The sequence below is a fragment of the Bifidobacterium sp. B4079 genome (assembly GCF_026537385.1).
GTDB lineage: Bacteria > Actinomycetota > Actinomycetes > Actinomycetales > Bifidobacteriaceae > Bombiscardovia > Bombiscardovia asteroides_I.
The window spans coordinates 346,029-403,699 of the sequence record NZ_JAFNMH010000001.1 but is presented as its reverse complement, the minus strand read 5'-3'; the positions used below and the strand labels follow the sequence as shown (position 1 = coordinate 403,699).

Sequence of the window (57,671 nt, the reverse complement as noted above, 5' to 3'; positions counted from 1 at the left end):
AAGGCGTCGAAATCTCCCTGTGGAACACCGGAAAGCTGGGCGGCCCGGGCAACCACATCGCGGACCCGTTCGCCCGCTCTCACCTGCAGGAAGCCTCCGGCCTTGCTTCGGTCGGTCAGAATGGCCACCACATCCGAGGCCTTCATTCGCAGACGCAGATCGAAGGTGCCCGGCAGGAGCCTGGATTCGGACTGGGTGCTGGTGATGGCGTGCAGGAAGGCGGCCGTGGACTTGACCACCCCGGCCTTGACCAGATTGGCACCCACCTGATCAGCCCCCTGGCCGCTCTCGACTGTGAACTCCAGGGGCTGTCCGCCAGGGCCTGGATAGTCGGGGGCTACCTCCTTGGTGGCTACGATCCGAGGGGCGCCATGGCGCAGCCCGCCCACCAGGATCACCACGCAGAAGGTGGCCAGCACAACAGCCAAGGCAATGAGGACGATCATGATCTGCTTGCGATGTTTGCGTCTTTCGCGCCGACGGCGCATTTCACGACGTGAACGAGGAGGACGCGGCGGCATAGCGGAAACCGGGGCCTGCCCGTCGGCAACCCATTGGACCTTGTCCTGGAAGAATTCCTGCATGTCGTCGGCCAATTAGCACTCCTTGTCGGCACGTTGGTCGTCCAGGGCCGACTGCAACAGCACAACAGCGGACTGCTGATCGACCACGGGACGATGTCTTCGCCCGTCCACGCGGGCATCATAAAGCTGACGGTGGGCGCTGACGGTCGTCAGTCGTTCGTCTCGCAATACTACACTGGGCAGCTGTCCAGGGGCAACGCCTGCGTATTGTGCAACCTCATGCAGGCGGCCGGTCAGGGCTCTCACCCAACGGGCCGCCTTTTTGGCGCTGCGACCAGCCTGGCCGCTCAGCAGCAGGGGGTGTCCGACTACGACCTTGGACACACATTTATCCATAATCAGGTCTTCCACCTGGTCCAAGGCCTGAAAATAGTCGCCCTGGACCTGGATGTTACCAGCGGGAAAGGCCAAGGACAACTCCGGGTCCGACAGGGCCAGACCCACCCTGGCTTCGCCAAGATCCACCCCCAGCCACACGCCTGTCTGTGATCCCACGGGAGAGCTCAGCCCTCTCGGACCTGATCGCTTAGGGCTTTCAAAGCCCGATCAATGGCTGAAGCATCCTGGCCGCCACCCTGGGCGAAGTCAGGCTTGCCACCACCGCCGCCTCCCAGGACCTTGGATGCCGTCCTGACCAGGTCGCCGGCCCTAAGACCACGGTCACGTGCAGCCTGATTGGTGGCTACAAAGATGACAGGCTTCTCATCCTCGCTGACACCGGCCAAAGCAACCACAACCGGGTATTCATCGCCCATGCGGGCCCGCAGGTCGGTTACCGTCTTGCGCAGGGCATCGACCGAGCCAAAATGCTCCATATTCCGAGAGGCGATCTTGACCTCGCCTGGGGCGTGCAGAGCATGGTTGGCCAGCTCTGGCACAGCCTGGGCCATCTGCTGCTCATAGGTTGCTGCCAGTCGGCGATCGGACTCCTTGAGCTTGGCCAGCAGGGCAGAGATCCTGGACTCAAGCTCGTCAGGGCGGGCGTTGAGCTTGTCTGAGAGCTGTGAGACCAGGGCGTGCTCACGGGCGTTGTACTCGTATGCCCCCTGACCCACTACGGCATCGACACGACGAACGCCGGTGCCCACCGAGGCCTCGGACATGATGGAGACCGCGCCGATCTTGCCCACGTGGTCCACATGGGTTCCCCCGCAGAGCTCACGACTCCAGCCGTCCTCGCCAATGGAGACCACACGGACCACGTCGCCATACTTCTCCCCGAACAGGTGCATGGCGCCCAGGGCGATGGCATCGTCGTACTTCATCTCCTGCGTGGTCACGGCCAGGTTGTCTCGCAGGCGGTCGTTGACGCGGGATTCCACTGCGTCCATGGCCTGGCGGCTGGGGGCCTGCGACCACTGGAAGTCGAAACGCAGCCTGTTGGGCGCATCCTCAGAACCGCGCTGCGTGGCCTGGGGACCCAGTTCCTCTCGCAAGGCCTTGTGGACCATGTGCGTTGCGGTGTGTGAGCGGGCGATGGCGCCACGGCGGTTCCGGTCGATGGTGGCCGTGACCTTGGCCTGCAGGGTCAGCGTCCCTTCGGTCAGCCGACAACGGTGGATGGTCAACCCCTTGATGGGCTTCTGCACGTCGTCCACTTCAAGGACGGCCCCATCGTCGGCCAGTATCTCACCCTGGTCGGCTAGCTGACCGCCGGCCTCGGCATAGAAGGGCGAGCGGTCCAGAATCACCTCAACCTGGGCAGGTGCCTTGACAGCCGGAACCGCTCCCTTACCCTCCTGGATGATGCCCAGGACGGTTGACCGGCTGGAAAAGTCAGTGTAGCCCAGGAAGACCTGAGGCTCGGCCAGACTCTTGCGCATATCGTCGTAGACGCTCAGGTCCACGTTGTGCCGCTTCTTCATAGCATCGGCGCGAGCCCTGGACTTCTGCTCGTTCATGAGCTTCCGGAACTCGTCCTGATCGACCTTGACTCCCTGTTCGGCAGCCATCTCCAGGGTCAGCTCGATGGGGAACCCATAAGTGTCGTGCAGAGTGAAGGCATCCTTGCCGGACACCTCAGGTTCGCCCTTCCCGCTTTTGGCCTTGTTGACGGCAGTATCCAGAAGGGTGGTTCCCTTGTCCAAGGTCCGGCGGAAGGACAGCTCCTCGCCATAGGCCGATTCGGACACATCAGAGAAGGTGTCGTTCAGCTCCGGATAGCTGGGGGCCATGGCCTCCTTGGAGACTGGGAAGAGCTGAGGCAGAACCTCCTGGTCCACGCCCAGCATCTTCATGGAGCGGATGGTCCGGCGCAGCAGACGACGCAGCACGTAGCCACGACCGACGTTGCTGGGGCGGACTCCGTCGCTCATGATCATCAGGGCCGAGCGGACGTGGTCGGCCACCACACGGAAGCGCACGTCATCCTGGGCGTCGTCGCCGTAGTGCCGACCAGACAGGCTCTCGGCCGCTTGGATGACAGGGTAGACCTCGTCGGTCTCATAGATGTTCTGCTTGCCCTGAAGCAGGTAGGCCAGACGCTCCAGTCCGGCACCGGTATCGATGTTCTTGTGCTCCAGCTCGCCCACGATGTGCAGGTCGGTCTTGGATCGGACATTGTCCACCTCGTAGTTTTCGAAGACCAGATCCCAGATCTCGATGTATCGGTTCTCGTCTGCCGAGGGGCCGCCCTCCTTGCCATAGGCAGGGCCGCGATCCACGTAGATCTCGGAGCACGGTCCGCCGGGGCCGGGGCCGCCGGTTGTCCAGAAGTTGTCCTCCATGCCCAGGATTTCCATGTGCTCTGGGTCGAAACCCTCGTTCTTCCACAGTGAACGAGCCTCGTCATCGTCGGTGTAGGTGGTGACCCAGATCGTTTCGGGGTCGAAGCCGTAGCCGCCCTGGTCCTGGGGCTTGGTCAGCAGATCCCAGGCATAGTGGATGGCCTCCTCCTTGAAGTAGTCACCGAAGGAAAAGTTGCCCAGCATCTGGAAGAAGGTGCCGTGACGGGTGGTCTTACCCACCTCATCAATGTCCAGGGTACGCACGCACTTCTGATTGCTGGCCATGCGGTTCTTGGGCGGGGTCTGCTCCCCCAGCAGGTAGGGAATGAAGGGAACCATGCCGGCGATGGTGAAGAGCGTGGTGGGATTGGGCGAAATCAAGGAGGCGGAGGGAACCACCAGATGATCCTTGCCCTGGAAATAATCGAGGAAACGCTTGGCGATTTCCGATGTGCGCATGCTGCTTCTGCTCCTTCAGACCCGGCAAACACCGAGGGGATTACGGGTTGTCTAAATGACTCGGTTGTACGGGGTGCGAACAGGTCGCCCTCACTCCGGACTCTTAGCTGAATATGGTGATTTTATACCGGCCAGGCGTGTCTGCCTTGGCCTGTCCGCCCCGGGCTCAGCCCTGGAAACGGTCCAGATAGCGGCGGTCCAGCTCGTCCTGCCGCTGGTGCATTGTCTGGGTGAACTGGCGCACCAGACCGGACAGGGTCCGTGAGGCTACCTGGTCCTGGTCCTCACCCAGCACGAATTCCCTCGCACGCTTCGGGGTATTGGCCCTCACATAGGCCTCTGCCTTGGTCACCAGGACCACGCCTGCCGTGACGCCCAGCCCCATCCAGAAGATCCGTTTGAACATCAGCGGGTCCCCCCCTCGTTCCCTTGACCGTCATTGGTCTTTTTTGCTGTGGAGGGATTGGATTCGGCGTTGCCGCGACCACCTGAAAGGAATGACGAGATCGTCTTGCGCAGGGCATAGAGGAAGGCTGCCACTTTGATGACCGGCTTGCCCAGCATTGATCCATACAGGTCGGTCAGGGCGCCGACGTTGCCTGCCGTGGTCGAGGCCGCTGCGGAGATGCGATTGACGTCGGTCAGGGTCTGGTTGAGCTGAGTGACCGTGCTGGCGGACTCGTCCAGGGTGGGCACCACATGGTCGCCCGCCTGCTTGATGGTCTGCGCCAACTGGTCGAAGAGCTTCCCTAGACGAATCAGGGGATAGATCAGAAACCCCGCCAGGATAGCGAAAGCAATGGCCGCTATCAGGCCGGCAATCTCTCCTACGCCCATCTGCTACCTCTCTTCCATTGGTACGATACTGGGGACAACGCTAGCACGCACCGTCTATCAGACTAGGCCACGACCGGCCGGTTGAAGCCGATTCAGCGGTTGAAGGACTGAACCTGCAGGGCGCGCTCAAAGGGGGCTTCCGTATCAAAGTCGAATATTGTGACGCTTCCGTTGCTCGGGCGGCAGCTGGTGTCGTAACGACCGCCGCCGAAGCGGTTGACCAGACTGAGCAGGGTGTTGCCGTGCGAGATCAGCAGAACGCGGTCGCCATCTTTCAGATGCGGATCGGCTGCAATCAAGGCGAATCCGCCGGCAATGCGCGTCCAGTACTCGCTGTCGGACTCCGCATCGCCAAAGGGGTCGGCCTCCTTGAGGAAGTCCCTGGTGGCGGCCAGACCGAACTGGTCCACAATCTGCTGGTAGGTTCCTGCTCCATGTGGCGCGCCTGCAGCCCACCAGGCCAAGGCCATGTCCTGCCCCTCGAAATAGCCATAGAACTGCTCGCGGAAGTGACTGTCGCTGACCGGCTCAGGCTTGTTCTCCGACTGGTTCTGGTCCAAGATTCTGCGGACTGTCTCCTGGGCGCGTGTAGTGTCCGAGCAGTAGGCGGCCGCAAAGCTCACTTTGCTCAATCTTTGGCCCGCACGATCAGCATCCTCGAGCCCCGATGAGGTCAAGGGCGAGTTGGACCAGCCCTGGAGACGGTTGTAACGGTTGAAATAAGTCTGTCCATGGCGGACAGCATACAGATGGAGCAACATGACCCCATTATCCCACGCGAATCCCAACAGGGGCGGCAGAACCTGACATGCAAAGAGCCCCGGACGAACCGGGGCCCCGAGATTTTTCGCGGTCAGCGAGCGTAGAACTCGACCACATACTGAATGTTGACCTGAACCGGGATCTCCTCCGGTTCAGGCTTGCGGACCAGGGTGGCCTTCAGGGAGGCCAGGTCCACGTCCAGGTAGCCGGGGACTGCAGGCAGCACGTCCCTATGGACGCCTTCTGCGGCGATCTGGAAGGGCACCATGGTCTGGCTCTTGGGCTTGACCTGAATGGTCTGACCGGGCTTGACCCTGTAGGAAGGACGGTCCACGATGTTGCCGTCGACCAGGATATGGCGGTGGACCACGTACTGACGAGCCTGGGCCGTGGTGCGTGCGATGCCGGCGCGCAGGACCAGGTTGTCCAGGCGGCACTCCAGCTCGCGAAGCATGGCTGCACCGGTCTGGCCGGACTCGTGGGTGCCCCGCTCGTAGGCGGCACGCAGCTGCTTCTCGGAGACGCCGTACTGGGCGCGCAGCCTCTGCTTCTCGCGCAGACGGACAGCGTAGTCGGACTCGGTGCGACGGCGGCTGCGGCCGTGTTCGCCTGGGCCATAGGGGCGCTTTTCGAACAGGCGCTGGGCCTTGGGGGTCAGGGCGATGCCCAGAGCGCGGGACAGGCGGACCTGGCGACGCGCACGCTGAATGTTAGTCATTGATGCAATCCTTACTTGCTTCTGTCGTTATCTGAACGAAGACGGCCGAAACCGTCGAGTCAGGCCTCTCCAATGCTTCACCGTGCCAAGCACGAACGACCTTGCGGCCGCCGACCCATTGATGGGCTGAGACTCCAGATAGATTTGCGCACAAATGCGCAAACCAAGTGTTCATTAAACCACATGTGCCCGACCTGGGGCAAAGAGTATGTTGTGATATATTCATACCAACGGTCGGTATGATATCGAGTCATGACAAGCAGACTCCCCCAACCAACCGACGATGACCTATCGTCATCGACCTGAAAGGAAGACGCCTATGGCCCGCAATGCTCACCCTGAACTGACGCAAGAGCGAATCATCAAAGCCGCTACCGAGCTCTTCACCCGCCAAGGCTACGACAAAACCAGCATGCAGGACATCATCAATGCAACAGGAGGCTTGAGCAAGGGAGCTGTTTACCATCACTACCAGTCCAAGGAAGACCTCTTCGACGCTGTGGCCAATAGATTGATGAACACTGTGAGCGAGACGACCAGCAAGGCCCATGCCCGGTCGAAGCAAGGCACGGCTTTGAAGCAGCTGCAGTCGCTCTTCTCTCCCGAGCGGGCGCGAAAGAGGCTGGAGGCCGCGGATCTGATGTTCCGCGAATTCAATCCAAAGGCCAATCCTAAGATGATCGGCATGGAATTCACCGCCTTGGTGGATGAGCGGGACGACTTTGTCGACCTGATCAAGCAGGGCAACCAGGACGGTTCAATGCATGTGGACCACGTCGAACAAACTGCAGAGATCTTCCGCCTGCTGGCTAATATGTGGCTCCTTCCCTTCTTTCGTAGGGGAACACAGGCGGAACTGCGCACCAGAGCCGCTTGCTTTTTCTCTATCCTGCAGGGCCTGGGCATCCCCCTGGAGGACCAAGGGTTCTCCGACCTGCTGGCCTCCTTCGGCACCGATGCCAAGGGGGGCGGCAAAGAAAAGACCGAAGGCGAGGGGAGCATATGAACCCGCTCGATCACAACCAAACCTCAGGCAAAGGGTTGCTGGCACCGTCGTTCGTTGCTCTTCTGACGACTGAGATTCTCTCCAATCTAGGGCAGACATGCTTGGTCTTCGCCCTTCCCCTTCATCTGCTCAACATCTCAGGATCGGCATCCCTCTATGGCATGGCATCCGCTCTGGCCGTCCTTCCATCCATATTCCTGACCCCCCTGGGCGGAGCTCTGGCTGACCGACTGCACAAGCAGTCCACCATGGCAGTGCTGGACATTCTGTCGGCATTGACCGGCTTCTTGTACATTCTGATCGGCCACAAAATCGACCCCGTTTTTTTGACCGTGGCCTGCATGATGCTGGTCAACGCCTATAGGGCCTGCTACAGCCCAACGGTGCAAGCAGCCCTTCACTGCCTGGTAGACAGAAAAGACCTGACCCGTGCATCAGCCCTGGTTTCCCAGGCGATCTCCCTCGTAGGAATGATCGGACCAGTGTTGGCCGGCATGGTCATGGGATTCTTTGGAATCATGCAAGCGGTCGGGATTGCCGCCTTGGTCTGTCTTATTTCTGCTGTCTGGATCAGGATCGCCGTCAGGATTCCCGAACCAGCACAGGGCTCCTCCCAAGGCCCAAGAGCACTGGTGAGCCATCTGGCCGCGGACACCAAAGCGGCTGCACAATTTCTGGTCAGGCATGGCAACCTCAAAGTGGTCATAGGACTCAGCCTGGCGGCCAACTTGATCTTTGCCTCCTACATCAACGTGGCCCTGCCCTATATGGTCACTCGCACGCTGGGCCTGAGCAATGCCATGCAGGGGCTGGCCGAAGGAATACTGGCCTGCGGAAGCCTGATTGGAGCCGTCTTGGTGTCCATCCGTCCAGCCTGGTTCAATCTGCAACGAATACCCATGCTGCTCTCGGCCAGCGCCCTGGTTCTCCTGCCCATTGCAGCAGGACTGCTTCTGCATTCGCCTGCTCATGTCCTCTTCGCACTGGTAACCGGATGCATAGCTCTGGCAGCGGGAATAGTGCAGACGGTCAGCATCACTTCCCTGTCCTATGAGCAGATTCATACCCCTGCAAGGCTGATAGGCAAGGTGATAGGGCTGACCAATAGTCTATGCATGTGTGCGATTCCGCTGGGACAAGCCGCCTTCGGCCCGCTGATCGACCACTGCCCCATGACCCTGATCATCGCTGGAGTGGTCATGGTGACACTGCTGACATGTCTGATCGCCAGGCTGGCCATGAAACCGGACGAATGACTGGCATGGCGTATGCCCTTTGAATGCCGCGCCAGCGCTTTTCGTCATTGACGGTCAAAGGACCATCGCTTAAAGGCTGACAGGTCTTACTTTGCTGAAGGCACTGTCTTGCAAATCTTCCGAGTGAAGGCCTTGCGGCGTCCAGGCGTATCAACCTTCGAGTCGATGCGGCCCAGAATGCTGGCCCCAGTAAATTTGATACCGCAGAATTTTAGGATGGAATACTTCCATCGGGTCACGGTGGAACCATGCATCTTGGAGACGAAGGCCGGCCCATGGCTGCTGCTGATGATTTGCGCCGTCTTGCCCTTGAGCAGTCCCTCCGATTTGAGACTGCTCCCATACCGGTAGGCAAATTGTGGCGTGAGTACCCTATCCAACCAGCCCTTGAGGATGGCTGGTTCACCTGCCCACCAAATGGGGAAGACAAAGACCAGATGATCGGCTCGGGCAACCATGCTTTGATAACGCTTAGGTGCTGATTCGTCCTCCATGTGCTTGGCATAGCCGTAACGAAGCACCGGGTCGAAGTCTTCTTGGCTGAGGTCGATCATCTCGACCGTGTGACCCTTACGCCGGGCAGTTAGTGCGTAAGCCTGGGCGTTGGCATGGCTAAAACTACCTTCATAGGGTGATCCTTGAATAACAAGTATGTTCATGTCATCTACTTCTTCAGTTGTACTGCATTTGGCTTTGGCGCTATCTAAAACTTCAGCTGGCTCTATTATTCAATAATAATTTTATATCCGGTAACTTACCGCGAGCAAAACCGTCGACAGATTGGACAGCGATGGGTCTGGCCTGAAGATTATATGAATGCAGGTAAGCTACCCGATCATACTAGGATCGGAGCCAGCAGGAGCGACCAGGGTGGCCCGGGTGCGTGTCAGGCGGGAGACCATGAGACCAACGCAGGAATAGGCCAGTGCGAACAAGGCAACCACAGTAAGCGGAAGACCCCAGGAGGCCAAATCTGCCGCACTTGTATCCACTATTGATTGGACAGCGGTGTTGTACCACCAGCCCGGAGTCAGTTTACCGATGGTCTGCATGACCGGAGGCAGGCTGCCGCCAGTACTTGACCCGGAGGTGAACATAACCACCAGGCCGAAGATGACGCCTACAGAGTTTATGAGCGAAGAGGAAGGATTGAACTGAGCAAGCATGAATCCGAAGGATGCCGCCGATACCGCGAATATCAGCATGGCGACAAAGCTCAGCAGCACCCTCCCCCAGCCCAGTGAAGCCAAGGACACCCCAGAAGCCGCCATACTGAAGGCAACGAGTGCCACATAGTAGGCCCAGGAGATGCCTGCCAGGATGAGGGCTGCCGTGAGCTCCTGTCCATTCAGACTGCTTGATCGCATTGGAGAGGCAAGCAGGCGCCGACGTCGGTCAGGCGAGCTGAACGCAGCGAAGAGCGTGGCGACGCTGACCGTCAGCGCTGTCATCAAGGGAAAGGCAGCCAGGCCAACTGTCGTAGCGAAGCCTTCCGACAGTGCTCTATTGTCGCCCTTTGGGCTGGCATGGATGCCCACATGTGGCTGGTTGTCGGCATAGTGGGCCACTGCATAGGCGGCAGCACCATTGAACACTGCCGACGAATGCAGCTCCATCGAGCCGTTTTGTCCTGGACCTGCAAGCACAGCAGAACGAAGAGCATCAAAATAGCTGTCCACCTGCAGTTGTGCCAGACTGCCGCGGCTGGAATTATAGGAGGCCGCCGTTTCAACTTTCGGGAAACTAAGCGTCTTACCGCCGCTGGGAGCTTGGGCAGCAGTGTCTTCAAGCGCCTCAAGGAAGCGTTGCCCATATCCGGCTGGGATGATAATGGTCAAATCGCTTTTACCGGATACATTTGCGTCCTGCAAAGCCTGTGGCCTATCTTCGACTGTCACCAGCTGGGCCGACTTGCCCAGATACTGCTCCAGACCCCGGCCCAGCTCGCAACCGACCTGGTCACCGCAATCCCTGTTGATGACGGCTACCTTCGCACGTGCGGGTTCGAAGCGCCCAACCGAGCTTGAGGCATTGGCACGCACCGCGGCCTGCATATTCGTGGAACCGATGACAATCATGACCAGGCTCATGCCCACCAGATACAGGAGGAGGTAGAACTTATGCGCCCAGATGACGCGCAGTGCTGTTTTACAAGTATTCATACCGTTGTTTCCTTAGGAGCAGACCACAGGCAGCCAGGAAGATGGCGGCCATAATGACCAGGATGCCGCAGGTGCGGGCGAAGGGTGCCAGGCTGTCGTAGTAGACGATGTCGTAGAAAAGGTTGGAGACCTGCTTGACGGGGTTGATCAGGTGCAGGACCGGAGCGCGTTCCTGTATGGCATTGTTGAGGTCCATAGCCAAGCTGCCATAGAGGCCGATAAAGGCACTCAGGGTGCAGTCGATGCCGACGACCAAACCAACCTTCGTTTCGATGGGGAGTTTGGGAATCGCACCCATCATAGAGCCGAAAGCGGTAGCCATAAAGGTGCCCACGGCGATGGCTATGAGTGCTATCGGGTCACGACCACCGATTTGCACGCCGCAGACTGTTCGGACGAAGATATAGGCGACTAGGAGGCTGACTGCGGAGAAGAGCCAGGAGGCCAGAAAGGCACCCGCTGCCTGCCGCCACTTGGGGCTGGGAGAACTGGCCCGTCGGGCTCCCAAGGCTGAAAGGTTGGGCTGAGTCCTGGCAATCATCTCAGCTGCGGTGCTGGCACCGATAAGACAGGCCATAGCGAGCACAGCGAAGAAGTAGGGCGCGGTCATCGAAGGGCGGATGTGCGTCAGGCGGATTTGCTTGGTGTAGGTCTGTCCGCCGGATCGCACCAGAATTTGAGTACCTGGTGAGGATTTGGTAGACCTTGCGGATTTTGCTTGGTTGAAGCTGCCCAGCGAAGCGGAGAGAATGGAGACCGCTATGCCTTCGGAAGCGGTTGAATCGGATTGGATGCTGGCTGCTTCACGGTCGCACAGGACCATGTTGACCAGACCGTCAGAGCCTGCGTACAGGTATCCGATGTCTTTCCGGCTATCCAGACGCGTGTCTGCTTCGGCCTTGGTAGCCACCGTCGTCGGGATAAGCAGCTGAGTGTCGTCGGACCCAGCCTTGGGTTTCTTCGATAGTGAGGAAACCAGCTCGTCAGCACCTGGGCTGGCTTTCCAGTTGCTGTCCGAGACTATGGCGAAATGCTGTGCCTCGGCAGTGTAGCCGTCTTGCAGGTTGCCTATGATGCCCAGCATCAGAGCGGCCAGAATGACCGGAAAGGCCAGGACCCAGAAAAGGGAGGAGGTGTTGCGTATCGAGGTCTTGATGTTGATCAGGAATGAGTTCCACATAGATATGTGCTCCTTACGGCAATTGAGCCTATGGACCGCGCTCAGTCACGCAGTTCCTTGCCGGTCAGCTCCAGGAAAACGTCGTTGAGGGATGGCGGACGGCTGGTCAGGTGGCCGTAGCTGGTCTGGGTGGATTCCAGGACCGTCAACACGTCCTGCAGGTTGTGCTCGCCCTGGCGGCAGCGGATGACCAGCTCCTTGCCGTCATAGTCGACAGATTGAGCCAGAGGCAGGGCGCGGATTTTGGCCAGTGTGGACTCCTGCAGGTCCAGAGTCTCGACGGTGACCTGCTCACCGGCCTGGACCATGCCCTTGAGTTCCTCAGCCGCGCCTAGGGCGATCTGACGGCCATGGTCCATAATCATGATCCGCGTACAGATCTGCTCCACCTCCTCCATGTAATGGCTGGTGTAAACCACGGTGGCCCCCTGGTCGTTCAGCCGTTCGATGCCCTCCAGGATGGCGTTTCGGCTCTGGGGATCAACGGCGACGGTGGGCTCATCGAAAAAGATGAGGTCGGGCTGGTGGGCGATGCCACAGGCGATGTTGAGCCTGCGCAGCAGGCCGCCCGACAGTTTGCCCGGGCGGAACTTGCGGAAATCGCCCAGCCCCACGAAGTCGATGGCCTGCTCGACCAGGTCCTTGCGGTCGGCCTTCTTGGGCACGTAGAGGGAGCAGAAATAGTCGATGTTCTCCTGAACGCTCAGTTCATTGAAGACGGCCACATTCTGTGGAACCACGCCGATATGACTTTTGAGATCGTAGGAGGTCGGGGTCATCTCCTGCCCGAATATGCGAACCGTTCCCGATTCAAAGCTGAGCAAGGCCAGGATGCAGTTGATGGCAGTTGACTTGCCTGAACCGTTAGGGCCGAGCAGTCCGAATACCTCGCCACGACCGACTTCCATGTCGAAGTGGTCCAAGGCCACCGTGTCACCGTAGCGCTTCACCAATGCGCTGACCTTCAAGGCCGGCTCTTGCTCATGTGAACTGTTCATGATTCCATCATCCCAGCTGCAGCTGGCCCAACACCGTGACAGTTGTCATCAAAATTGTAAATGCTCGAATCAGATTAATGACATCTGTCATGGGTGCTCCCGCCTGTGGATCGGCGCAGGAACGGGTAGTCCGCCAATTACTATTTAGGACAATAGAGCAACAGGGCGAGGAGACATTCATGGGCAGGATAGCTGGCTGGCTGGCCCTGGTTGGTCTGGGGGCCTTATGCGGATCATGGTATGGTTCAGGGGTTTCAGCAACCCTGATCGCTGGCCTCTTGGCCTCGGTAGCAGTAGGAGCCCTGTGTGAATGGACGTTGCCAGCGCCAGGTTCCATGTTGGGTGGTGCCCTGGTGTCGCTTTTGGCAACATTCATACCAGTCTGGCTTTTCTTTTTGCCAGCGCTGGCTTTCGAGGCGGGAGTTGGACTCGGAGCCATAGTCCCGACTGCCGGATCAGTCGGCATGAAAGACTCCCTGGCCAAGGACTCTAGGCTGCTCTTGGACTTGTTGCCGGCATTCTTCTGGCTGATACCTGCCATCACTGACCTCATACTGTTCAGAGGCTTCACCCAACGCTATGCGCTGCTGGCTTTGTTGACATCAGCACTGGCGCAAGGCGGCGGTCTGGCATGTGCGCGCTTGGCGGAGGCTAAGGAGCGTGTATGGCAGATTGAAGACACCGAGCGCTACCAGATTCGCCAACTGCGCGGCCGCATCAACGACCTGGACGAGGAGAGGGCCCAGGCGACCCGGATGGCACACTTATCCGAGCGGACCCGAATCGCCCGAGACATTCACGACAATGTGGGACACCAGCTCACCCGTGCCATCGTGCAGATCCAGGCTGGCCGCGTGGTGGCTCAAAGCAAGGGTGATCAGAGTGCCGAGCAGCTACTGGACAGTGTCGGCAAGACCTTGGACGAGGCCATGACCACAATTCGTCGTTCCGTGCATGACTTGGAGGATGAGGGCACTGACTTCGCATCCCAGATGCAGGAAGCCAGCTCCGAAGCTTCGACGGGGCAGCTGCAGGTCGATCTGAACAATGGCATTGAGGCAGCGCCTGCACCAGTGTGCCGTTGCTTGGCCACCATTGTTCGCGAGGCCCTTTCCAATACGGTCCGCCATTCTTCAGCCAAGTCAGCGCAGGTTATCCTGCGCGACCTCCCAGCCTTCTGGCAGATGGTGGTGCAGGACGACGGCGGGATTCAGCAATCGCAGCCTGACAGCTCGCACTTAAAGAAGCCAGAGCTCCATCGCGGCATGGGGCTGGCCGATATGGAGGCCAGGGCCAGGGCCTTGGGCGGCACGGCCAACAGCGGCCCCAACCAGCAAGGATGGAAGGTCTTCGTATCCTTGCCTAAGGAGCCTTGGTTCGACCACACCCCAGCCGAGCATGAAGAGGGTAGGAAGGTAATGGCATGAAAGTCGCTATCGCTGATGATGATCCGATCGTCTGCTCATCCCTGTCAACGATTTTGACGGCAACCGGTACTGCAGATGTGCTCTGGACTGCCGGTGACGGCCAGTCAGCCCTCGAGAGTTTTCAGGCAGCTGGAGGAAAGCCAGACGTTCTGTTGCTTGATGTGCAGATGCCTGGCATGGATGGTCTGGAGGCGGCGGAACGCATCATCGCCATGGATTCGGCTGCCCGTGTGCTCTTTCTAACCACCTTTGCAGACAAGGAATATATTTCACGCGCCCTGGCCTTGGGCGCCAAGGGGTATGTGATCAAGCAGGACGTGGCTTCAGTGGTGCCGGCTCTGCAAGCCGTCATGGCGGGACAGACGGTTCTTGGAGCTGAGGCCGTGGCTAATCTGTCACTAGGCAATAAGGACAAACAGTCGCAAAAGAATCCGGCTGAGCCTGTTCCCCGGCGCTTCCAAACACTGACCGACCGCGAACGCGAAATCGTCGCTCTGGTGGCCGGCGGCCTCGACAACCAAGCCATCGCCAGGCGGCTCTGCCTCAGCGAGGGCACTGTCCGCAATCACATCTCAGCCATCCTGGCCAAGACCAACCTGGCCAACCGCACCCAGTTAGCCGTGGAATGGCTGTCCTCGCAAGAGTCATAAGTGTATAGTTTCGGCGGTCTCGTCCCTGGACAGGCTCCGAGTCTCGATCGTTCAGAGTTTTTCTATCGGTGCCAAGCGCAGCATCAGCCTCTTGGTTCCCTCGGAACCGAAGTCCACGGTCAAGACCGAGTTGTGCCCCTTGTCCTGAATATCGACCACCTTGCCCAGGCCATACTGATCGTGGGCCACCCTGTCGCCCAAAGAGAAGTCCTGAATGGACAGGCCATTCGACTTGGGCTGGCCCGAGGCCCTGCCAGTGTGTGCGGATGACGATGAGCTTGCTGTGCTGTGCCTGGTCGTAACTCTTCCGCTTCTGGAAGAGGAGCTACGAGAGCCATATCCGGATGATCTGAACGACCGCTGCGAGGAGGTCCGCGAGCGCCCATGCACATTGTGGGAAGAGCCAAAACCGGAGCCGGAGCCGAACCCGCCGAATGAACGATGACCGAATGCACGGCTATCGCTTTCATCCTCGAAGCCGCCGAATTCGTCCTCGTCGTCACCAAGGTCCCAGCCTGCGCGCATCCGCTCATTGCCTGCCTGCCGACGCTTCCAGTCAATCAGCTCGTCAGGGATGTCGTCCAGGAACTGGCTGGGCAGCATCTCATTGACCTGCCCCCACTGTGAGCGGACGGCCGCCCGCGTCAGGTAAAGACGTCTCTTGGCACGGGTCACGCCCACATAGGCCAGCCGACGCTCTTCCTGCATCTCGTCGGCATCCTCGAGGCAACGGGAGTGAGGGAAGGTTCCCTGCTCCATGCCAGTCAGAAAGACCACCGGGTACTCCAGGCCCTTGGCCGTGTGCAGGGTCATCAGGGTCACTTTGCCTGAGTCGTCGCCCAAGCCTGGCAGCTGGTCTGAATCGGCCACCAGTGCCGTGGTCTCCAGGAAGCCCGCCAGCGTAGCGTCAGGAGTCTTCTGCTCGAACTCGGCAGCCACAGACTGCAGCTGGCCAAGGTTCTCCAGCCGAGAGGCATCCTGCGGGTCAACGGACTTGCGAAGCTCGTCCAACATGCCGGACTCCTCCAGGATCTTCTCAACAATCTGCGATGGCTTGGCATCGTGCTCAGAGGCAAAGTCGGTCAGGGAGCTGATCAGATCCCTGAAGGTCTTCATCCGCTTGACCATCAGCGTGGAAGCTCCGGGCACTTCCTCAATATGCTGCACCCCCTCCCAGAAGGAGACCTGATGCAGATCCGCATAGGAGGTCGCCGCCGCCTCGGCACGTGCGGCCAGGCCCCGCTTGGGCACGTTGAGTATCCGACGCATGTTCACGTCGTCCTGGGGATTGGCGATGGCGTGCAGGTAGGCCAGGGCGTCCTTGATCTCCTTGCGCTCGTAGAAGCGGGTCCCGCCCACCAATTGATAAGGCAGACCGGCGTTGATCAGCCCCTCCTCCAGAGCGCGGGACTGGGCGTTGGCCCGGTACATGATGGCCATGTCGGAGTAGGGAATGCCCTCCTCGCTGCGCAGTCTGGCGATCTCGGTGGCGATCCAGGCGGCCTCCTGCTGGGCGTTGTCGGCTGCGTAGCCCACGATGGGCTCCCCCTTGCCCAGGGCGGTCCAGAGCTTCTTGGGCTTGCGGCCTTCATTTTTGACAATGATGGCATTGGCTGCATCCAGAATGGTCTGGGTGGAACGGTAGTTCTGCTCCAGGAGGATGGTCCGGGCCCCAGGGAAGTCCTTCTCAAAGTCCCTGATGTTGCTGATATCGGCCCCTCGGAAGGCATAGATGGACTGATCCGAATCACCCACCACGGTGATCCAGGCCTGGTCCTGCTTGCCTGCATCGGCACCGGCAAGCTCGCGCATGAGCACATACTGGGCATGGTTGGTGTCCTGGTACTCGTCCACCAGCACGTAGCGGAAGCGATGGTGGTAATACTGGGCCACCATCGGGGATTGCTGGAGCAGCTGGACGGTGCGCACAATCAAATCGTCGAAATCGACGGCGTTGGCCTGAGCCAGCCGATGCTCGTACTCGGCGTAGATCACGGAGTAGAGCTCCTCCTCGTTGCCGAAGCGGGCGGTAATCTGCTGGCCGCGCTGCCCGGGCCGGTAGTCGGGGGCATACTCCTGCAGCTGCGTGCGCCAATCCTGCAGGTTGTTCTTGTAGTCGGATATGTGGCTCAAAATGTTTCTGGGCGTGTAACGCTTCAGATCGATGTTGAGGTCCTTGCCAATCAGTTTGATCAGGCGCTCGGAATCGGCCGTGTCGTAGATGGTGAAGCCCGATCGCAGACCGATCTCCTTGCCATCCCTCCTCAGAATGCGCACGCAGGCCGAGTGGAATGTGGACACCCACATGCGGTCGGCCACGGGTCCGATCAGTCGACGCAGACGCTCGCGCATCTCGGAAGCTGCCTTGTTGGTGAAGGTGATGGCCAAGATCTGGCTGGGCCAGGCGCCGAACTGGCTGAGAATCCAGGCGATCCTGCGGGTCAGCACTCGGGTCTTGCCAGAGCCTGCGCCTGCCCCGATCAGCAGGGCCGGCCCCTGGTATTGAACAGCCTCGGCCTGCTGATCGTTGAGCCCCTTGAGCAGCTCCTTGGCGCTGCGCTGGATCAAGTCCGGTTCCTCGTTCACAAGCCACCTCTTGCCATCTGGTCTCGGTCACCGTCACAGGCCGGATGGCGCACACCCGGCAACCAACTATTTCTACCACAAAGCGGTGTCATCGACCTCGGCTCAGGGGTCAGCCAGCAGATATAAAAATCCCGTCCGCTTTCGACGGGGAAAGCGAACGGGGGTAAATCGGGGAAGTCAGATGACCCAGTCAGTTGCGCATTTGGTCCTTGGCGTTGTTGGCGGCCTCAGTGGCGCCCTGCTCAGCCTTTGCCTTGCCCACCTTGACATCGGCCTTGGCCTGGTCCATCTTGTCCGAAGCGGCGTCCTTGGCATCGGATGCCTTGTCCTGGGCAGCGTCCTTGGCGTCGCCCATCTTGTCGGCAACGGCGTCCTTGGCATCGGATGCCTTGTCCATAACGGTGTCCTTTACATCGCCTGCGACGTCGGAAATCTTCTCGCCGGCAGACTTCATGGCATCCTTTGCATCATCCAGAATCCCCATATGGTCCTCCTTAGGTCCTTTAACGCATCGCGACGATGCGCGACCAATGCGGTCAATTTTCACTGTAACAGTCAGGACCTTGAATCCGCGGATTGACGGGCTGACACGCCAGGAAGACACTCCAATCCGCTGGAGGTGAAACCTGGCGGATCAGGGCGGCCTGACCACAGTCCCAGAACCGGGTTATCTTGGTGTCTATCCGCCGGGACCACAGGGGCCCCGCATTCATGACGACAAGGACGATGACATGCAGGAACTCGAGGAGCGAATCCGCCGCCAAGGCACGGTCAAGCCTGGCAATGTACTCAAGGTGGACGCCTTCCTCAACCATCAGTGCGACGTGCGGCTCTTTGACCACATGGGCGCTGAATGGGCCCGCCTATTCGCTGGTCACAGGATCGACAAGATTCTGACCATTGAGGCATCCGGCATCGGCATCGCCTGCCTGGCCGCCCGCCACTTCGGCGACGTGCCGGTGGTCTTCGCCAAGAAGACCCAGTCCATCAACCTTGACGGCGACCAGTACACGGCCCGCATCTACTCCTTCACCAAGCAGCGCGAGTACCCCGTCATTGTGGCCAAGCGCTTCCTTACGGAGGGCGAGCATGTGCTGATCCTTGATGACTTCCTGGCCAAGGGCAACGCCCTGCACGGTCTGATCGACATCTGCCATGATGCCAAGGTCGTCGTTGAAGGCATCGGCATCGCCGTGGAGAAAGGCTTCCAGGAGGGCGGCCGTACCCTGCGCAAAGAGGGCTACAACCTCAAGTCCCTGGCCATTGTGGAAAACATGGACCCGGACCAGGGCACCATCACCTTTGCGCACAATCCCGCCTGAGCAGGCCGGCGCCCGGTCCGGGTCGCGAAAACATAGCGTCAGTCCACCTGATGCTCGCTGGTGCCGCCCTCCAGAATGGTCTTGACGTCATTCAGGGAGATGTTGACCATGGCGTTCACGGCGGCATCGGTGTAGAAGCCGATGTGGGGTGAAACCTCCACATTAGGCATGGCCTTGAGGGTCTCCAAGGCCTGGTTGCCGACCCTGGCTCCACTCAGGTCCTTTTCGAAGATGCCAGCCTCCCCCTCGATGGTATCGATGGCTGCACCGGCGATGGACTTGGTCTGCAGGGCCTCAATCAGCGCCGGGGTGTCCACAATGGGGCCGCGGGCGGCGTTGACCAGGAAAGCCGAGGGCTTCATGGCATCCAGGGCCTGCGCGTTGATCAGATGGTGGGTGGTCTCGTCCAGCGGCGTATGGACGGTGACGATGTCGGCCCGCTTCAAAAGGGTGGGCAGATCCACATAATCAAGAGTGTCTGCCAGCTCTGGGCGGTGAACCGGGTCGTTGGCGATGACGGCGGAACCCAGGGCCCGGAAAATCCTGGCAACGGCCGATCCGATCTTGCCTGCTCCAATGATCCCCACGGTCAGGTTGTGGATCTCGTGGGCCTGAAGCCCAGCCCAAGTATAGTCGTCCTTGGCCTCGCGAGCGCTGGCCTCCCCCAAATGCCGGACCAGACGCATGACCTGGGCCAGGACCAGTTCGGAGACCGACCGGGGCGAGTAGGCAGGCACGTTGGTGACGACTAGTCCATTCTCCCGGGCGGCCTGCAGGTTGACGATGTCATAGCCCGTAATCCGCAGGGTCAGCTGCTTGATGCCATAGTCCTTGAGCCGCTGGTAGAGCTCGGGCTCGGGCAGGGCCGCGTGCTGCTGGATGACGATGCCGTCGTATCCCTTGATCATGTCCACGGTCTTCATCCCCAGATCGTGGTCGGTAGTATCCACCTGAATGTCATTGGCTTGCGCCCAGGCCCGAATGGCCTCCTGCTCGTCGGGGCGTACTGAATACATAAGAATGCTGGTCATTGTTCCTGTCCTTGGTAACTGCCTTCGTCGATTGTTGCTCGATGATGATTGTCGAATGAATCGCCAGAGGGATCAGCCGCGATTTTGGCGCATATAGTCGCCGATCCGCTCCACTGCGGTATGCAGGTCCTCCATGGAGGCCGCATAGGAGATGCGGACGTAGCCTTCCCCACCGGGCCCGAAGCTTGCTCCGGGGATTACCGCCACCTTGGCCTTTCGAGCCAGGTCGTAGACGAAGCTCCAGCTGTCGCGCATGCCCTCGGGCAGCTGGGCGAAGATGTAGAAGGCACCCTTGGGATCGATCACGCCCAGACCGACCTCGGGCAGGGCCTTGGCCAGATAGTCCCGCCGCTTGCGGTAGGCCTCGCGCATCGGATCCGTGTCATTCATGCCCTTAGTCAGAGCCTCCTGGGCGGCATACTGGGCGTTGGTGGTCACCGAAGTGATGGTGAACTCGTTGACCTTGCTGATTTGGTCAATGACGTCGGCTGGGCCAGCGGCGATGCCGACCCGCCATCCTGTCATGGCATGGGACTTGGAAACCCCGCCAAGCACGACCGTCTGCTCGGGCAGGATGGCGCCCATGGATACATGGGTGTCCTGGTAGGTCAGCTCGGCGTAGATCTCATCGCTGAGCACGAAGAAGCCGTGCTTGCGCGCCACCTGGGCCAGAGCCTCCAGATTTTCACGGGCATAGGTCACGCCGGTGGGGTTGGTCGGATAATTGAGCACCAGGGCCTTGACCGGACCATCGCTGTTTTCGACGGCGGCCTCCAGCTTGTCCGGCTTGAGAATGAAGCCGTCATCGGATGTGTCGACAAAGACGGTCTTGGCGCCGCTCAGCTGGGCGATGGGAATATAGAGAGGAAAGATGGGCGTGGGCAGAATGACCGTGTCGCCCGGGTTGATCATGGCGGTGAGGCCCGAGAAGATGCCCCCGGTGGCCCCGGCCGTGATCACTATCTGACTGTCAGGGTCGTAATCCAGCCCGTACTTGGCCTGGAGGTAGTCGGCTGCCGCCTTACGCAGACTGGGCATACCGCGACTCTCGGTGTAATGACTGTGGTTGTCTTGGATGGCCTGGATGCCCGCCTGCTTCACGTGCTCGGGGGTGAAGAAGTCAGGCTCACCCAGGGTCAGCTTCACAATGCCGTCTATTCCGGCGATCTCCTTGTTGAACTCGAGAATGTCGCTCGGCGCCAGAGCTTTGACCCTGGCATTCATATGCTCCGCCAATGTCATTGGCTTGTCCTTTCCCATGCGGTTACTACAACCATTGTCGCTGGTGCTGCCCTACCGACTATGCGGTGACGATGCACGGGAAATGCTGTCGACGACTGCAGGGCCGGTGGGTTCCGATCCGTGCAACCGTTCCTACAAGGCACGCGGCGTCACAGATCGAATCCGTGCCACCAATAGGTAAATCGTGTGCCCTGCATGCTGAAACCTCCTGCGGAATCTACAATCAGCATTACTGCTCAGTGTACAGCGAAGCTTAGGCAAGCTTATATACCCGACCATTATTTGACCAAGCGCTCGTGCGAGAGTGTGCAGCACAATTCCCCCGATTGCCCCGGCTCTCTCATTCCTCAAGCAGCCGCATGGCAGCCTGCGAATCCGTGATAAGCACGTTGGCATAACCGCCTTGAAGAGCCGCCCGCATGGACGCTATCTTGGAAGGCCCTCCCGCCACCAATATGGAGCAGGGCTTCTTGCGCAGCCGATGAAGTCGTATTCCCACCGTTCTTGCGTCAATATTGTCATCCGCAATGGAGCCATCGGCAGCTATGAATCGTGAAAGCACATCGCCGACGGCCTTATGCTGGAGCATGGTGATCTCTTTACGGGAAAGATACCCTAGCTTGAAGAGCATGGCATCGTCCCGAACGGTTCCGCAGGTGAACACGGCGATATCGGTCCGGTCCCCCTGACGAACGATCGCGTTTATGAAACGGTCCTTGAGTACAATGTCCCTAGTCAATGCATTGTCGAAGATGACCGGCAAGGGCAGCACTGTTGTTGTGGTGCCGAAGGCCATGCCGAATTTCAGAGCGATATCCGCGGCATAGTTGTTGAAATCGGATGCGGAGACGCTCCCCTTCAGCTGCACCACCGACACATCCTTGTGCTCATTCGGCCGCAGATGATCGGCTACGGCCTTGAGGGTCCTTCCCCAGCTGATGCCCAACCGGTCGTGGTCTCCGACAATCTCGGCCAAGTAATCTGCTGTAACCGCGCCCAGTTTATCCCTGATGACATCTTCATCACCGGTCGAGTCATATGTCAGCCTGACCTCGCGCAGTCCGAATGCCACTTTGAGTCTTCTGGCCAAGGATTCCAGATCAGTCTGCGGGTCCGCGATGAGCACGCGGACAAGCCCCTCCTGCCTAGCGAATGCCAGGAGACGCGAAACCGTAGGACGGGAAACATTCAGTCTGCGGGCGATGGCGCTCTGGCCTAAGCCCTCCTCGTAATACCAGTGGCAGACTGTGACAGCTTGATTTCTATGCTGTTCATCTTTGACCATAAAACCTTCTCCTCTCCTGCTCATGTGGAACCAAGATGCAAAAGAGCTTCACGGCTTGTCGGCAATTGAGCATTAATTTCTGAACATATGTTCATTTTAGCATTTCACTTCTGTTCATTCACTGTTACGGTTAGGCCAACAAGGAGGCAACAACATGCAGATCAATCGCCTCATCGATCACACCCTGCTCAAACCAGACGCAACGCTCGCGCAAATCGACCAGGTCATCGACGAAGCCCTGAACAACCATTTCTATTCAGTCATGGTCAATCCCCACTGGGTTTCCCACGTCCATGAAAGGGTAAGGGGGTCGGATGTCCTGACTGCCTGCGTCGTCGGCTTCCCCCTCGGCGCCAACACCACTGCTATCAAGGTCGCCGAAAGCCGGGAAGCCGTCGCAGATGGAGCCGATGAACTGGATATGGTGATCAACATCGGTGAAATGGCAGGCGGACGGGAAGACCTGGTTGCCAATGACATTCGTGCGGTTGTCGAGGCAGTCCATCAGGCAGGAAAGGTGATCAAGGTCATCATTGAGACTGCCCTGCTTAGCGATGAACAGATTGCTCGGGCCAGCATGCTGGTGGCTGATGCAGGCGCCGATTTCGTCAAAACATCCACCGGATTCGCCAGCCGTGGCGCCAGTGTGCACGACATAGAAGTCATCAAACAAGCAGTCAATGGAAGAATCCACATCAAGGCAGCCGGCGGCATCCACACTCGGCAAGAGGCTGAAGCCCTGATCGACGCAGGCGCTGAACGGCTGGGCACTAGCTCCAGCATGGCCATCATCGGCAAAGCCTGACTTCGGCATCCGGGGGCGCGCCCCCGGGCCGACTCTTATATTCTCGGTGAACGCAATGCGGCGTCCCCGAATGCAAACCCAAGGAGGGGTTCATGCAATCACCGACCTTTCATCTGTTCAAACTCCACGCGCAGGAATTGGATGACGGTTACCTGGACAGGACGCCTATGCTCCAGTACATCCTGCTCTCCTGCCTGTTCCCCCTTTGGGGTGCGGCCGCCAGTCTCAATGACATACTCATCACCCAGTTCAAAACCATTTTCACCCTTTCCAATGTCGCCAGCGCCTTTGTGCAGACGGCCTTCTATCTTGGCTACTTTCTGATAGCCATACCGGCTTCGTTCATCATCAAGAAGACCTCATACAAGGTCGCCATCATGATCGGCCTTTCGCTGTACACCATCGGATGCTCGATCTTCTTCCCCGCCTCGCGCATGGCCACCTATGGCTTCTTCCTGATCGCCCTGTTCGCCTTGGCCTGCGGATTGAGCTTCCTGGAGACCTCGGCCAACACCTTCAGCTCACTGATGGGCCCGAAGAAGTATTCCACCCTGCGGCTGAACATCTCTGAAACCTTTTACCCGTTGGGTGCCATAGCCGGCATACTGCTGGGCAAATATCTGATCTTCGGTGCCGGCCAAAGCCTGGAAAGGCAGATGAAGGGACTTCACGGACAGGCCCGCATCGCCTTCGGCGAGCGCGCCCTTCAGCATACGCTGCTGCCTTACAAATACATCATCTTCGTCCTCTTGGTCGCCCTGGTGCTTTTCGCACTGACGCAATTCCCCTCAGGCAAGCCCAAGGTGGATCCGACCAAACAGCAGCCTCAGGCGCGCATCGGCGAGACACTGGTCTATCTTGCGCATAACCGCCGCTTCCTTTGGGGCATTTTCACCGAGTTCATGTATGTGGGCATGCAGACGGCCGTGTGGTCCTTCACCATCAGGTTGGCCATGGAACTCAATTCCTCGATCAACGAACGCTCGGCATCGACCTTCATGGTCTACAGCTACGCCGCCTTCTTCATAGGCAAGGTCATTGCCAACTTCATGATGAAGTCCATGCACCCCGCCCGGGTCCTGCAGTGGTTCTCGGCATTCGGACTGGCCGCTCTGGTCTACATCCTCCTGGTGCGCAACATGAGCGCCGTCTATGCGGCCATTATCGTCTCGGGCCTGTTCGGACCCTGCTGGGCCACCATCTACTCCCAGACCTTGGATACGGTGACCGACAAACGCCACACGGAAACAGCGGGAGCCATCATCGTCATGTCCATTGTGGGCGGGGCCTTCATTCCAGTAGCGCAAGGATTCGTCGCGGACATCTCGAACATGTCCCTGTCCTTCCTGGTCGATGTGATCTGCTTCGCGGTCGTCTGCGTTTATTCCACAGCAAAGATGCGTGCCTTCAAGGCTGAAGGAGCTCGAGAAAACCAATGAAAGGAAAACCAATCATGCAACAACTTCATCTCAATCATGACATGTTCGGCCCGGCCGAATTCACCCTCTATGAGGACGATGCTTTCAAAGCCGTCACCTTCCACCTACCCATCAGGAGTTGAAGCGGTCCGCATGGAGAACTCGCGCGGCCAGCTTACCGTCCTGCCCTACATGGGCCTGATCATCTGGGATGCTGTCTTCGACTCCACCAGCCTGAAGATGAAGGACATGTTCTCGCAGCCCCTGCCCGGCACCGCCATAGCTGATACCTACGGCTGCTTCCAGTTCACATCGGGACTCCTGGGCGGAGGAACACCAGCCCCGGAGGACGACTATCAGCTTCACGGCGAGGCTCCGACCAGCCGTATGGACAGCGCCTGGCTGGGATTCGAAGAAGGAACCATGTCAATACATGGGCAATTCGAATATGTCAAAGGGTTCGGCGACCACTACCTGAGCCGGCCGTCCGTGACATTGCATACAGATTCCGGACTCTTCGACATCGGCCTGGAGGTCACCAACCTCTCCAACTACCAGACCATGCCTCTGCAGTACATGTGCCATATGAACTACGCATACGTGCATGACGGGCATATGGAGCAGAACGTGCCTGACGAGGCTTTCCGTCTGCGCCAGACCGTTCCCGCCCACGTGCATCCCACCCCGCAATGGCTGGCCTACAACGAAGAACTCAAAGCAAGCGGCGAGCTGATCAATGACCTGAACGACGAGAGCCACTACGATCCTGAGATCGTCTTCTTCTCCCAGAACCTGACCCACTTTACGGATATGGCCGAGTTCCGGCTCCATCTGAATGCCGAGCACAACTTCCTGACGCGGTTCAGCACGGAGCAATTCCCCATCGTCACCCGCTGGATCCTGTACAACGCCGACCAGCAGGTGGCGGCCTTCGCTTTGCCCGGCACCAGCACGCCCGAGGGCCGTGCCGCCGCTGAGAAGGCAGGCACCCTGATCCATCTGAAGCCTCAGGAAACACGTTCCTTCCTGGTAACCACCGGTCTGGAAAGGTAAAGAACAATATGGCTGACATCACTGTCATCGGTTCCAATATGTACGAGCTGACCACCTTTGTCGATCGCATGCCGGTGGAAGGAGAGACTGTAGAAGCTCCTGAATTCGAGATGGGATTCGGCGGCAAGGGGGCCAACCAGGCCATTGCCGCCGCCCGCTTGGGTTCACAGGTCAACTTCATCACCATGGTCGGCAAGGACGAGTTCGGCAGACAACAGCTGGAAAACTATCGCAGCAACGGCATTAGCTCCGAGGGGATCGGCATCGCTGATGGGAGCAGCGGCGTGGCGCCTATCTTTGTGGACACCAGCGGCGACAATCGGATCCTGATCGTCAAAGGCGCCAACAAGCAGCTGACCCCTGCCGCCTTGGACAGTAAAAAAGACCTGATCAAGGGGTCGAAAATGGTCGTTCTCCAACAGGAGATCGCCCTGGAGACCAACTACCATGCGATTGAACTGGCAGAGGATTACGGCGTGCCTATCCTGCTGAACCCTGCGCCAGCCAATGATGATCTGAACATCAACTATGTCTCCAGAGTGGCCTTCTTTGCACCAAATGAGACCGAACTGGCCACACTCACCGGAATGCCCACAGGGACACTGGACGAGGTCAAAGCCGCAGCGCGAGACTTGGTAAGGCGTGGGATAGGCAACCTGATTGTCACCATGGGCGGCAAGGGCGCCCTATGGATCAGCGCCGACCAGGAGCTGCTGGTGCCTGCGGTCACGGTTGAAGCCGTGGACACTACTGGCGCCGGCGATGCTTTCATCGGCTCGTTTGCCCACTACTACACGCAGGGCGAGGATGTGCCAACAGCTCTGGGCCACGCCAACAGATACGCTGCAATCAGCGTCACACGCCGCGGCACTCAAAAGGCTTATCCAACAACCGCCGAGCTTAACAACCTACTGTTGGAAAGAGTACAGATATAAGGTCTTCGCTATGGTCGCATTGCCAGACGTAGACGGATAGACCGCCCTCGTCTGGCTTTTTATGTCCTTACTGCGAAATGCTGTCATATACTGTGCCTCAAAAAAGCAGGAGCTACGATTCACAGACACTAGCCAGAAGGGGTAATAAATATGACCAATCAAGTAGCGCTGGTCACTGGGGCCACCAGCGGCATCGGATATGAAACCGTTCGAATGCTCGCCGACCATGGATACCGGGTGTATGCGGCAGGACGACGTGTCCAACGACTGAAGCCGCTGGGCGACAAAGGGGTGACAGCCGTGCAGATGGACCTGACCGATTCTGCCTCCATCGAGAAGGCCGTCGCACGAATCCCGCAAAAGGAGAGGCGGGTGGATCTGTTGGTCAACAACGCCGGTTACGGGTCCTATGGCCCAGTCGAGCAGGTCTCCATCGAAGAGGTGCGTCGACAATTCGAGGTAAACCTCTTCGGCCTTGCCAGATTGACCCAGTTGGTGCTGCCCGCCATGCGCCGAGCCAGACGCGGCCGGATCGTCAACACCTCATCCATGGCAGGCCGAATGGTCACCTATATGGGTGCCTGGTACCATGCCACAAAGTACGCCCTTGAAGCCTTCAGCGATGCCCTGCGCATGGAAATGCTTCCCTTCGGCATCGACGTGGTCCTTGTCGAGCCTGGGGCCATCGCCACCAACTGGGGCACAATCGCCGCCGACCACCTCCAGACGGTCACCCGCAGGAGCGCCTATCAAAAGTCAGGATTCCGAGCTGCTAACGGACTGCGCAAACTGTACTCCAGCAGGCATTTAACCCAGCCATCGGTTATTGCCAAGGCCATCGTCCGTGCCTCGACAGTACGCCATCCCCGTCCACGCTACCTACTGGGCTTCGGCGCCAAACCTCTGGTCGCCCTTCATGCCCTATTGCCAACCCGGGCCTGGGACTACCTGATGGTCCATGCCAAGGACCTGTAGATGGTAAACAAGATATTAGAACAATGCTCCTGAGCAGCCGAATGCTTTCAAAGGGTTTGGATTCGAAGAAACCAAGACTCGCCAAGTCCTGCAGAGTGAAACAGACAGCCGGCAAGGGATGCTGTCGCACAGGAACAGCATAGTTACAACGGAATCCCTTGCTGACTGTCAGGATTCTAAATCCTCAAACCTCCAGCGCCCGGGCTCCTAGGAGTGCCTGCTCGGCCGCCATAGGTACGCGTCCTAATCCATCCAGACCGACATTGAGCAAGTAGTTGATGCCGTACTTGTTCAGATGGGCCTTGTAATCATGAATGGTCTGCGGACTCTTCCAGTTCTGGTCATGATAGGAAAATCCCCAGGAATCGTTGATGGTCCCGGCGGTCTCATAGAGGCCGAGCTTGGAGGGCTTGAATCCTTCGATCGAGTTGTAGTCGACATCCCCGTCCGAGGTTGCCTTCTCGCTGGCATCCGAATCTTCGGGAATCTCGTTGTCCCCCAGAGAGACGTAGTCGTAACGACCGTTGCCCAGTCTGGAATTGATCAGGCAGTCGGGCTGCAGGCGCTTGACCGTATCGTAGATGGTCTGGCTCTGCTCGTCGCTGAGGGTCATTGGTACGTCAAACCAGGCTACCGATATTTCCCCGTAGTTGCTCATGATCTCTTCGATCTGCGGCATGATCTTGTGCTCGAATGCCCGGTCGTAGTTCTTCTCCCCCGTGAAGTCCCAGCTGTTGTCCCAGGTGGTGCCTGCGGTCTCAATATCGTTCGAGAGGTATCCGCCGCCATCCGGTTCATGCCAGTCCAGGTCCTGCGAATAGTAGAGGCCAAAACGCAGTCCGGCCTTGCGGCAGGCCAAGGACAGCTCGCCGATCACATCCCGGTGGAATGGCGTCGCGTCATAGACGTTGTAGGGATCCACCAGCGACCGGTACATGGCGAAGCCGTCATGATGCTTTGTAGTGACGACCAGATACTGCATGCCGCAGCGCTTGGCCAGATCCACTATGGCTTCCGCGTCGAAATAGATCGGGTTGAAGGCCTGCGTGAGGCGTTCGTACTCCTTGTTGGGAATTTGGAGCTTGGATTGGATCCACTCCGCATAGTTGCTTGACGACTTCCCTTGGTATTCCCCTCCCAGGAGGGAATAGAGACCCCAGTGAATCATCATGCCGTACTTGGCTTGCTTGAACCATTCCACGGTATCGATCATTATTTACCTCTGTTTCTGCTGATTGACACGAACTGCTGTGACAGCCCTCAGATGGTCAGCTTGTCTTTCTTGACGACGAAGGCATCGTAAAGGGCCAGGATCACGTAGCAGACTCCTGCACACATAATCATGAAGCCTGGGTCTTTCTTGCCAAGCACCCCGCCCAGAGCCTGGAAGAAGTAAGGAGCCACCAAAGAGCCGACGTTGATGCCGATCAGGATGATCGAAGTGGTCAGGTTCATAGAGCCCTTGGGCGAATAGGCAACCATGCGGGCAGTCAGAGCCGGATTGATGATGCCGTTGCAGAACCCTGCCACCAGGACCAGGACCAGCAAGAGCGGAATGGAGTTGGTGAAAGGCATGGCGATCATAACCACTGCCGTCAGCACCTCGAAGATGAAGACAGTGTATCGTCCGCACCACTTGGCAAGTTGTTCGAAGGCGATACCTGAGATGATCGAACAGAGCACCAGGAAGCCGAAAATCCTGGTGGCATCGGCGGCAGAACCTATGCCGGACTCAACCATGTGGCTGGCCAGCTTCAGAGAGATGGCCGAATAGAAGAGACATACGAAGAGGAAGAGGATGGCCAGCTGGATAACGCCGCCGTTGGTGGACGGCTTGATAGAGGTGTCTTCTTCAACCTCCTTGCCGTCCTCCACGATGACGCGGTCAAGCCTCTTGGGGACGAAGAGGGAGACAAGGACAATGGGCACAATCAGGAAGAGGAACACCAGATAAGTGGCGTGCCATGAGATATTGATCAGGAATCCTGCGATGAAGAGCATGATCGAATCGCCGATAGCGCCGACGGAGTTCCTCCAGCCCAGAAGCCTGTTCCTGATTTTCTCGGGGAAGACATCGGTGATGTAGGAGACGCTCAGGGGGGTGAAAATGCCCATGCCCACGCCGAACATGGCCCTCGACAGGAAAATGGCCGGATAGTTATAGAAGAAGGCGGGGATGATTCCGAAAACCAAGGAGACAATGAGCCCCAAAAGGACCGTGTACTTCTTGCCCAGCTTGTTGGATATGAGGCCGCTGACCACAGTTCCCAGCAGGACGCCTCCCGTAGGGATGACAACCAATAGCTCGACGTTGGCCTCTGAAATGTTGGAAAAGTATTGCTTCATCAGCGGGATGGTCCCTGAGACGGCATTAGAAACCGACATCAGGAACGATATGGACAAGATGCCCAACATCAAAATCGGTGAACTGGTGTTCACCTGTTTCTCTTTTGACTCCACGAAAGTCCCTTCCTCGGAACTGTCATCGCATCCGCATTCGCGATGGCGAGCAATGATTGACTCATGTACTGCAAACAACTAGATTCCATGGACCGTCTTGATCCCGAACTATTTCAAGAGAAATAGTTTGTTAATAGTATATATCAAATTGGAAACTGTACATGCCGAAGTTGTTACGTCATCCAGAATTGGTGGGATCTGCTGTCCAGCGATCACTGGGAAAAATGCAGCAACCCGGCCTTTAATGTCGACCTTTTGATATGTAGGGACACGCTAATGCCTTTTAAAACGATCAAAAGCACCGACATGACATCCGGAAACAAGAAGTGACTTTGGCAATTATCATTACAGAGGAAACAGGACAGAGGACATGATTGCTGTCTGCACGCGAGCAAGGCCGGCCCGCAGCCGATGGCCTGTCCGCTCAGGGCGCGGCCTGTCAGCTTGATCACCCGTCGATCGGCTGAATCCGGCTGCATCGGCCTTCCGGTCAAGGGCAGTCAACGACCATATCAACAGAAAGAGCCAAGGAAATGAATGATTCATCCCCGCAGCAATCCAGCCAAAATCAATCCACCTGGGCATCCATCGCTACCTGGCGGATGGCCTATGAAGGTATGGTCAAGTCCAGTTCCGGTCTTGAAGAGGGTGGCCAGGCAGGCGACGCTGTCGAGACGTTGATTCAAGAGGTCGAAGCCAACCCCGATTACACTTCCGTCGGTTATGGCGCCTTGCCCAACCGGGAAGGCGAAATGGAGATGGATGCCGCTTTCATGGATGGAAACAACATGGCTTTGGGCGCTGTAGCTGGCATCCAGTATGCACTGCACCCCATATCAGTGGCCAGACGGTTGAGTCGACGCCATACCAGCAGCTTTCTAGTCGGACAAGGCGCTACTCGCTACGCCCAGATCAGCGGGTTCGAAATGCGCAACATGCTGACGGACAGGGCCAGAAGACGTTGGAAGTTGGAATCCGCAAAGGCCACAAGACCAGAGTCTGCCGGCCCCTATCGAGGCCACGATACGGTCGGGGCCATCTGCTTGGACTTGCAGGGGTCGATGGCTGCTGGCACATCAACATCGGGGCTCTTTATGAAGGAACCAGGCAGAGTAGGCGATTCACCCCTGCCCGGCTCGGGCTTCTACGTGGACAGCGCTGTCGGAGGGGCGGCCGCCACCGGACTGGGAGAAGACATCATGAAAGGATGCCTCTCCTATCGGATCGTCGCCCTGATGGGAAGAGGATTGACCCCGCAGGAAGCCTGCGATTCTGCAGTCTACAAATTTGACAGCCTCCTGAGGAAACGCTACGGCAAGGTCGGCGAGATCTCCCTGATCGCTCTCAACACAAGAGGGGAATGGGGGGTCGCCACCAACGTGGAATTCACCTTCTGCACAGCCAGGAAAGGCGAGCAGACACGCATACTCATGGCTAATCCGGACGGCAAGAGCGGAACACGAATCGATCCAGTCGCCAAGGACTGGTTGCAGTAATATGAGCGCTCATTGAAGGCGCCCATCAAATGAGCAGTTGCAGCACCTGAGTTCTTCTATGAACTTTCGACATTTAGGGCCGACAAGTCATATGACCTCACTGTCTTCGACATATCGCCGTATGACTTGTCGGCCCAGATACTTACTCCCACTCGATGGTTGCCGGAGGCTTCGAGGTGCAGTCCAGGACCACACGATTGATTCCCGGGCACTCGTTGGTAATGCGTGTGGAGATGGTGGCCAGCACGTCGTAGGGCAGACGTGTCCAGTCAGCAGTCATGGCGTCCTCGGAGGAGACCGGACGCAGCACAATCGGCGAGCCATAGGTACGCTCGTCGCCCTGCACCCCTACTGAATGCACATTGGCCAGAAGCACCACCGGGCACTGCCAGATCTGTCGATCCAGCCCAGCCTTGGACAGCTCCTCGCGGACGATGGCGTCGGCCTCGCGCAGGGTCTCCAAGCGTTCCTGGGTAATCTCCCCGATGATGCGGATGCCTAGACCAGGGCCCGGGAAGGGCTGGCGCCAGACGATCTGATCGGGCAGGCCCAGTTCGGTGCCGATGGCCCGGACCTCGTCCTTGAAGAGGGTGCGCAGGGGCTCGATCAGCTGGAACTTGACATCCTTGGGCAGACCACCCACGTTGTGATGGGACTTGATATTGGCCGCTCCATCTCCACCGCCAGACTCGACAACGTCGGGGTAGAGCGTGCCCTGCACCAGGAACTTGACTTCCTTGCCGGTCTTGCCCGCCTCTTTAACCACCTGCCGCTGGGCCCTTTCAAAGGTGCGGATGAACTTCTCCCCGATGATCTTGCGCTTGCGCTCGGGTTCGGAAACGCCCTTGAGGGCGGTCAAGAAGTCCTGTGAAGCATCCACAGCGATTAGCTTGATGCCAGTGGCGGCTACGAAATCATGCCTGACCTGCTCGGCCTCCCCCTTGCGCAGCAGACCATGATCCACAAAGACGCAAGTCAGCTGATCGCCGACGGCCCTGTGGACCAGAGCGGCCGCCACGGCTGAATCGACTCCGCCTGACAGGCCGCAGATAACCTGGTCGTCACCCACTGTGCGACGAATCTTCTCCACCTGCTGCTCGATGATGCCCGAAGCGTTCCAGTACGACGGAAGTCCAGCGCACTGATGCAGGAAGCGGTCGATCAAGTCCTGCCCCAGAGGAGTGTTGGTCACTTCGGGATGCCACTGGACCCCGTACAGCCCCCGGGATGGATCCTGCATGGCCGCCACAGGAGCACCCTCGGTATGCGCCAGAACCTCAAAGCCTTCAGGCGCACGGTTGACGGCGACGCCATGGCTCATCCACACATCCTGCCGTGCGGGTGAATCCTGCAGTATTCCCCTGGCGCTGTCGATGAAGGCCTCGGTCTTGCCGTACTCCCCCAAGGCCGCCTTGTCCACTTCACCGCCCAGCTCATGTGCCATGACCTGGAAGCCGTAGCAGATGCCCAGCACAGGCACCCCTGCCTCAAAAATCCTCTTATTTATGGTAGGCGCCCCGTCCACGTAGACGGAGGCAGGCCCACCGGAGAGGATGACCGCCTTGGGATCCTTGGCCAGCATCTGCTCCAGGCTCATCGAATGGGGCACCAGCTCGGAGTAGACCCCCGCCTCCCTGACTCGACGAGCGATCAGCTGGGCGTACTGCGCACCGAAATCGACCACCAGGACGGGACCCTGTGCCATAAGACTCCTTATATATATTATGTATGCTGTATCTGCCATGGATGTCCGGGAGCGACGAGTTAACGCCCGCGGGCAAGTCCAGTATGGTTGCAGTTTTCGACAATGCTACCGCCATTGAGCCCTGATCGGCACCCCCGGCGAAAACTTCTGTCTGCAAGCAGACAATTCCCTCGCATTTTCTCACAAGAGCGAACACACACTGCAAGAAAACGTTCAGAAAAGTCTGCTCGTTCACGTACCATGTAGGCATTGGGTACGAACCCGACGGATGCCTGAAATGACACCGCACGAGCCCGTAACCGAAGTAAATAAACAATCGCACTAAAGTGCAGGAGTACACATGACGAATCCTGTTATCGGCACCCCTTGGGCGAAGCTGGAGACCCCAATCGCCGAGGAGACCCTCGAGGCCGTCGACAAGTATTGGCGAGCGGCCAACTATCTTTCCATCGGACAGATTTATCTTCGCAGCAACCCCCTGATGAAGGAGCCCTTCACTCGGGAGGACGTCAAGCATCGTCTGGTCGGCCACTGGGGCACCACCCCCGGCCTGAACTTCCTGCTGGGCCATATCAACCGTCTGATCGCCGACCATCAGCAGAACACCGTTATCATCATGGGCCCCGGCCACGGCGGCCCTGCCGGTACCTCGCAGTCCTACCTGGATGGCACTTACAGCGAGTACTACCCCAAGATCACCAACGATGAGGCTGGCCTGCAGAAGTTCTTCCGCCAGTTCTCCTACCCGGGCGGCATCCCCTCCCACTTCGCGCCTGAAACCCCCGGATCCATTCACGAGGGTGGCGAGCTGGGCTATGCACTCTCCCACGCCTACGGCGCAATCATGAACAACCCCAGCCTCTTCGTGCCCTGCATCGTGGGCGACGGCGAGGCCGAGACCGGCCCTCTGGCCACCGGCTGGCAGTCCAACAAGCTGGTCAACCCCCGCACTGACGGCATCGTCCTGCCTATCCTGCACCTGAACGGCTACAAGATCGCCAACCCGACCATCCTCTCGCGCATCTCCGACGAGGAGCTGCATGAGTACTTCCACGGCTTGGGTTATGAGCCCTTCGAGTTCGTCGCAGGCTTCGACGATGAGGATCATCTGTCCATCCACCGTCGCTTCGCCGACATGCTGGAGACCGTCTTCGACAAGATCTGCGACATCAAGGCCCGGGCCGAAACCGACGACATGACCCGTCCCTTCTACCCCATGATTATCTTCCGCACGCCTAAGGGCTGGACCTGCCCCAAGTTCATCGACGGCAAGAAGACCGAGGGATCCTGGCGTGCCCACCAGGTGCCGCTGACCTCCGCCCGCGACACCGATGCCCACTTCCAGGTCCTCAAGAACTGGCTGGCTTCCTACAAGCCCAAGGAGCTCTTCGACGAGAAGGGCGCCCTGCGCCCCGAGGTCACCAGCTTCATGCCCAAGGGCGACCTGCGCATCGGCGAGAACCCCAACGCCAATGGCGGGCGTCTGCTCAAGCCGCTGGAGCTGCCTGACATCCACGACTACGAGATCGACGTCAAGAAGCACGGACATGGCTGGGGCGCCACCGAGGCCACCCGTGTCCTGGGCTACTACACCCGCGACGTGCTAGCCAAGAACCCCACCGACTTCCGCATCTTCGGGCCCGATGAGACGGCTTCCAACCGTCTGGCTGCCGCTTATGAGGTGACCAATAAGCAGTGGGATGCCGACTACCTTTCGGAGCTGACCGACGAGCACATGGCCCACACCGGCCAGGTCATCGAGCAGCTCTCCGAGCACCAGATGGAAGGCTTCCTGGAGGGCTACCTGCTGACCGGACGCCATGGCATCTGGAGTTCCTACGAGTCCTTCGTGCACGTCATCGACTCCATGATCAACCAGCATGCCAAGTGGCTGGAGGCCACAGTCCGCGAGATTCCGTGGCGCAAGCCCATCGCCGGCCTGAACCTCCTGGTCACTTCGCACGTCTGGCGTCAGGACCACAACGGGTTCTCACACCAGGATCCCGGCTTCGTCGACATCCTGCTGAACAAGAACTTCAACAACGATCATGTAGTCAACATCTACTTCCCCGCTGATGCCAACATGCTGCTGAATGTGGGCGAGCGGTGCTACAAGTCGACCAACTGCATCAACGCCATCTTCGCCGGCAAGCAGCCCGCCGCCACCTACCAGAGCGTGGACGAGGCCGCCGCCGAGCTGGAGAAGGGGGCCGCCCGCTGGGATTGGGCCTCCAACGCCGAGGATGCCGAGGATGCCGATGTCGTCATCGCCACTGCGGGCGACATCCCCACCCAGGAGGCCCTGGCCGCCGACGATATGCTGCAGAAGCTGGGCCTCAAGGTCCAGTTCGTCAACGTGGTCGACCTGCTGAAGATCCAGGATGCCGAAGAGAACGATCAGGCCCTGTCCGACGAGGAGTTCACCGAGCTCTTCAGCAAGGACAAGCCGGTCCTGTTCGCCTTCCACGCCTACCCCGGCTCCATCTACCGCCTGATCCACGGACGCCCCAACCACGACAACTTCTCCGTGCACGGTTACGAGGAGCAGGGCTCCACCACCACGCCGTTCGACATGGTGCGTGTCAACAACATGGACCGCTGGTGCCTGGCCGCCTCCGCCCTAAAGCTGGTGGATGCCGGCAAGTATGCCGACCAGATCGACAAGTGGACCAAGTTCCGCGATGAGGCTTTCCAGTTCGCCGTGGACAAGGGCTACGACCACCCCGATTACACCGACTGGGTCTGGCCCGATGCCAACCGCGCCGGCCAGGAGACCATCTCCGCCACCGCCGCGACCGCCGGAGACAACGAGTGATACTGCCGACCAGTTCTGTGGGCTGATCCTTCGATCCGGCCGTCGACAGGAATTCGAAATCCCCACCACTTTCATGTGGTGGGGATTTTTTCATATGCTGAACCTGTCCACATGGTCAATCGAGAGCAGCGCTCATCATCTGAGTCGATGGACACCCCATGGGAATTGACGGCTTCTCTGCCTGCGAGCCGGTAAAAACCATTCCATGGAAATCATAAAGCCCCCCTCCTGGAAAATTCTGGCAAGCCCGTCTACCCTGCCCCTCTTCTGCCAAGAATAGGAATTGATTGCCGTGGTCGTCCGGCACCAGGCATGCCGCTGGACGGAACGTGATCCTCGGCAATCGACTATCGCGAAGCGATTCCAAGCAATGACGCCAGGGAGGGCATTCATGAAAGCAAGCACCAAACTCATAGGCATGGACAACCATGGTGATTATCTGGATCTGATCACCAACGGGGCCAGATTCAGAATCTACCTGCTGGACCAGAACATCATCCGCATACGAAGCACCTTTGACGACGAGTTCAGACCCGAGCTCTCTTATGCCTTGGTCAAGACCGCCTGGGAGGACGGCACCGACCAGCTTATGGCCGATGAGCGCCAGCGCGTTGAACCCATCCGAATAAAGGTGATGGACGGGCCGGGCGCAGTCAAGACAATCACCAATGGTCGATACACCCTGACCATCACCGCAGAGCCCTTTGCTTTCACCATCAGAGACTGGAAAGGCAGGGTCCTCCACCAAGACCTGCCAGGCAGGGCCTTCGTCGAAGACAGCACAGGCCGCCCGATCCATTATTCCAGCATGGGCGACCATGACCACTTCTACGGGTTCGGCGAAAAATCCGGCGACCTCGACAAGCGCCGCCGCCGAATGCGGATGCATAACACGGATTCCCTGGGGTGGGATGCCACCCGGAGCGACCCCCTCTACAAGATGATCCCCTTCTACATCGACTTCAACGAGTATACCGGCCTGGCCTACGGCCTCTTCTACAACAACAGCGCCGACTCGGTCTTCGACATGGATGCCGAGCATAGCAATTACTGGCTTCGATACAGCTACTTCCAGGCGGAAGCCGGCGATATCGACCTCTTCTTCATCGGAGGACCCACTATTGCAGATGTCGTTCATCATTACACGGACCTGACTGGGAAGACCGCAATGATGCCCCTATCTTCCCTGGGATACATGGGATCGACCATGTTCTACACCGAACTCGACAAGGATTGTGACAAGGCCGTCGAAGATTTCATCGACACTTGCCGTCAGAACGATATACCCTGCGATGGGTTCTTCCTCTCCTCTGGATATACGAGCGGATCAGAGGGAAAGCGCTACGTCTTCACCTGGAACAAAAACCGCTTCCCCGACCCCAAGGGATTCGTAGATCATCTGAAGGAAAAGGGCGCACTCCTGGCACCCAATATCAAGCCCGGCATGCTGACCACACACCCATACACCGAGCGGATGGAGCAGGAGGAAGCCTTTGTCAAAACGCCTGACGGCGGAGGTTGGCAGGAAGACCGCTTCTGGGGCGGACCGGCCCACTTCGTTGACTTCACCAGCCCTGCCGGACGCCAAGCCTGGGCCAAGGAGATGCAAGAGCATCTGCTCACCCTGGGAATAACCAGCATCTGGAACGACAACAACGAGTATGAAATCAACGAGGACCAGGCCATGGTCGATGCCGAAGGCCAGCACCTTCCCATCAGCATGGTAAAGCCGATCATGTCGACCATGATGGCCAAGACGGCCCAGGAGGCCGTCAAGAGGTACGCCCCAGGAGCCCGACCCTACGTAATCAACCGAGCCGGTTTCGCAGGCATCCAGCGCTATGCCCAGACTTGGGCGGGAGACAATGGTACATCCTGGACCAATCTCAAGTACAACGTGCCGACCATCCTGGGCATGGGCCTGTCCGGAGTGGCCAATCAGGGATGCGACATCGGCGGCTTCGATGGCCCGGCCCCAGACCCCGAGCTCTTTGTACGATGGGTTCAGAACGGCATCTTCCAACCCCGCTTCTCGATCCACTCCTGCAACACGGACAACACGGTCACCGAGCCCTGGATGTATCCTGCCTACACCAAGTACATCAGCAAGGCCATACAGCTCAGGTACAGCCTCGTCCCATATTTCTATGCCCTCCTTCACCAGGCTTCAGTGGACGGATCGCCCATCATGAGACCGCTGGTATACGAGTTCCAAAACGATCCCCGAACCTGCCAGGAGAGCTTCGAGTTCATGTTGGGGCCCTCCCTCCTGGTAGCCAACGTCTTGGACAGGGGCGTGGACCGTATCCAGGTCTATCTGCCCAAGGGTGCCGAATGGTTCGACCTGACTGCCAACCGATACATTCCGGGTGGCAGCGAAATCACAGTCCCCGTCGACCTAGGCAGCATTCCGCTCTTCCTGCGCGTCGGAAGCATCATACCCACCTGTCAAGGTCTGGCCAACCTCCACCTGGACCCCATCAACCATCTGGAGATCCTCATCGAACCCAATCGGAAAGCTTGCTTCGACCTCTATGAGGATGACGGGCTTTCCATGGATTACCTCAAGGGTGCCTACCGCCAGACCAGGATCAGCGCTCGCCCCGACGAACAGGGCGTGACCCTGGATCTGGAGAGCACCGGCGACTTCACAACCAGGGTCGAACGGATGACCCTGGCCGTGCTCTCCAGGACCATGGCCCCACTTGGGGTTGAGCTGGATGGCAGACCCCTGGATCGATATCTGAACATGGATCGCTTCCGCAGCGCCGCCAGCGGCTGGTTCTTTGACGGCCAGACCTGTCGTGCCTTGGTCAGGTTCCCCAACCCTGAAGGCGACCACCACCAGGTCAGGCTGGGTTTCACGGCCAAGGACCTTATCTCCATCTGAGCATGGCAACCGAGATTAGAGGAAAATATATGGATTCACACAAGACAGAGTCATCGGAGCAGGCCCTTAAAGCCTCTGATGGCGAAATCAACGTCAAGGGTTTCAACCTGGCCCGCTGGGTCATCGGCTACCTGGCCTTCTGGATCATCATGTCCATTGGCTTCGCCATGGTCAGCCAGGTTCTGCTCCCGCAGCGCATCAAGGACATGGGAGCCTCAAACCCTACTGCCGTTCTAGGAACGATGACCTCAATCGGCTCCATCGTGGCTCTGGTGGCCAACATCGTCGTCGGCGCCCTGTCCGACTTGACCAAGTCCAGGTTCGGACGCCGTTCGCCCTGGCTCTTCTGGGGGGCCTGGTTCACCCTGGCCTTCTACCTGCTGATGGGCAATATCGGCATCATCACCGGCCTGGTGATCACGCTCTGGCTGTCCAAGCTCAGCTTCAACATGATGAACTCCCCCATCTACTCAACCGTTTCCGACAGGGTCCCCAAACGGTATCGGGGAACGATCTCATCCGCCATCGGCTTCGGCAACACCCTAGGCCTGGCCATCGGCGCCTGGGCAGGAGCCAGATTCATCGAGAGCGTGCGGCTGGGCTTCACCATCGCCGCCATCTGCATGTTCATCTCAGCCATGCTTTTCCTGATCATCATCCCCAAGGAACCCAGCAACAAGCAGGAAGAGACCGTTAACACCGGGCAGAGCGCCTGGAAGCACATCGTCTACTCCTTCACCCCGCCCATGCACGCTCCTGATTTCTGGAAAGCCTTCTGCTGCCGGACCCTGCTCCTCCTGGCTATCCAGATGCTCTCAGGCTACTGGCTCTATATTTGTCAGGACTACATCGGTTTGCCCAAGGCATCAGCCGCTAAGGTCGTTTCCACCATCGCCATCTTCCAGATGGTGGCTTCCATCGTAGCCATGTTTGTCGGGCCCTTATCCGACCGCATCCACCGCCGCAAGCCCATGGTGGTTTTGTCGGCCGTGCTGGCAATCATCGGATTCGTGTTCCCCCTGGCCTTGCACAACATCACCGGCATCTACATCGCCTCCGTCTTCGTGGCACTGGGACAGGGGATCTTCATGGCCATCGACCAGGCCCTGAATGTGGATGTCCTGCCCAGCAAGGAGAACGCCGGAAAGGATCTGGGCTTCATCAACGCGGCGACGACAGCTGGCCAGTCCGCCGGCATGGCCTTGACGTCCATCATTGTGTCGACGACAGGGACCTATACGTATATCTTCCCGATCGCCATCGTGATGTCCATCCTCTCCGCTCTCTTCGTACTCTCGATCCGCTCGGTCAAGTGAGCCAGGAGGCAAGCGGCAGGGTCTAGGCCTTGATATGGCTGGGGGCCCTGCTTGTGCTCGCCCGTTCTATCAATACGGTGGAGACGCTGCTTGCCGCCGAGCAATGATCTGCAAGGTGAAGAATCTCGTTGATGAGCATTTGGGCAGCCTGATAGCCCATTTCGGCATGAGGGATCTGAATGGTGGTCAGGGATGGTGCCATGAACCGACCGATCGGATTATCGTCAATGCCCACCACCGAAACCTTGCCAGGCACCGCAATTCCGCGTTCATGCAGAAACCGTATAAAACTAATGGCGATGTCGTCATTGAAAGCCAGTACGGCATCCGTCGGGCGTGTTATGAACGAATCATAAACTCCGGCTCTGTTTTCGTCACAGGGGTATGCGCATGGGAGCACTTTAAATTCAAGGCCTTGCCCTCGGGCGGATTTAGCAGCGGCACGCAGCCTGACGACGTTCTGCCAGGAGTTCTCAGGGCCCTGCATATAGGATAAGGAACGGCATCCATTCATTCGCAGACTTCTTACCGCCTGATCGATGCTGGCCGACTCGTCCACCCAGATCGAAGCGATCCCCGGCACCACTCTGTTGAGCACGACAATTGGCTTATAGGCCGCGAAATGGCGGATCTGGGCATCTGAAAGCCTGGAGGAACCAAGGATGAGTCCATCTACATGGCCGAGAGCGCCTCTGATGGTACCGGCTTCCTGCGCTACGCTTTCCTGTGTATCTAGTACAAACAGACCGAACTTGTGCAAATGGCAGGATGCCTCTATTCCCCTGGCAATCCTGGCCGAGACGATGTTCTCCAGATCAGTCACCACCGCAGCCAAGAACCCCTGGAGGCGGCTGACAGCCGGGGCATCCACAATCTGCTGATTGTAGCCCAGCCGTTTTGCTGTTTCCACCACATGGTTTCTGGTCTTCAGCGCCACCCTACCAGGCCGGGAGAAGACCCTGGATGCGGTTGACAGGGAAACGCCTGCCGACTGGGCAACCTGTGTCAAGGTCACATCGGTCAACTCTTCCCTCGTTCCCTCCTTTGGAAGAGTCCCAGTACCGATGCGACGCATATACCAAATATAGGAATTCCACCTCATGTCCTCTTGGGCATTTCACTCAGTTGCATCGATCCTTGCAAACGCATGATTGCTGACTTCCAGACCCTGGTCTGGCTGCGCAGGCATCGCAGGTGTTGCATCAGACACCTATACTGGTAAAGGTTGTGAACGAAGCAGTCACACGAGACATATGAACAGGAGAGGCACAGTGAGCCCTGCAAGCATCACCATCATCAGTCCGGAGGCGGCCAAGGGCCGCAATGTCGTGGCCTACGGTCTGACCAAGGCCCTTTCAGCCCGAATGAAGACAGCCATCCTACGTCCGGTGGCCTGCCGCAAGGAGATGCTGACTGATACCCTTATCGCTGCCAGCAGCTCCCCTGAGCTGAGCGCTGAGATCTGCCGCGGCACCTGCCCGTGCAAGGCCACCCAGGACGCGAGCCAAACCCGCGCGGATGCCCTGGTCATCCATGATCGAGTTGTCGCCCAGACCAGACCCGATATGCTCCTGGTCGTGGGCAGCGACCACTCAAAGGTCTTCGACCCGGAAATCATGGGCCTGAACGCTGACATCGCTGCCGATCTGCGCTCCCCCGTCCTCCTTGTAGTGTGCACCATCGGCCGTGAGCCCAGGCAGGTCATGAAGACCGTCCAGGCCTGCCGCAGGACCGTCGAGGCCAGTGGCACCGCCCTTGCCGGTGTGTTCGTCTCCGGTTGCGAAGACGGTCAGAAAGGGCCCTTGCAGGAAGCCTTTGGGAATTACGATCGCCCTGTATGGACAGTTTCCAAGATTGACTTCGATGCCGACCCCGCTGCCAAGCAGGTTCATGAAGAGGCCTACCGGGCCTTCATCAAGGATGTCGACTTGGACCAGGTGCTCAAGGCTGTAGAGGAGTCGAAGCCCCAAGTGACCACCCCGGCGGCCTTCCAGAACGACCTTCTGGCACGCGCCAAGAGCAGCAAGAAGACCATTGTTCTGCCCGAAGGCGGCGAGGACCGCATCATCAAGGCTGCCGACTATCTCTTGGCACGCGACATTGTCGACCTGATCATCGTAGGCGACAAGCAGGCCATCCTGGCACGAGGCCAGGAACTGGGACTGAACAACCTCGGCAAGGCTGCCTTCCAATCCATGGACGATGAGAATGTCCTGAAGCCGATGACCGAACGACTCTGCGAACTTAGAGCCAAGAAAGGCATGACCCACGACCAGGCCCGCAAGCAGCTAACTGATGCCTCCTACTTCGGGACCATGCTGGTCGTCTTGGGCAAGGCTGACGGTCTGGTCTCCGGCTCCATCAACTCTACGGCCAACACAGTGCGTCCGGCCCTCCAGGTCATCAAGACCAGGCCCGATGCCTCCTTGGTTTCCGGAGCCTTCCTGATGTGTTTCCACGACCATGTGGCAGTCTTCGCCGACTGCGCCATCAACCTGAACCCCAATGCGGAACAGCTTGCCGACATCGCCATCCAGTCGGCCCAGACGGCAAAGTCCTTCGGAATCGACCCCAAGGTGGGCATGCTTTCTTATTCCACGCTAGGTTCTGGCAAGGGCCCTGATGTGGACTTGGTCGAGGAGGCCACTCGCCTGGCCAAGAAGAAGGCCCCTGACCTGCCCATAGTCGGTTCCATCCAGTTTGACGCAGCCTGGTCGCCCACCGTGGCGGCCGCCAAGGCCAAGGACGATCCGGTTGCAGGAAAAGTCAATGTCTTCGTCTTCCCCGACCTGAGCGCAGGCAACATTTGCTACAAGGCCGTCCAGCGCACTTCGGGCGCCCTGGCGATCGGGCCGGTACTGCAGGGGCTGAACCGGCCCGTCAACGACCTGTCCCGCGGTGCCTTGGTGGCGGACATCATCAACACAGTGGCGCTGACTGCCATCGAAGCTCAGCAGAACTGATCCATAGCCGATCCGTCACCACGGTCGTAGGGCCATGCATGAGAGGGCGCGATCCCCTGTGGATTGGGCCCTCTCATGCTGCTGCAGACGATCTGGTCCATCTGTAGGAAAAGCGCGGTTCCAAGCCTTTTGTAAGGGCCGATGAGTAATCTTGAAGACTGATTGAGGAGCGCAGGCTCTATACAAGCACATCAGGAGGATGCCCTAATGGCGAAAACCGTCCTAGTCATCAATTCGGGTTCAAGCTCGATCAAGTACCAGCTGGTCGATCTGGAGACCAGCCAGAGCCTGGCCTCGGGTCTGGTCGAGAAGATCGGCGAGCCCACCGACGGCCATTACAAGCACGAGGTCAACGGCGAGAAGCATGAGCTCGAAGAGCCCATCCACGACCATGAGACCGGACTCAAGCGCGTCCTGGGCTTCTTCAAGGAGTATGGTCCCGATCTGGACAAGGCGGGGATCATCGCCGTCGGCCACAGGGTCGTCCAGGGCGGAGCCATTTTCCCCAAGCCCGCGCTGCTGACCAAGAAGACCCTGAGCCAGGTCAAGGATCTGGCCGTGCTGGCCCCCCTGCACAACGGCCCCGAGGCAGAGGGCGCCGAGGTCATGAGCCGACTGATGCCGCAGACCCCGCAGGTCTTCGTCTTCGACTCCTCCTTCTTCTTCGAACTGCCCAAGAAGGCCTCCACCTACGCCCTCAACAAGGACATCGCCAAGCAGTACCACATCCGTCGCTATGGCGCTCACGGAACCAGCCATCATTATGTGGGCCAGCTGGTTCCCGGCCTGCTGGGCAAGCCTGCAGAAGGCCTGCGCCAGATCGTCCTGCACATCGGCAACGGAGCCTCCGCTTCGGCGCAGGTCTCCGGGCATCCTGTTGAGACCTCCATGGGCCTGACTCCCCTGGAGGGCCTGGTCATGGGCGGTCGCACTGGCGACATCGACCCCGCCGTTGTCTTCCACCTGATCCGCAATGCCCACATGAGCGTGGACGAACTGGACACTCTCTTCAATAAGCGCTCCGGCATGACCGGCCTGACCGGTTACGGCGACATGCGCGAGGTCCACCGGCTGATTGCCGAGGGCGACGAGGATGCCAAACTGGCCCTGGACATCTACATCCACCGCATTGTCGGCTACATCGGCAACTACACGGCCCAGATGGGTGGCCTGGATGCCATCACCTTCACAGCTGGCGTGGGCGAAAACGATGAAATCGTGCGCCGCCGGGTTATCGAGCAGCTGGAGCCCTTCGGCGTGAAGCTGGACCAGGAGAAGAACGACCAGCGTTCCAAGGAGGCGCGGATCATTTCGACCCCCGACAGCACGGTCGCCGTCTGCGTCATCCCCACCAACGAGGAGCTCTCCATCGCCCGCCAGGCCGAGGTCGTCGCCAGCCAGGGCGATGCCTACGGCAACAAGTTTCAGGCCTGACCGCTGACCTGACCTGTCCTCTCAATCTGATTCTTGGTCGGTCAAATGATGGATGATTGAGATCCGGGTTTTGCCTTAAGCACCAAGAAGGCCGGTGACCACAACAATGTGCATGTGGTCACCGGCCTTCTTGTATATGTCAGTCGCCCAGAGCCTCCAGGGCCTCCTTGTGCAGAAGACCGTTGCTGGCAAGGCCATTGCCACCCCAGGGACCCGGGTTGCCTGCCAAGTCAGTGAAGCTGCCCCCTGCTTCGGTCACGATGGGAACCAGCGCGCCCATGTCATAGAGGTCCAGTTCCGGCTCGGCCGCCAGGTCGATGGCACCCTGGGCCAATAGCATGTACTGCCAGAAGTCGCCGAATCCACGCAGCCGCCAAATCCGATCAGTCAGGTCGAGAAGCCGATCCTGGCGGCCTATGGCCTTCCAGCCGGTCAGTGATGACAAGGACATGGAGGCGTCTTCCATCCGGTCCACTTTTGATACGTGGATGGCCTCGGGAGATCCACCCTGACGTGCCATATAGGCCCCCTGCCCCTGTGCGGCGTACCAGCGAGTGCCCAACATGGGGGCCGATACTGCACCGACCATCATCTGATGGTCTGCCTCCAAGCCGATCAGGGTCGCCCATACCGGGACCCCGCGCACATAGTTCTTGGTCCCGTCAATCGGATCGATGATCCACCGTCTGCCGTTGGATTTCTGCTTTCCCAGCTCCTCGGCATAAATGGTATCGTTCGGCCTGGCTCGGGCTAAAACGCGACGAATCACCGCCTCCGCCTCTTTGTCAGCCTGAGTGACCGGGGTGTTGTCCGCCTTGCGTTCCACCTGGAGATCCGGCGACTTGAAGTAGCCCATGGTGACCTGATCCGCCTGATCGGCCATGGCGATGGCCAGATCCAAATCCTCCTGCCAGGTCTGCCTTTCAGCCCCAGCATTCATAACACGGCTCCTTTCGCTCAAATCGCTGTGGCTCAACCTTGGCCCTCGCCCTCCAGCATCCGCTTCCACATACCCGGGAAGTCAGGCATGGTCTTGGCCGTGGTGCCGATGTCGCGCACTCGGATGCCAGGTATCTTGAGCCCAATCATGGCGGCAAACGTAGCCATGCGATGGTCAGCATAGGTCTCCATGACAGCCCCGTGCATACGCTGAACAGGCACGGGCTCAATGGCCAGCCCATCGACAAGTTCGCTGGCTTGTCCGCCTATTCTGGTGATTTCCGTGGCTAGTGCCTTCAGCCGGTTGGTCTCATGACCGCGCAGGTGACCGATGCCGTGCAGGCGGCTGGGTCCATCGGCAAAAACCAGGATAGCCGCAAGAGAGGGCACTATCTCGCCCGCCAGGGAAAGGTCGAAATCACCGAGTCCATGAATCGCTTCCTCGCCCATCACCTTGCAGGTGGTACTGTCCTGCCCGTCGGGAGCCATCTCTACCCGCGCGCCCATAGTCTCCAGATATCCGGGAAGCAACCCACCTGGCTGGGTGGTATGGTCTGGCCAGTTGGGCACACTGACTTGCCCGCCTCCTATCAGAGCCGCTCCCAGGAAGGGGGCCGCATTCGACAGATCGGGCTCCACCTGTACCTGATCGGGCAGCTGTGTCCCAGCAGATCCTCTGCCTTCAACGCTCCACCTGCAACGGTCAGGGTTGGCCTGGACCTGGACTCCGGCCTGACGCAGGTCCTCCACGGTCATAGCAATGTGTGGAAGACTGGGAAGATGCTGGCCGGAGTGGATGATGGTCATGGTGCCATCAGCCCTGGCAGCCAGGAGCAGGAGACCGGAAATAAACTGCGAGGACGCCGAAGAGTCTATGGCCACTTCCATGCCCGCCAAGCGATCCGGCGGCGTGAGTACAAAGGGCAGGAAGCCCTCATGGCCCAGGTACTCGATCCTGGCTCCCAGCTGGGTTAGCCCGTCCAGCAGGGGCCTCATGGGGCGGCGATACGCCTGTTTGTCCCCGTCAAAGCGGGTGGGACCATCAGCCAGCATGGCCAGGCCCGGCACGAACCTCATGACAGTTCCTGCCAGCCCGCAGTCCACCCGAGCGCCACCGCGGAAACATCCGCCTGCCGGTGGAACGACCGTCACATTCGTAGGGTCGTCCGAATCAACCCGACAGTCCACACCGAGGGCCTCCAGGGTCCGAATCATCAGGTCCGTATCACGCGACCTGAGCAGACCGGTCAGTCTGACGGTGCGGCTTCCCAGGGCTGCCAGAATCAGATATCTGTTCGAGAGGGACTTGCTTCCCGGTATGGTCACCGTTGCGTCCAAGGGGCCACCCGTCTGCGGCGCCGCCCATGTCTCTTCCACTGTCATGGTCACCATGGTAACCGCAGGCGCAGAGCTGTTCCCTTCCCCTGCTCACCCCTGCAGGATCGGCTGGGACCCGACCCTGTGCTATATTGATACATTGTGCCCGTACAGTGATATCTATGGGCGCCGGGCTATAGCGCAGCTTGGTAGCGCGCCTGCTTTGGGTGCAGGATGTCGCCGGTTCAAATCCGGCTAGCCCGACTTTGCATTTGTCCATGACGGGAGTAGGGTCCCTGGCGTTCATACACAGCAATCCCACAAAGAAAATCACGAGAGCCAGAAGACCTGTCAGACTCGCATCAATGGACATGGTGATGGCGATGCCGACCAGATTGCCCAGCGTCAGAAAGATCATCTGCCCCAGAGGCGCCCCGATCATCATGAGCACCACTCCCATAGTCGCGACCAGGTGGTCCTCGTTCACCGCACTGATGAGCATGGTCATAAATGGCGGGTTGATTGTGCCGAGGAGATCGTTGATGGCCAGGAGCGGAATAAAGGGCAGGGCAGGAATGCGTAACCAGACTAGGTTGACCCCTACCACGGAAGCTGCGGCCATGACGCCGGTCAGCAGGTGGGCCAAGGACAGCCGCCGGGGTTCAAGCGAACCCACAGGGCAGTCGACCAGCAACATGACGGCGAGGGTCATGGCCGCTCGCCCGCTCGTGCGGCCAATGGCCAGGAACAGGCCTCTCAGCGCCAAAGCTGAGGCCGCCTCCGCCAGCCCTCCGAGGATGCAGGGTCATAGCCTGCTCTTTTTTAGTTCCAGTTTCAGCAGCTTCTTCATATAGGCCCTCCATAGCCTTGATCAGGGTTCGCTCGGTGGCCTCCTGACCCTTATTAACGAGCTCGGCACGCTGGCCTGCAGGCTGACCCTGGCGTCCGCAACGACCATCAAACGGTTAGCAGTGCGCAGCACCTCGTAGAGGAAGCGGCTTGAGCAGCCAGGCTTCACAGGCTGTCTCGCAGCTTTCCGATGGCTGCAGGGTCCAGTCCGTTGAGAGGTTCGTTCAGCAGGTAAAGGGTCATCATGTATCTGGCCAAGATCAGCCCCTGCCTCATGCCTATGGAATAATTGCGATGCCCTTCTGGATCCTTCGGCGTGCCCATGCGGTGCTTCTCTCCCCATCGGTGCATCAATGCCTGATAAGAGGCTATCTTGCCACTGGTATGTTTTGCCTATCTGCTCATAGCTCTTGCCGACTTGACCTCAACCTTCTGCAAACGACGGATAGCCTCATGCTGGATGGCCACCACAGCCTTGGCATCGGCGATTCCAGCCGCACAGAGCTCCTGCCAGGAGACCCAGGCCGACTGGATATGCTCGCCTGGGTCAAAGTCGGTGGATCCCTGATGCCAGCGACGCAGATGTAGGATCATGATGTGTCCGAGCTCGTCGCTCATGCCCAAGGATGAGTAGACATCGGGAGCGGCATCGATCCAGCCGTCCTCCGGATCCAAGTGGCTTTCAGAGCCCTGAGCACCCTCGGACCCGGGCATCAGACCAGTCTCCTCGCGAAGCTCGCGCAGGACGGCCTTGACCGGGCTCTCCCCTGGGTCGATGAAGCCGGCTGGCAGGCCGAATACGTAGCCCTGGGCGCCCACCCGGTACTCGCGGGTCAACAGATAGGCATCGGCAGCGCAGTCGTGCACCAGCATGACCACGCAGGGGGCATGGCGGATGAGCTGTCTGTCGATGGTCTCCTTGGAACCGTCACGCCGGAACATGGCCACCTGCTGCTGGTCAATAACGAATATCGGGCCGCGGAAGACCTCCCTGTCATCCATCAGCTCGGGGGCGCGGGTCATGTCAATGCCCTTGGGCCCCTGTCCATCCCGGTCCGCCAGTCTGGCAGCCAAACGTGCCTGCAGGGCCTGTGCTTTATCGCTCATGCAATCACTCTTCCTCAACCGTCAACCCTCAGCAGTCAGCGCACCACCATGGTCCAGGGATCGGTGACCTTGCATGAGACCTCCACCTGCGGACGAACACCGGTAGCCGTCTCCAGAGCCCTGGCAATGTCTCCCCTGGCGTAGCGGAACCAGAGACTCTCGATGGCCGAGTGCGGGGTGTTGATCAGCATGGGCCTGGGCTGATTGGGCCGATCGGCCAGCCGAGCCTCATAGAGGGCCTGCTGGTAGGCGTCCGTGGCAGGATGATGGCGCAGATCGCTGGTGATATATACATCGGCTCCCGTGGACCGAACCAGGTCGAATTCGGAATCCCCCGAGCCGGGCAGCAAGGCGACCGTTGAGACCATGGCCTCGGACAGACCGACCGCCTGAAGACCCAGAGCCGTCCTGGGCAAGAGGTCTGCCACTGCATGGACCAAATCCTCAAATGGCGTGGGCCCCGGAAGTCGGCCCCAACGACCCAGGCCCACCTGGATCCCCTGATCGGCGTGCAGATCACGTTTTGAGACCGGCTGAGGGGCCAGCGGTCTCGCCTCCTGCAGATCCAGGGCATCGGCAGCCGCATGGGCCACGCCACGGTAGGCGGCATCGGCATTGGTATGCCCCACCCAAAGCCCGCAACGGCCCTCAATAAGTCTGGTTACCATATCCCCGCGGAAGTCCAGGCCGGAAACCTGGTGAACCGACCTGAAGAAGAGCGGATGGTGGGTGATCAGCAGGTCGGCTCTGTGGTCCAGAGCCTCCTGTATCACATCGAGCCGAGGGTCCACAGCGCACCAGATCCGTCTGACTGGCCAGGACGGGTCCCCCGCCACCAAACCTGGATGGTCCCAGTCCTCCGCGTAGTCCAGAGGATAGAGCCTCTCCAGCAGATCCACCACCTTGCCCAGAGGCACCGAAGGCCTCTGAACCTCATCCTGTTCATCAGGCATGTCGATCCCTCCTCGGATCCTACCAGGCCCAGGCCACCCCATATCAGGTTAGTGAGCAGCCAGTTCCCAGTCCTGGCCGATGCCCGTGGACACGTCCAGGGGCACGGCCAATTCAACGGCATGTTCCATGGAATCCTTGACCAGCTTGGTGGCCTTGCCGGTCTCGCCGGGAGCTATCTCCACCAGCAGTTCATCGTGGATCTGCAGCGAGATGCGGCTCTTGAGCCCCTGGTCGGACAAAGCACGGCTGGCCTTGATCATGGCAATCTTCATGATGTCGGCGGCCGACCCCTGGATGGGCGCGTTCAGGGCGGCTCTTTCAGCGGCTTCTCGAATGGGACGCCGCTTGGATCGCAGCCCAGGGAAGTAGCGCCGCCGCCCGAACATGGTCTCGGTATAGCCCTTCTCCCGGGCATCGGCCACCAGGGATTCCAGGTACTCATGCACCTTGCCGAAAGTGGCGAAGTACTTGGCGCGCAATACGTCGGCAGCGGCCGGGCTGATCTTGAGCTGCTGGGCCAGGCCGTAGGTACTCAGTCCATAGGCCAGGCCGTAGCTCATGGCCTTCACATGGGAGCGCTGGTCCCCGGTAACCTCCTCCATGGGGATGTCGTAGACCAGACTGGCCACATACCGGTGGAAGTCGGCACCCGACTTGAAAGCGTCAATCAGCGCCTTGTCACCGGAAAGATGGGCCATGATCCGCAGCTCCACCTGGGAGTAGTCCGAGGAGAGCAGCGCCTCATACCCGCTGCCGGGCACGAAGGCCGAGCGGATCTCGCGGCCCCGGGCATCCCGGTTGGGAATGTTCTGCAGGTTGGGATCGACCGAGCTCAGCCGGCCAGTGGCAGCCACGGTCTGCTCGTAGGTGGTGTGCAGCCGCCCATCCCGGGGATTGACCGCCTCGCGCAGAGTCTGCACAATCTGCTTGAGCTTATTGGTCTCTCTGTGCTTGAGCAGCGCACCCAGGAAGTCATTGGCCCGCTCATTGTTGACCGACTTGATGTACAGGTCCTGCAGGACCGAAACATTGGTCGAATAGGATCCGGTCTTGGTCCTGTGGGTAGGCACCAGTCCCATGTCGTCAAAAAGCACCTTGCTCAGCTGCTTGGGGCTTTGCAGGTTGACACGGCTGCCAGCCTTATCCCAGGCGATTTCCTGAGCCTGGCGGGCCTCTGCGGCGAACCGGTCGTGCATCTCCTTCAGACGGGCATCGTCCACCTTAGCGCCCTCGGTCTCCATCTGCTCTAGGACTGCGGAGGTGGGCAGCTCTATGGTGCGCAGCAGGCCGTACTGGTGGCGCTCGTCCATCAGCCCCTGCAGACGCTCGGAGACCATCATGACATACTGTGCCTGGCGAAGAATCCGAGTCCCCCGCCTACGCTCATCCTCATCCTCTCGCCCGTCCAGGGCCAGGGCCCCCTGTGTGGCTTGAGGCTCCTCCTCTGCGGGGATGGCCAGGAAATGGGCGACAGCCTGTTCCAGATTGTCGGCATGGAAATCAGGCTCAGCCAGATAGCCTGCCAGCTTAGTGTCGAACAAGGGCAAGGACATGTGCAGCCCCTGGCTCTCCAAGAAGTGCAGATGCTCCTTGTAACCATGGACCACGCAGGTGCCGATCCGCTGGTCAATCAGCTCCTGTATAGCGGCACGCATGTCTTCGTCAATGTCTTCCGCCATGAGGACCAGACCGTGGCCGTCCATGGAGAGAATGGCCAGCTCTTCCAGGCCGTAGTCGCCGTGCTTGGCCCAGCCGATGGCGTGAAGAACCCAGTGCTCCTTCATGGCCTCGCTGCAACGCATGGCATCCTGATCGGAGTCGCCGATGTCCTTGACATTGTCCAAGGAATCAGCCATGGCCTTGACATGGTCCGCCGAGCGTCGGCAAAGGGTCTTATTCGGCAGATGCTTCTCGCACCATTCCCGCAGCTGGTCGGCGGATTCCGCCTTATCGCGCTTGGGCTGGGAGAACTCCTCCTGCTTGTCGCTGACATCGACCAGTGCCGAGGCCGGAGAGTAATCATAATCAGCAACCGTGTTGAATCCGCGCAGGATCTTCTTGCGGGTCTGCGGGCCGAACTGCAGCTGCTCGAAGATGGGCAGGACCTGATCCGTATGGATGGTGCCGAAACGCAGGTCCTCCACTTTCACGCCCAGATCCAAGTCGCGCACCAGGGCGTTGACCTTCCGGTTGAGCCGCACCTGGTCTGCGTTCTCCGCCAGGGACTGGCCCTTCTTGCCACCGATTTCGTCAGCGTGGTCCAGAATGGAATCCAGCGATCCGTACTTGTTGATCCACTTGGCGGCATAACCGTCACCGACGCCCGGTACGCCGGGGATGTTGTCGGCTCCTTCGCCGCGCATGGCGGCCAAATCCGGGTACTGCTCCGGGGTCACCTTGTAGCGGTCCATGATGGCCTGAGGCGTCATGTGCTTGAGGTTCTTGAAGTGGTGGCCCGGGTAGAGCACGGTGATGTCGTCGTCCACCAGCTGGAAGGCATCCCTGTCCCCGGACAGGACCAAGGTCTTGAATCCGGCCTGCTCCCCCATGGTGGCCAGCGTGCCGATGATGTCGTCGCCCTCATAGCCGGGCTTTTCGATATAGGTGATGCCCAGGCCTTTGAGCAGGTCCTGGATCAGGGGCAGCTGGCTCAGCAGCTCCTTGGGTGCGGCCTCACGGGTGCCTTTGTACTGGGGCAGCATCGCATTGCGGAAAGTACCCCCCTTGACGTCAAAGGCAACGCCCATATGAGTGGGCTTCTCCTTGGCCATGACATCCGCCAGCATGGTGGCAAATCCCCACACCGCGTTGGTGGGCTGCCCGGTCGAAGTGGTGAAACTCTCGACCGGAAGGGCATAGAAGGCCCGGAAGGCCAGCGAATGTCCATCGACGACCAGCAGAGTGCGGCCGTCCTTGTCCTGCTTCTTCGTCTGGTCTTCCATAAGAGGGCTAACGGTCGTTCTGGTTGGCCACGTTGTTGATGACCACGTCGGCCACCTCCTGCATGGTCAGCCTGCGGTCCATGGAGGTCTTCTGGATCCAGCGGAAGGCTTCAGACTCGGTCATCCCCATGCTCTCCATCAGCAGACCCTTGGCCCGGTCCACCCGCTTGCGGGCCTCAAAGCGGGCCTTCATGTCGGTGACCTCGTCCTTCAGGGCGTTTATCTGGTCAAAGCGGGAGATGGCCACCTCAAGGGCCGGCAGCAGCTTCTCAGGAGCGAAGGGCTTGACAACGTAGGCCATGGCTCCAGCATCAGCCGCCTTTTCGACCAGGTTCTGCTGGGAGAACGCCGTCAGCATAACCACCGGAGCCAGATTCTCCTTGCCGATCTCAGTGGCGGCGGTAATGCCGTCAGTGCCGGGCATCTTCACATCCATAACCACTACGTCGGGCCTCAGCTCACGGGTCAGATCAATGGCCTCCTGGCCGCTGGCCGCCTGGCCGACCACGTCATAGCCGGCATCCTCGAGAGCTTCGACGGTATCGAGCCTGATCAAAGCCTCATCCTCCGCCACAACCACGGTCCGCACTTCGGGGGAATCGCTGCGGTTCTTACTCTCTGAAGCCACTTTCAACCTCGTTTCCTGAAAGTCCACCCGAACTTCACCGTAAACCGATGAGGGACGGATGGGGTTCGCTTTATCGTGCCCCCGGTGAGACTCGAACTCACACTGCACGGATTTTGAGGCCGTTTCCTCTACCAATTGGGATACGGGGGCTTTTCATTACCACAGAGAATGTACCATACTTTGACGACGACGCAAGGCTATTCGTGTTGAATCTGCCTTAGAATGAAGACAGTTATGTACACAGGCACATCAGCAGTCGAAGGAGAGCATGATGACCACTCAAATCTATCGACGGTTCGATCCTTGGCGCACCTCCCCTGTCCAGGAGAAGGCCCGCAAGCAAATTATGGACAGCCACTATTTCAGCGTCGACAGGGTCACCTTTGAATCCAGCGACAATCAGATTTTCGATCGCAGCATCGTCAGCGAGAAGCATGGAGACACCATCGCCGTCCTGGCCATCACCGACGACGGAAGGATGCCACTGGTTGAGCAGTACCGTCTGCCCATCCACCGCTGGACTCTTGAGCTGCCAGCGGGACATCCGCTCAACGACAAGGAAGCTCCCATCGATGTAGCCACTAGACGACTGCGTGAGGAGGCCGGGTACAAGGCTGCCTCCCTTAACCAGTTCGCCAGGTTCATCAACACCCCCAGCTTCTCCACGCAGCACACCACCCTCTTCTATGCCCAGGGCCTGACCCCGGTCCAGCCGACTAGCCTGGCACCGGAGACCCCCCATCAGAATGTGCGACTCTTCACTGTTGATGAGGCCTACGACATGGTGATTGCAGGGACCATACTGGACGCCAAGACCACCATCGCCATCCTGCGGGCGAAGATCGGACTGTCCGATTTGCACTGAGGCAGGAACCACCGCATAGCGAACCGGCGGCCTCTCCCCTACCTGACAGGCGGGGGAAAGATCACCGGTTACTTGTTCTATCAGCGCCGAGTGAACCTGGCTGCCGCCTGCCTAGCCTGTTCAGTCGGCAGCCAGGCGGCGGGCCGGAGAATCATTCGTTGGCACCTACCGTGTGCACGTAGATGCAGTCGGTGTTTCCTGGCTCATACTCGCCCTGAGCGCTGCTGAGCACCACCAGGCAATCGCCGTCGGAGACCTTGCCCTCCTTCTTCAGGGTGGCATCCACGAAGGCCATGAGGCCTGCACGGTTGAAGTCGTGGTAGTCCTGTTCGCACATGAAGGCCTCGGTGCCCCAGCTCAGGGCCAGCCAATGATAGGTGTGCTCATTGGTGGTCAGCGCGTAGATGGGGGCAGCCGGACGCTCACGGGAGACGCGGTGCACGGTGTTGCCGGTCTGAGTGAAGGCCACGATGGCCTTGGCGTTGATCTTGTCAGCCAGGTCCACGGCAGCGGAGGAGACTGCACCGGAGTTGGACATATCCAGGTTGTGCATGGCCGGGATGCGGTCGAACCCATGGGTGGTGGCGTACTCGGAGATCCGGGCCATGGTGGAGACCGTAGTGTCAGGATAGTCACCCACGGCGGTCTCGTTGGAGGTCATAGTGGCGTCGGCGCCGTCCAGGACGGCGTTGGCGCAGTCTGAAGCCTCGGCGCGGCTGGGAATGGGCGAATGAACCATGGAGCCCAGGACCTCAGTGGCGACGATGACCGGCTTGGCATACTGACGGGCCAGCTCGATGCAACGCTTGGTCACCAGGGGGACCTGCTCGAAAGGCATCTCCACAGCCATATCGCCGCGGGCCACCATGATGCCGTCGAAGGCCTTCACGATCTCCTCCAGGTTCTCGACCGCCTGGGGCTTCTCGATCTTGGCCACGATGGGGATGCGACGACCCTCCTCATCCATAATTTCGTGAGCGCGGTCGATGTCGGTGGCGAAGCGGACGAATGACATGGCGATGATGTCGGCACCGGTGCGGATGCCCCAGCGCAGGTCCTCCTCGTCCTTGGGGGTCAGTGCCGGCAGGCTCACGGCCACGCCGGGCAGATTGATGCCCTTGTGGGAAGAGACCGGACCAGCTACGACCACCTTGGTATGAACCTGGTTGCCCTCAACCTTGGTGACCTCCAGACGGACCTTGCCGTCATCGATCAGGATGGGATCGCCGGGATGGCAATCCCCGGGCAGCCCCTTGAAGGTGGTGGAGGTCATGTGCTCGTCACCCTCGACATCGTCGGTGGTGATGGTGAACTCCTGGCCCTCCTTCAGGATGACCTTGTCTTCACCCTGCTCGTTCTTCTTGAACCAGCCGCAACGAATCTTGGGGCCCTGCAGATCGACCAAGGCCGCAACGTTGCGTCCAGTCTCCTTGCTGGCCTGACGCACGTTGTTGTAAACCTTCAGGTGATCTTCCGGGGTGCCGTGTGACCGGTTGAGCCTGGCCACATCCATGCCGGCCTTGACCAGCTTGGTGATGTTTTCCAGCGACTCCGAAGCCGGCCCGATGGTATCGACGATCTTGGCTTTGCGCATATGCTACCTGCCTGTTCTTTTTCTTGTTTACCGTTCTATTGTACAGACTCAGGCTGATAGGGACCAATAATTTCCGTTAGCGTTAACAACCCTTGTGGCTCAAGGCTTTACTTATTATTTCTCTCCCTGCGAGACTGCTTGAGAAGACTGATGGCGGCTTTTGAGCACTGAAGCCAAGGCCGCGATGCCTACGGCCAGGACGATGATCAGCAGGGATACCCAGGTAGGTATGTCCGGTACTGCTTCCAAGGGCTGCCCACCATTGATGAAAGGCAGCGTGTTGCCGTGTAGAGCCTCCATAATCAGCTTGACACCGATGAAAGCCAGGACCACAGCCAGCCCCAGGGGCAGATACTCCAGCTTGTCCAGCAGGGATCCCAACAGGAAGTAGAGCTGCTGAAGGCCCAGCAGGGCGAAGACATTGGAAGTGAAGACGATGAAGGGGTCCTTGGTCAGTCCAAAGATGGCCGGAATGGAGTCAAAGGCGAACATGACATCGGTGGTGCCGATGGCCAGGAAGACCACCAGCATGGGCGTGAAGCAGCGTTTGCCCTCAAAGGTGGTCCGCAGATGCTCACCGTCGTAATGACTGGTGATGGGAATGACCCGACGCAGGACCCTGATCAGCCCGTTCTCGTGGTACTCCTCCTGCTTGCCCCGGCTGGAGACCATGTTCCAGGCGGTATAGAGCAGGAAGAAGCCGAAGATGAAGAAGACCCAGGTAAAGCGGGTGATCAGCGCTGTCCCGGCCAGGATGAAGACGCCGCGCAGCAGCAGGGCGATGGCGATGCCGACGCTGAGCACATAGCGCTGAAGACGTAAAGGCACGGCGAAATTGCTCATAATAATGACGAAGACGAAAAGGTTGTCGATGCTGAGCGAGTACTCGGTCAGCCAGCCCGAGTAGAACTCGATAGCCGGCTTGGAACCGGCAACCTTCCAAATCAACGCCCCGAAAATCAGGGCCATGACCACGAAGAAGCCGATATGCCGCACGCATTCGCCAGTCGAAGGCACATGCGGCCGCCGCCCGATCACCAAAAGATCAACCACGAAGAAGATGGCCAGCACAACCAGGCTCACAACCATAAACGGCAGAGGTGTTTCGGACATATCACCAGACTCTAGCGGCAAGATACGACGTGCTCATCTCCCCCGCCCGTATGTCAGAACTCCTCACAGACGGCAGTCTGCAATCAGGGCTTGTGATGTCTTGTCCCACATCACAGTCCCACGACACAGTCGTGTAGGGACCACTGGCCGAAAGGCCAAACTTACTTTTTCGCCTCGGTCATCTGCCGCAGCTCTTTCTTCAGATCCTTGATCTCATCGCGCAGACGGGCTGCAAGCTCGAACTGCAGCTGTTGCGCAGCCGTGTGCATCTGGTCGCTCAGCTGACGGATCAGGTCGGCAAGGTCCTGAGCCGGCAGACCAGCCTGGAGAATCTCCTGATGCCGCTTGTCGGCCTCCTCCTTGTCGTAGAGGGGCACACCCAAATGGGAGTTGCCAGCCTTGTTGGCATTCCGGTAGCCACCCGCCAGCAGGGTCTGGGTGTCCACATCCTCCTTCGCCAGCATGTCATTGACGTCGCTGATCTTCTTGATCAGCGGCTTGGGGTCCACGCCGTGCTCCTTGTTGTAGGCAATCTGCTTGGCCCGGCGACGGTTGGTCTCGCTGATGGCCTTGTCCATGGAGTCGGTGACCTCGTCGGCATACATGATGACCTTGCCGGACACATTCCTGGCCGCACGGCCGATGGTCTGGATCAGTGAACGGTAGGAGCGAAGGAAGCCCTCCTTGTCCGCATCCAGAATAGCCACCAGGGAGACCTCGGGCAGGTCCAGCCCCTCACGCAGGAGGTTGATGCCCACAATGACGTCGATCTTGCCTTCGCGCAGCTCCCGCAGGAGCTCCACCCGCCGCAGGGTGTCCACGTCTGAGTGCAGATACTCCACCTTGATGTCTCGCTCCAGCAGGTAG

At 59.1% G+C, this 57,671-nt stretch carries 47 protein-coding genes and 2 tRNA genes (2 of these 49 cut by a window edge); 18 read left to right on the top strand and 31 right to left on the bottom strand.

Annotated features, from left to right (window positions below):
• From mltG to rpsD, 7 genes are all read right to left on the bottom strand, one after another.
• Positions 1-596, bottom strand: the 5' end (the start) of a protein-coding gene (gene mltG, locus J3T95_RS01710; protein WP_267450190.1) for an endolytic transglycosylase MltG. Its footprint begins 601 nt before the window's first position; the window shows 596 of its 1,197 coding nt (coding positions 1-596); the start codon lies at positions 594-596; its stop codon lies off the left edge, out of view.
• Positions 597-1,079: a Holliday junction resolvase RuvX gene (ruvX, locus tag J3T95_RS01705; RefSeq protein WP_267450189.1), complete on the bottom strand. Its 483-nt coding sequence runs from the start codon at positions 1,077-1,079 to the stop codon at positions 597-599. It lies immediately after the preceding gene.
• Between the two features lie 8 nt (positions 1,080-1,087).
• Complete coding sequence (gene alaS, locus J3T95_RS01700; RefSeq protein WP_267450188.1) at positions 1,088-3,769, bottom strand: alanine--tRNA ligase; 2,682 nt, start codon at positions 3,767-3,769, stop codon at positions 1,088-1,090.
• A gap of 166 nt (positions 3,770-3,935) precedes the next feature.
• Complete coding sequence (locus J3T95_RS01695; RefSeq protein WP_024627396.1) at positions 3,936-4,175, bottom strand: hypothetical protein; 240 nt, start codon at positions 4,173-4,175, stop codon at positions 3,936-3,938.
• Positions 4,175-4,606: a DUF948 domain-containing protein gene (locus J3T95_RS01690; RefSeq protein ID WP_267450187.1), complete on the bottom strand. Its 432-nt coding sequence runs from the start codon at positions 4,604-4,606 to the stop codon at positions 4,175-4,177. Before J3T95_RS01690 ends, J3T95_RS01695 begins: the two co-directional genes overlap by 1 nt.
• Positions 4,607-4,698: 92 nt before the next feature.
• Positions 4,699-5,367 carry a histidine phosphatase family protein gene (locus J3T95_RS01685; protein WP_267399867.1) on the bottom strand — a complete coding sequence of 223 codons (669 nt, stop codon included), beginning with the start codon at positions 5,365-5,367 and terminating at the stop codon, positions 4,699-4,701.
• Between the two features lie 92 nt (positions 5,368-5,459).
• Positions 5,460-6,086, bottom strand: a complete 627-nt coding sequence (gene rpsD, locus J3T95_RS01680; protein WP_220235909.1) for a 30S ribosomal protein S4 — start codon at positions 6,084-6,086, stop codon at positions 5,460-5,462.
• A gap of 319 nt (positions 6,087-6,405) precedes the next feature.
• Between rpsD and J3T95_RS01675 the strand changes: the two genes are divergently transcribed.
• Complete coding sequence (locus tag J3T95_RS01675; protein ID WP_267450186.1) at positions 6,406-7,092, top strand: TetR/AcrR family transcriptional regulator; 687 nt, start codon at positions 6,406-6,408, stop codon at positions 7,090-7,092.
• Positions 7,089-8,348: an MFS transporter gene (locus J3T95_RS01670; RefSeq protein WP_267450185.1), complete on the top strand. Its 1,260-nt coding sequence runs from the start codon at positions 7,089-7,091 to the stop codon at positions 8,346-8,348. Before J3T95_RS01675 ends, J3T95_RS01670 begins: the two co-directional genes overlap by 4 nt.
• Before the next feature lie 86 nt (positions 8,349-8,434).
• Here J3T95_RS01670 and J3T95_RS01665 read toward each other — a convergent pair whose 3' ends face one another.
• The 4 genes from J3T95_RS01665 to J3T95_RS01650 form a co-directional block, all read right to left on the bottom strand.
• A complete protein-coding gene (locus tag J3T95_RS01665; RefSeq protein WP_220235912.1) occupies positions 8,435-9,007 on the bottom strand; it encodes an NAD(P)H-dependent oxidoreductase in 573 nt (190 codons plus the stop codon).
• A gap of 168 nt (positions 9,008-9,175) precedes the next feature.
• Entirely contained in the window at positions 9,176-10,510 is a 1,335-nt protein-coding gene (locus tag J3T95_RS01660) for an ABC transporter permease (RefSeq protein ID WP_267450184.1), read from the bottom strand.
• A complete protein-coding gene (locus tag J3T95_RS01655; RefSeq protein ID WP_267450183.1) occupies positions 10,497-11,690 on the bottom strand; it encodes an ABC transporter permease in 1,194 nt (397 codons plus the stop codon). Before J3T95_RS01655 ends, J3T95_RS01660 begins: the two co-directional genes overlap by 14 nt.
• A 41-nt stretch (positions 11,691-11,731) precedes the next feature.
• Positions 11,732-12,688 (bottom strand): ABC transporter ATP-binding protein, encoded by a 957-nt coding sequence (locus J3T95_RS01650; protein ID WP_220235915.1) that lies wholly within the window; start codon positions 12,686-12,688, stop codon positions 11,732-11,734.
• 179 nt (positions 12,689-12,867) lie between these two features.
• Here J3T95_RS01650 and J3T95_RS01645 point away from each other — a divergent pair, with 179 nt between their 5' ends.
• Together J3T95_RS01645 and J3T95_RS01640 are read left to right on the top strand one after the other, a co-directional pair.
• Positions 12,868-14,115, top strand: a complete 1,248-nt coding sequence (locus J3T95_RS01645; RefSeq protein WP_267450182.1) for a sensor histidine kinase — start codon at positions 12,868-12,870, stop codon at positions 14,113-14,115.
• Positions 14,112-14,765 (top strand): response regulator transcription factor, encoded by a 654-nt coding sequence (locus J3T95_RS01640; RefSeq protein WP_267399854.1) that lies wholly within the window; start codon positions 14,112-14,114, stop codon positions 14,763-14,765. The genes J3T95_RS01645 and J3T95_RS01640 overlap by 4 nt, the downstream gene beginning before the upstream one ends.
• A gap of 51 nt (positions 14,766-14,816) precedes the next feature.
• Here J3T95_RS01640 and J3T95_RS01635 read toward each other — a convergent pair whose 3' ends face one another.
• Together J3T95_RS01635 and J3T95_RS01630 are read right to left on the bottom strand one after the other, a co-directional pair.
• On the bottom strand, positions 14,817-17,351 hold the full coding sequence (locus J3T95_RS01635) for a UvrD-helicase domain-containing protein (RefSeq protein WP_267450181.1): 2,535 nt from the start codon (positions 17,349-17,351) through the stop codon (positions 14,817-14,819).
• A 190-nt stretch (positions 17,352-17,541) separates the two neighbouring features.
• The gene (locus J3T95_RS01630) at positions 17,542-17,835 is read right to left on the bottom strand and encodes a hypothetical protein (RefSeq protein WP_220235919.1); all 294 of its coding nucleotides are present in this window, start codon (positions 17,833-17,835) and stop codon (positions 17,542-17,544) included.
• A gap of 247 nt (positions 17,836-18,082) precedes the next feature.
• Between J3T95_RS01630 and J3T95_RS01625 the strand changes: the two genes are divergently transcribed.
• On the top strand, positions 18,083-18,673 hold the full coding sequence (locus tag J3T95_RS01625; RefSeq protein WP_267450180.1) for a xanthine phosphoribosyltransferase: 591 nt from the start codon (positions 18,083-18,085) through the stop codon (positions 18,671-18,673).
• Between the two features lie 38 nt (positions 18,674-18,711).
• Here J3T95_RS01625 and J3T95_RS01620 read toward each other — a convergent pair whose 3' ends face one another.
• The 3 genes from J3T95_RS01620 to J3T95_RS01610 all read right to left on the bottom strand — a co-directional run bounded on the left by J3T95_RS01620 (position 18,712) and on the right by J3T95_RS01610 (position 22,231).
• A complete protein-coding gene (locus tag J3T95_RS01620) occupies positions 18,712-19,704 on the bottom strand; it encodes a D-2-hydroxyacid dehydrogenase (RefSeq protein WP_267450179.1) in 993 nt (330 codons plus the stop codon).
• Between the two features lie 72 nt (positions 19,705-19,776).
• The gene (locus tag J3T95_RS01615) at positions 19,777-20,946 is read right to left on the bottom strand and encodes an aminotransferase class I/II-fold pyridoxal phosphate-dependent enzyme (protein WP_267450178.1); all 1,170 of its coding nucleotides are present in this window, start codon (positions 20,944-20,946) and stop codon (positions 19,777-19,779) included.
• Positions 20,947-21,286: 340 nt separating this feature from the next.
• Entirely contained in the window at positions 21,287-22,231 is a 945-nt protein-coding gene (locus J3T95_RS01610; protein WP_267450177.1) for a sugar-binding transcriptional regulator, read from the bottom strand.
• 154 nt (positions 22,232-22,385) lie between these two features.
• On the opposite strand from J3T95_RS01610, the gene deoC reads away from it, so the two are divergent.
• The 5 genes from deoC to J3T95_RS01585 all read left to right on the top strand — a co-directional run bounded on the left by deoC (position 22,386) and on the right by J3T95_RS01585 (position 27,417).
• Positions 22,386-23,036 carry a deoxyribose-phosphate aldolase gene (deoC, locus tag J3T95_RS01605; protein WP_267450176.1) on the top strand — a complete coding sequence of 217 codons (651 nt, stop codon included), beginning with the start codon at positions 22,386-22,388 and terminating at the stop codon, positions 23,034-23,036.
• Positions 23,037-23,128: 92 nt separating this feature from the next.
• A complete protein-coding gene (gene fucP, locus J3T95_RS01600) occupies positions 23,129-24,475 on the top strand; it encodes an L-fucose:H+ symporter permease (RefSeq protein ID WP_267450175.1) in 1,347 nt (448 codons plus the stop codon).
• Positions 24,476-24,607: 132 nt separating this feature from the next.
• Positions 24,608-25,507 (top strand): aldose 1-epimerase family protein, encoded by a 900-nt coding sequence (locus J3T95_RS01595; protein WP_267450174.1) that lies wholly within the window; start codon positions 24,608-24,610, stop codon positions 25,505-25,507.
• Positions 25,508-25,515: 8 nt separating this feature from the next.
• Positions 25,516-26,442, top strand: a complete 927-nt coding sequence (gene rbsK / locus J3T95_RS01590; protein ID WP_267450173.1) for a ribokinase — start codon at positions 25,516-25,518, stop codon at positions 26,440-26,442.
• Between the two features lie 150 nt (positions 26,443-26,592).
• A complete protein-coding gene (locus tag J3T95_RS01585) occupies positions 26,593-27,417 on the top strand; it encodes an oxidoreductase (protein ID WP_267450172.1) in 825 nt (274 codons plus the stop codon).
• A 184-nt stretch (positions 27,418-27,601) separates the two neighbouring features.
• Here J3T95_RS01585 and J3T95_RS01580 read toward each other — a convergent pair whose 3' ends face one another.
• Together J3T95_RS01580 and J3T95_RS01575 are read right to left on the bottom strand one after the other, a co-directional pair.
• The gene (locus J3T95_RS01580) at positions 27,602-28,630 is read right to left on the bottom strand and encodes an alpha-L-fucosidase (protein WP_267450171.1); all 1,029 of its coding nucleotides are present in this window, start codon (positions 28,628-28,630) and stop codon (positions 27,602-27,604) included.
• Between the two features lie 47 nt (positions 28,631-28,677).
• Positions 28,678-29,832 (bottom strand): MFS transporter, encoded by a 1,155-nt coding sequence (locus J3T95_RS01575; protein WP_258561599.1) that lies wholly within the window; start codon positions 29,830-29,832, stop codon positions 28,678-28,680.
• Between the two features lie 578 nt (positions 29,833-30,410).
• Between J3T95_RS01575 and J3T95_RS01570 the strand changes: the two genes are divergently transcribed.
• Positions 30,411-31,373, top strand: a complete 963-nt coding sequence (locus J3T95_RS01570) for a N(4)-(beta-N-acetylglucosaminyl)-L-asparaginase (protein WP_267450170.1) — start codon at positions 30,411-30,413, stop codon at positions 31,371-31,373.
• Between the two features lie 142 nt (positions 31,374-31,515).
• Here J3T95_RS01570 and guaA read toward each other — a convergent pair whose 3' ends face one another.
• Positions 31,516-33,078 (bottom strand): glutamine-hydrolyzing GMP synthase, encoded by a 1,563-nt coding sequence (guaA, locus tag J3T95_RS01565; RefSeq protein WP_267450169.1) that lies wholly within the window; start codon positions 33,076-33,078, stop codon positions 31,516-31,518.
• A gap of 340 nt (positions 33,079-33,418) precedes the next feature.
• On the opposite strand from guaA, the gene J3T95_RS01560 reads away from it, so the two are divergent.
• The 3 genes from J3T95_RS01560 (at position 33,419) to J3T95_RS01550 (ending at position 40,099) form a co-directional block, all read left to right on the top strand.
• A complete protein-coding gene (locus tag J3T95_RS01560) occupies positions 33,419-35,893 on the top strand; it encodes a phosphoketolase (RefSeq protein WP_220235935.1) in 2,475 nt (824 codons plus the stop codon).
• Positions 35,894-36,284: 391 nt separating this feature from the next.
• Positions 36,285-38,783: a glycoside hydrolase family 31 protein gene (locus J3T95_RS01555; protein ID WP_267450168.1), complete on the top strand. Its 2,499-nt coding sequence runs from the start codon at positions 36,285-36,287 to the stop codon at positions 38,781-38,783.
• Positions 38,784-38,812: 29 nt separating this feature from the next.
• Positions 38,813-40,099 (top strand): MFS transporter, encoded by a 1,287-nt coding sequence (locus tag J3T95_RS01550; RefSeq protein ID WP_267450167.1) that lies wholly within the window; start codon positions 38,813-38,815, stop codon positions 40,097-40,099.
• Positions 40,100-40,121: 22 nt separating this feature from the next.
• On the opposite strand, the gene J3T95_RS01545 is transcribed toward J3T95_RS01550, so the two are convergent.
• Positions 40,122-41,114 carry a LacI family DNA-binding transcriptional regulator gene (locus tag J3T95_RS01545; protein ID WP_267450166.1) on the bottom strand — a complete coding sequence of 331 codons (993 nt, stop codon included), beginning with the start codon at positions 41,112-41,114 and terminating at the stop codon, positions 40,122-40,124.
• A gap of 256 nt (positions 41,115-41,370) precedes the next feature.
• Between J3T95_RS01545 and pta the strand changes: the two genes are divergently transcribed.
• Positions 41,371-43,062: a phosphate acetyltransferase gene (gene pta, locus J3T95_RS01540; RefSeq protein ID WP_416378730.1), complete on the top strand. Its 1,692-nt coding sequence runs from the start codon at positions 41,371-41,373 to the stop codon at positions 43,060-43,062.
• A 207-nt stretch (positions 43,063-43,269) separates the two neighbouring features.
• On the top strand, positions 43,270-44,496 hold the full coding sequence (locus tag J3T95_RS01535) for an acetate/propionate family kinase (protein ID WP_267450164.1): 1,227 nt from the start codon (positions 43,270-43,272) through the stop codon (positions 44,494-44,496).
• Positions 44,497-44,635: 139 nt separating this feature from the next.
• Here J3T95_RS01535 and hisN read toward each other — a convergent pair whose 3' ends face one another.
• Both hisN and aroA read right to left on the bottom strand, forming a co-directional pair.
• Complete coding sequence (gene hisN, locus J3T95_RS01530; protein ID WP_267450163.1) at positions 44,636-45,436, bottom strand: histidinol-phosphatase; 801 nt, start codon at positions 45,434-45,436, stop codon at positions 44,636-44,638.
• A 32-nt stretch (positions 45,437-45,468) separates the two neighbouring features.
• On the bottom strand, positions 45,469-46,824 hold the full coding sequence (gene aroA, locus J3T95_RS01525; RefSeq protein WP_416378739.1) for a 3-phosphoshikimate 1-carboxyvinyltransferase: 1,356 nt from the start codon (positions 46,822-46,824) through the stop codon (positions 45,469-45,471).
• 118 nt (positions 46,825-46,942) lie between these two features.
• Here aroA and J3T95_RS01520 point away from each other — a divergent pair.
• A tRNA-Pro gene (locus J3T95_RS01520) sits at positions 46,943-47,016 on the top strand.
• A 750-nt stretch (positions 47,017-47,766) separates the two neighbouring features.
• On the opposite strand, the gene J3T95_RS01515 is transcribed toward J3T95_RS01520, so the two are convergent.
• From J3T95_RS01515 to J3T95_RS01490, 6 genes are all read right to left on the bottom strand, one after another.
• A complete protein-coding gene (locus tag J3T95_RS01515) occupies positions 47,767-47,925 on the bottom strand; it encodes a hypothetical protein (protein ID WP_267450161.1) in 159 nt (52 codons plus the stop codon).
• Positions 47,926-47,994: 69 nt separating this feature from the next.
• Entirely contained in the window at positions 47,995-48,708 is a 714-nt protein-coding gene (locus tag J3T95_RS01510) for an NUDIX hydrolase (RefSeq protein WP_267450160.1), read from the bottom strand.
• Positions 48,709-48,743: 35 nt separating this feature from the next.
• Positions 48,744-49,661 (bottom strand): Nif3-like dinuclear metal center hexameric protein, encoded by a 918-nt coding sequence (locus J3T95_RS01505; RefSeq protein WP_416378729.1) that lies wholly within the window; start codon positions 49,659-49,661, stop codon positions 48,744-48,746.
• A gap of 48 nt (positions 49,662-49,709) precedes the next feature.
• A complete protein-coding gene (polA, locus tag J3T95_RS01500) occupies positions 49,710-52,604 on the bottom strand; it encodes a DNA polymerase I (protein WP_267450159.1) in 2,895 nt (964 codons plus the stop codon).
• A 7-nt stretch (positions 52,605-52,611) separates the two neighbouring features.
• The gene (locus J3T95_RS01495; protein ID WP_416378728.1) at positions 52,612-53,259 is read right to left on the bottom strand and encodes an ANTAR domain-containing response regulator; all 648 of its coding nucleotides are present in this window, start codon (positions 53,257-53,259) and stop codon (positions 52,612-52,614) included.
• Between the two features lie 49 nt (positions 53,260-53,308).
• Positions 53,309-53,382 (bottom strand) — tRNA-Leu (locus J3T95_RS01490).
• A 121-nt stretch (positions 53,383-53,503) separates the two neighbouring features.
• On the opposite strand from J3T95_RS01490, the gene J3T95_RS01485 reads away from it, so the two are divergent.
• On the top strand, positions 53,504-54,097 hold the full coding sequence (locus tag J3T95_RS01485; RefSeq protein ID WP_220237420.1) for an NUDIX domain-containing protein: 594 nt from the start codon (positions 53,504-53,506) through the stop codon (positions 54,095-54,097).
• Positions 54,098-54,248: 151 nt separating this feature from the next.
• On the opposite strand, the gene pyk is transcribed toward J3T95_RS01485, so the two are convergent.
• The 3 genes from pyk to uvrB all read right to left on the bottom strand — a co-directional run.
• Entirely contained in the window at positions 54,249-55,691 is a 1,443-nt protein-coding gene (gene pyk / locus J3T95_RS01480) for a pyruvate kinase (RefSeq protein ID WP_220235948.1), read from the bottom strand.
• A 114-nt stretch (positions 55,692-55,805) separates the two neighbouring features.
• On the bottom strand, positions 55,806-56,804 hold the full coding sequence (locus J3T95_RS01475) for a TerC family protein (RefSeq protein WP_220235949.1): 999 nt from the start codon (positions 56,802-56,804) through the stop codon (positions 55,806-55,808).
• Positions 56,805-56,965: 161 nt separating this feature from the next.
• A protein-coding gene (gene uvrB, locus J3T95_RS01470) for an excinuclease ABC subunit UvrB (protein WP_220235950.1) crosses the window boundary here: on the bottom strand, positions 56,966-57,671 show its 3' end. It continues 1,406 nt past the right edge of the window; 706 of the gene's 2,112 nt are visible here — the last part of the coding sequence; its start codon lies off the right edge, out of view — the gene reads right to left on this strand; its stop codon occupies positions 56,966-56,968.

Bases quoted from the DNA above. Each gene is read 5' to 3' on its own strand.
- alaS (WP_267450188.1), bottom strand. From the start codon at position 3,769: ATGCGCACATCGGAAATCGCCAAGCGTTTCCTCGATTATTTCCAGGGC.
- J3T95_RS01695 (WP_024627396.1), bottom strand. From the start codon at position 4,175: ATGTTCAAACGGATCTTCTGGATGGGGCTGGGCGTCACGGCAGGCGTG.
- J3T95_RS01690 (WP_267450187.1), bottom strand. From the start codon at position 4,606: ATGGGCGTAGGAGAGATTGCCGGCCTGATAGCGGCCATTGCTTTCGCT.
- J3T95_RS01685 (WP_267399867.1), bottom strand. From the start codon at position 5,367: ATGTTGCTCCATCTGTATGCTGTCCGCCATGGACAGACTTATTTCAAC.
- rpsD (WP_220235909.1), bottom strand. From the start codon at position 6,086: ATGACTAACATTCAGCGTGCGCGTCGCCAGGTCCGCCTGTCCCGCGCT.
- J3T95_RS01675 (WP_267450186.1), top strand. From the start codon at position 6,406: ATGGCCCGCAATGCTCACCCTGAACTGACGCAAGAGCGAATCATCAAA.
- J3T95_RS01670 (WP_267450185.1), top strand. From the start codon at position 7,089: ATGAACCCGCTCGATCACAACCAAACCTCAGGCAAAGGGTTGCTGGCA.
- J3T95_RS01665 (WP_220235912.1), bottom strand. From the start codon at position 9,007: ATGAACATACTTGTTATTCAAGGATCACCCTATGAAGGTAGTTTTAGC.
- J3T95_RS01660 (WP_267450184.1), bottom strand. From the start codon at position 10,510: ATGAATACTTGTAAAACAGCACTGCGCGTCATCTGGGCGCATAAGTTC.
- J3T95_RS01655 (WP_267450183.1), bottom strand. From the start codon at position 11,690: ATGTGGAACTCATTCCTGATCAACATCAAGACCTCGATACGCAACACC.
- J3T95_RS01650 (WP_220235915.1), bottom strand. From the start codon at position 12,688: ATGAACAGTTCACATGAGCAAGAGCCGGCCTTGAAGGTCAGCGCATTG.
- J3T95_RS01645 (WP_267450182.1), top strand. From the start codon at position 12,868: ATGGGCAGGATAGCTGGCTGGCTGGCCCTGGTTGGTCTGGGGGCCTTA.
- J3T95_RS01640 (WP_267399854.1), top strand. From the start codon at position 14,112: ATGAAAGTCGCTATCGCTGATGATGATCCGATCGTCTGCTCATCCCTG.
- J3T95_RS01630 (WP_220235919.1), bottom strand. From the start codon at position 17,835: ATGGGGATTCTGGATGATGCAAAGGATGCCATGAAGTCTGCCGGCGAG.
- J3T95_RS01625 (WP_267450180.1), top strand. From the start codon at position 18,083: ATGCAGGAACTCGAGGAGCGAATCCGCCGCCAAGGCACGGTCAAGCCT.
- J3T95_RS01620 (WP_267450179.1), bottom strand. From the start codon at position 19,704: ATGACCAGCATTCTTATGTATTCAGTACGCCCCGACGAGCAGGAGGCC.
- J3T95_RS01615 (WP_267450178.1), bottom strand. From the start codon at position 20,946: ATGACATTGGCGGAGCATATGAATGCCAGGGTCAAAGCTCTGGCGCCG.
- J3T95_RS01610 (WP_267450177.1), bottom strand. From the start codon at position 22,231: ATGGTCAAAGATGAACAGCATAGAAATCAAGCTGTCACAGTCTGCCAC.
- deoC (WP_267450176.1), top strand. From the start codon at position 22,386: ATGCAGATCAATCGCCTCATCGATCACACCCTGCTCAAACCAGACGCA.
- fucP (WP_267450175.1), top strand. From the start codon at position 23,129: ATGCAATCACCGACCTTTCATCTGTTCAAACTCCACGCGCAGGAATTG.
- J3T95_RS01595 (WP_267450174.1), top strand. From the start codon at position 24,608: ATGGAGAACTCGCGCGGCCAGCTTACCGTCCTGCCCTACATGGGCCTG.
- rbsK (WP_267450173.1), top strand. From the start codon at position 25,516: ATGGCTGACATCACTGTCATCGGTTCCAATATGTACGAGCTGACCACC.
- J3T95_RS01585 (WP_267450172.1), top strand. From the start codon at position 26,593: ATGACCAATCAAGTAGCGCTGGTCACTGGGGCCACCAGCGGCATCGGA.
- J3T95_RS01580 (WP_267450171.1), bottom strand. From the start codon at position 28,630: ATGATCGATACCGTGGAATGGTTCAAGCAAGCCAAGTACGGCATGATG.
- J3T95_RS01575 (WP_258561599.1), bottom strand. From the start codon at position 29,832: ATGTTGGGCATCTTGTCCATATCGTTCCTGATGTCGGTTTCTAATGCC.
- J3T95_RS01570 (WP_267450170.1), top strand. From the start codon at position 30,411: ATGAATGATTCATCCCCGCAGCAATCCAGCCAAAATCAATCCACCTGG.
- guaA (WP_267450169.1), bottom strand. From the start codon at position 33,078: ATGGCACAGGGTCCCGTCCTGGTGGTCGATTTCGGTGCGCAGTACGCC.
- J3T95_RS01560 (WP_220235935.1), top strand. From the start codon at position 33,419: ATGACGAATCCTGTTATCGGCACCCCTTGGGCGAAGCTGGAGACCCCA.
- J3T95_RS01555 (WP_267450168.1), top strand. From the start codon at position 36,285: ATGAAAGCAAGCACCAAACTCATAGGCATGGACAACCATGGTGATTAT.
- J3T95_RS01550 (WP_267450167.1), top strand. From the start codon at position 38,813: ATGGATTCACACAAGACAGAGTCATCGGAGCAGGCCCTTAAAGCCTCT.
- J3T95_RS01535 (WP_267450164.1), top strand. From the start codon at position 43,270: ATGGCGAAAACCGTCCTAGTCATCAATTCGGGTTCAAGCTCGATCAAG.
- hisN (WP_267450163.1), bottom strand. From the start codon at position 45,436: ATGAATGCTGGGGCTGAAAGGCAGACCTGGCAGGAGGATTTGGATCTG.
- J3T95_RS01515 (WP_267450161.1), bottom strand. From the start codon at position 47,925: ATGGGCACGCCGAAGGATCCAGAAGGGCATCGCAATTATTCCATAGGC.
- J3T95_RS01510 (WP_267450160.1), bottom strand. From the start codon at position 48,708: ATGAGCGATAAAGCACAGGCCCTGCAGGCACGTTTGGCTGCCAGACTG.
- J3T95_RS01505 (WP_416378729.1), bottom strand. From the start codon at position 49,661: ATGCCTGATGAACAGGATGAGGTTCAGAGGCCTTCGGTGCCTCTGGGC.
- polA (WP_267450159.1), bottom strand. From the start codon at position 52,604: ATGGAAGACCAGACGAAGAAGCAGGACAAGGACGGCCGCACTCTGCTG.
- J3T95_RS01485 (WP_220237420.1), top strand. From the start codon at position 53,504: ATGACCACTCAAATCTATCGACGGTTCGATCCTTGGCGCACCTCCCCT.
- pyk (WP_220235948.1), bottom strand. From the start codon at position 55,691: ATGCGCAAAGCCAAGATCGTCGATACCATCGGGCCGGCTTCGGAGTCG.
- J3T95_RS01475 (WP_220235949.1), bottom strand. From the start codon at position 56,804: ATGTCCGAAACACCTCTGCCGTTTATGGTTGTGAGCCTGGTTGTGCTG.